General features: G+C 40.2%; 58 protein-coding genes (1 of these 58 running past the window's edge). 5 read left to right on the plus strand and 53 right to left on the minus strand.

Annotated features, from left to right (window positions below):
* Both G519_RS0120735 and G519_RS0120740 read right to left on the minus strand, forming a co-directional pair.
* Window positions 1-256 (minus strand): transposase (locus G519_RS0120735; protein WP_029196337.1); only part of this gene is annotated, 256 nt, incomplete at its 3' end.
* Between the two features lie 613 nt (window positions 257-869).
* A complete protein-coding gene (locus G519_RS0120740; RefSeq protein WP_029196338.1) occupies window positions 870-1298 on the minus strand; it encodes a hypothetical protein in 429 nt (142 codons plus the stop codon).
* Between the two features lie 137 nt (window positions 1299-1435).
* On the opposite strand from G519_RS0120740, the gene G519_RS0120745 reads away from it, so the two are divergent.
* On the plus strand, window positions 1436-1804 hold the full coding sequence (locus tag G519_RS0120745) for a helix-turn-helix domain-containing protein (RefSeq protein ID WP_029196339.1): 369 nt from the start codon (window positions 1436-1438) through the stop codon (window positions 1802-1804).
* A 234-nt stretch (window positions 1805-2038) separates the two neighbouring features.
* On the opposite strand, the gene G519_RS0120750 is transcribed toward G519_RS0120745, so the two are convergent.
* On the minus strand, window positions 2039-2545 hold the full coding sequence (locus G519_RS0120750; protein WP_029196340.1) for a tyrosine-type recombinase/integrase: 507 nt from the start codon (window positions 2543-2545) through the stop codon (window positions 2039-2041).
* A gap of 244 nt (window positions 2546-2789) precedes the next feature.
* Here G519_RS0120750 and G519_RS43850 point away from each other — a divergent pair, with 244 nt between their 5' ends.
* Window positions 2790-3191, plus strand: coding sequence for a hypothetical protein (locus G519_RS43850; protein ID WP_036633523.1), 402 nt, complete (start codon window positions 2790-2792; stop codon window positions 3189-3191).
* A gap of 39 nt (window positions 3192-3230) precedes the next feature.
* Here the strand turns inward: G519_RS43850 and G519_RS0120760 are convergent, their stop codons facing one another.
* On the minus strand, window positions 3231-4103 hold the full coding sequence (locus tag G519_RS0120760; RefSeq protein ID WP_161632942.1) for a metallophosphoesterase: 873 nt from the start codon (window positions 4101-4103) through the stop codon (window positions 3231-3233).
* 195 nt (window positions 4104-4298) lie between these two features.
* Between G519_RS0120760 and G519_RS43855 the strand changes: the two genes are divergently transcribed.
* A complete protein-coding gene (locus G519_RS43855) occupies window positions 4299-4499 on the plus strand; it encodes an anti-repressor SinI family protein (RefSeq protein ID WP_036633525.1) in 201 nt (66 codons plus the stop codon).
* Window positions 4500-4501: 2 nt separating this feature from the next.
* On the opposite strand, the gene G519_RS0120770 is transcribed toward G519_RS43855, so the two are convergent.
* The 14 genes from G519_RS0120770 to G519_RS0120840 all read right to left on the minus strand — a co-directional run bounded on the left by G519_RS0120770 (window position 4502) and on the right by G519_RS0120840 (window position 17470).
* Complete coding sequence (locus G519_RS0120770) at window positions 4502-4843, minus strand: helix-turn-helix domain-containing protein (protein WP_029196342.1); 342 nt, start codon at window positions 4841-4843, stop codon at window positions 4502-4504.
* A 135-nt stretch (window positions 4844-4978) separates the two neighbouring features.
* Complete coding sequence (locus G519_RS43860) at window positions 4979-5383, minus strand: VanZ family protein (RefSeq protein WP_051253547.1); 405 nt, start codon at window positions 5381-5383, stop codon at window positions 4979-4981.
* Complete coding sequence (locus G519_RS0120780; protein ID WP_307720098.1) at window positions 5370-5717, minus strand: helix-turn-helix domain-containing protein; 348 nt, start codon at window positions 5715-5717, stop codon at window positions 5370-5372. Before G519_RS0120780 ends, G519_RS43860 begins: the two co-directional genes overlap by 14 nt.
* Window positions 5718-5840: 123 nt before the next feature.
* A complete protein-coding gene (locus tag G519_RS0120790) occupies window positions 5841-6959 on the minus strand; it encodes a DegT/DnrJ/EryC1/StrS family aminotransferase (RefSeq protein WP_409372020.1) in 1119 nt (372 codons plus the stop codon).
* A gap of 162 nt (window positions 6960-7121) precedes the next feature.
* The gene (locus tag G519_RS0120795) at window positions 7122-7760 is read right to left on the minus strand and encodes an acetyltransferase (RefSeq protein ID WP_029196345.1); all 639 of its coding nucleotides are present in this window, start codon (window positions 7758-7760) and stop codon (window positions 7122-7124) included.
* Window positions 7761-7776: 16 nt separating this feature from the next.
* Window positions 7777-8373 (minus strand): sugar transferase, encoded by a 597-nt coding sequence (locus tag G519_RS0120800; RefSeq protein WP_029196346.1) that lies wholly within the window; start codon window positions 8371-8373, stop codon window positions 7777-7779.
* Window positions 8374-8386: 13 nt separating this feature from the next.
* A complete protein-coding gene (locus tag G519_RS43865) occupies window positions 8387-9451 on the minus strand; it encodes a glucosamine inositolphosphorylceramide transferase family protein (protein ID WP_051253548.1) in 1065 nt (354 codons plus the stop codon).
* Window positions 9448-10485 (minus strand): UDP-glucose 4-epimerase GalE, encoded by a 1038-nt coding sequence (gene galE, locus G519_RS0120810; RefSeq protein ID WP_029196347.1) that lies wholly within the window; start codon window positions 10483-10485, stop codon window positions 9448-9450. The genes G519_RS43865 and galE overlap by 4 nt, the downstream gene beginning before the upstream one ends.
* 22 nt (window positions 10486-10507) lie before the next feature.
* Window positions 10508-11581 (minus strand): EpsG family protein, encoded by a 1074-nt coding sequence (locus tag G519_RS0120815; RefSeq protein ID WP_029196348.1) that lies wholly within the window; start codon window positions 11579-11581, stop codon window positions 10508-10510.
* 21 nt (window positions 11582-11602) lie between these two features.
* A complete protein-coding gene (locus tag G519_RS0120820) occupies window positions 11603-12487 on the minus strand; it encodes a glycosyltransferase family 2 protein (protein WP_029196349.1) in 885 nt (294 codons plus the stop codon).
* 3 nt (window positions 12488-12490) lie between these two features.
* On the minus strand, window positions 12491-13600 hold the full coding sequence (locus tag G519_RS0120825) for a glycosyltransferase family 1 protein (protein WP_029196350.1): 1110 nt from the start codon (window positions 13598-13600) through the stop codon (window positions 12491-12493).
* Window positions 13585-14739 carry a glycosyltransferase family 4 protein gene (locus G519_RS0120830; RefSeq protein ID WP_029196351.1) on the minus strand — a complete coding sequence of 385 codons (1155 nt, stop codon included), beginning with the start codon at window positions 14737-14739 and terminating at the stop codon, window positions 13585-13587. Before G519_RS0120830 ends, G519_RS0120825 begins: the two co-directional genes overlap by 16 nt.
* A gap of 9 nt (window positions 14740-14748) precedes the next feature.
* Window positions 14749-15624, minus strand: coding sequence for a UTP--glucose-1-phosphate uridylyltransferase GalU (galU, locus tag G519_RS0120835; protein ID WP_029196352.1), 876 nt, complete (start codon window positions 15622-15624; stop codon window positions 14749-14751).
* A gap of 16 nt (window positions 15625-15640) precedes the next feature.
* Complete coding sequence (locus G519_RS0120840) at window positions 15641-17470, minus strand: polysaccharide biosynthesis protein (RefSeq protein WP_029196353.1); 1830 nt, start codon at window positions 17468-17470, stop codon at window positions 15641-15643.
* Between the two features lie 473 nt (window positions 17471-17943).
* Between G519_RS0120840 and G519_RS0120845 the strand changes: the two genes are divergently transcribed.
* The gene (locus G519_RS0120845) at window positions 17944-20346 is read left to right on the plus strand and encodes a right-handed parallel beta-helix repeat-containing protein (RefSeq protein WP_029196354.1); all 2403 of its coding nucleotides are present in this window, start codon (window positions 17944-17946) and stop codon (window positions 20344-20346) included.
* 60 nt (window positions 20347-20406) lie between these two features.
* On the opposite strand, the gene G519_RS0120850 is transcribed toward G519_RS0120845, so the two are convergent.
* The 33 genes from G519_RS0120850 to G519_RS0121010 all read right to left on the minus strand — a co-directional run bounded on the left by G519_RS0120850 (window position 20407) and on the right by G519_RS0121010 (window position 55191).
* Window positions 20407-22545 carry a right-handed parallel beta-helix repeat-containing protein gene (locus G519_RS0120850; RefSeq protein ID WP_161632943.1) on the minus strand — a complete coding sequence of 713 codons (2139 nt, stop codon included), beginning with the start codon at window positions 22543-22545 and terminating at the stop codon, window positions 20407-20409.
* Between the two features lie 83 nt (window positions 22546-22628).
* Window positions 22629-23714 carry an acyltransferase family protein gene (locus G519_RS43870; protein ID WP_051253549.1) on the minus strand — a complete coding sequence of 362 codons (1086 nt, stop codon included), beginning with the start codon at window positions 23712-23714 and terminating at the stop codon, window positions 22629-22631.
* A gap of 12 nt (window positions 23715-23726) precedes the next feature.
* Window positions 23727-24818, minus strand: a complete 1092-nt coding sequence (locus G519_RS0120860) for an acyltransferase family protein (RefSeq protein WP_029196356.1) — start codon at window positions 24816-24818, stop codon at window positions 23727-23729.
* A complete protein-coding gene (locus G519_RS0120865) occupies window positions 24811-26571 on the minus strand; it encodes a class I adenylate-forming enzyme family protein (RefSeq protein ID WP_029196357.1) in 1761 nt (586 codons plus the stop codon). The genes G519_RS0120860 and G519_RS0120865 overlap by 8 nt, the downstream gene beginning before the upstream one ends.
* Before the next feature lie 137 nt (window positions 26572-26708).
* A complete protein-coding gene (locus tag G519_RS0120870) occupies window positions 26709-28259 on the minus strand; it encodes a lipopolysaccharide biosynthesis protein (protein ID WP_029196358.1) in 1551 nt (516 codons plus the stop codon).
* A gap of 27 nt (window positions 28260-28286) precedes the next feature.
* Window positions 28287-28835 carry an acyltransferase gene (locus G519_RS0120875; RefSeq protein WP_036633528.1) on the minus strand — a complete coding sequence of 183 codons (549 nt, stop codon included), beginning with the start codon at window positions 28833-28835 and terminating at the stop codon, window positions 28287-28289.
* 60 nt (window positions 28836-28895) lie between these two features.
* A complete protein-coding gene (locus G519_RS53055; RefSeq protein ID WP_051253550.1) occupies window positions 28896-29459 on the minus strand; it encodes an acyltransferase in 564 nt (187 codons plus the stop codon).
* Complete coding sequence (locus tag G519_RS0120885) at window positions 29456-30649, minus strand: glycoside hydrolase family 88 protein (RefSeq protein ID WP_029196361.1); 1194 nt, start codon at window positions 30647-30649, stop codon at window positions 29456-29458. The genes G519_RS53055 and G519_RS0120885 overlap by 4 nt, the downstream gene beginning before the upstream one ends.
* 18 nt (window positions 30650-30667) lie before the next feature.
* Window positions 30668-31849, minus strand: a complete 1182-nt coding sequence (locus G519_RS0120890; RefSeq protein ID WP_029196362.1) for a glycosyltransferase — start codon at window positions 31847-31849, stop codon at window positions 30668-30670.
* A gap of 11 nt (window positions 31850-31860) precedes the next feature.
* On the minus strand, window positions 31861-33054 hold the full coding sequence (locus G519_RS0120895; RefSeq protein WP_029196363.1) for a glycosyltransferase: 1194 nt from the start codon (window positions 33052-33054) through the stop codon (window positions 31861-31863).
* Between the two features lie 16 nt (window positions 33055-33070).
* Window positions 33071-34231 (minus strand): polysaccharide pyruvyl transferase family protein, encoded by a 1161-nt coding sequence (locus G519_RS0120900; RefSeq protein ID WP_029196364.1) that lies wholly within the window; start codon window positions 34229-34231, stop codon window positions 33071-33073.
* Window positions 34232-34244: 13 nt separating this feature from the next.
* A complete protein-coding gene (locus G519_RS0120905) occupies window positions 34245-35282 on the minus strand; it encodes a glycosyltransferase (protein WP_029196365.1) in 1038 nt (345 codons plus the stop codon).
* A gap of 2 nt (window positions 35283-35284) precedes the next feature.
* Window positions 35285-36475 (minus strand): glycosyltransferase, encoded by a 1191-nt coding sequence (locus G519_RS0120910; RefSeq protein ID WP_029196366.1) that lies wholly within the window; start codon window positions 36473-36475, stop codon window positions 35285-35287.
* Window positions 36472-37203 carry a glycosyltransferase family 32 protein gene (locus tag G519_RS0120915; RefSeq protein ID WP_029196367.1) on the minus strand — a complete coding sequence of 244 codons (732 nt, stop codon included), beginning with the start codon at window positions 37201-37203 and terminating at the stop codon, window positions 36472-36474. Before G519_RS0120915 ends, G519_RS0120910 begins: the two co-directional genes overlap by 4 nt.
* Window positions 37204-37330: 127 nt before the next feature.
* Window positions 37331-39166 carry an ABC transporter ATP-binding protein gene (locus G519_RS43875; RefSeq protein ID WP_051253551.1) on the minus strand — a complete coding sequence of 612 codons (1836 nt, stop codon included), beginning with the start codon at window positions 39164-39166 and terminating at the stop codon, window positions 37331-37333.
* 4 nt (window positions 39167-39170) lie between these two features.
* Window positions 39171-40364 (minus strand): nucleotidyltransferase domain-containing protein, encoded by a 1194-nt coding sequence (locus G519_RS0120925; RefSeq protein ID WP_029196368.1) that lies wholly within the window; start codon window positions 40362-40364, stop codon window positions 39171-39173.
* An 18-nt stretch (window positions 40365-40382) separates the two neighbouring features.
* A complete protein-coding gene (locus G519_RS0120930; RefSeq protein WP_029196369.1) occupies window positions 40383-40838 on the minus strand; it encodes a lasso peptide biosynthesis B2 protein in 456 nt (151 codons plus the stop codon).
* On the minus strand, window positions 40826-41134 hold the full coding sequence (locus G519_RS0120935; RefSeq protein ID WP_029196370.1) for a lasso peptide biosynthesis PqqD family chaperone: 309 nt from the start codon (window positions 41132-41134) through the stop codon (window positions 40826-40828). The genes G519_RS0120930 and G519_RS0120935 overlap by 13 nt, the downstream gene beginning before the upstream one ends.
* Window positions 41135-42064, minus strand: coding sequence for a phosphoenolpyruvate carboxykinase (ATP) (locus tag G519_RS0120940; protein WP_029196371.1), 930 nt, complete (start codon window positions 42062-42064; stop codon window positions 41135-41137).
* Between the two features lie 112 nt (window positions 42065-42176).
* Window positions 42177-42311, minus strand: coding sequence for a paeninodin family lasso peptide (locus tag G519_RS50355; protein WP_127527969.1), 135 nt, complete (start codon window positions 42309-42311; stop codon window positions 42177-42179).
* Between the two features lie 15 nt (window positions 42312-42326).
* Window positions 42327-44267 carry a lasso peptide isopeptide bond-forming cyclase gene (locus tag G519_RS0120950; protein ID WP_029196372.1) on the minus strand — a complete coding sequence of 647 codons (1941 nt, stop codon included), beginning with the start codon at window positions 44265-44267 and terminating at the stop codon, window positions 42327-42329.
* A gap of 196 nt (window positions 44268-44463) precedes the next feature.
* Complete coding sequence (locus tag G519_RS0120955; RefSeq protein ID WP_029196373.1) at window positions 44464-45489, minus strand: nucleotidyltransferase family protein; 1026 nt, start codon at window positions 45487-45489, stop codon at window positions 44464-44466.
* Entirely contained in the window at window positions 45458-47275 is a 1818-nt protein-coding gene (locus G519_RS43880) for an ABC transporter ATP-binding protein (protein ID WP_051253552.1), read from the minus strand. Before G519_RS43880 ends, G519_RS0120955 begins: the two co-directional genes overlap by 32 nt.
* 19 nt (window positions 47276-47294) lie before the next feature.
* Window positions 47295-47720 (minus strand): signal peptidase I, encoded by a 426-nt coding sequence (locus tag G519_RS0120965; RefSeq protein WP_051253553.1) that lies wholly within the window; start codon window positions 47718-47720, stop codon window positions 47295-47297.
* Between the two features lie 16 nt (window positions 47721-47736).
* Window positions 47737-48006, minus strand: coding sequence for a PqqD family protein (locus G519_RS0120970; RefSeq protein ID WP_029196375.1), 270 nt, complete (start codon window positions 48004-48006; stop codon window positions 47737-47739).
* On the minus strand, window positions 48006-48791 hold the full coding sequence (locus G519_RS0120975) for a hypothetical protein (RefSeq protein ID WP_029196376.1): 786 nt from the start codon (window positions 48789-48791) through the stop codon (window positions 48006-48008). The genes G519_RS0120970 and G519_RS0120975 overlap by 1 nt, the downstream gene beginning before the upstream one ends.
* A 70-nt stretch (window positions 48792-48861) precedes the next feature.
* Complete coding sequence (locus G519_RS0120980) at window positions 48862-49080, minus strand: hypothetical protein (protein ID WP_029196377.1); 219 nt, start codon at window positions 49078-49080, stop codon at window positions 48862-48864.
* 12 nt (window positions 49081-49092) lie between these two features.
* Complete coding sequence (locus G519_RS0120985) at window positions 49093-50814, minus strand: hypothetical protein (RefSeq protein ID WP_029196378.1); 1722 nt, start codon at window positions 50812-50814, stop codon at window positions 49093-49095.
* Between the two features lie 21 nt (window positions 50815-50835).
* Window positions 50836-52119: an efflux RND transporter periplasmic adaptor subunit gene (locus G519_RS0120990; protein WP_029196379.1), complete on the minus strand. Its 1284-nt coding sequence runs from the start codon at window positions 52117-52119 to the stop codon at window positions 50836-50838.
* Window positions 52120-52165: 46 nt separating this feature from the next.
* Window positions 52166-52831, minus strand: coding sequence for a CpsD/CapB family tyrosine-protein kinase (locus G519_RS0120995; protein WP_029196380.1), 666 nt, complete (start codon window positions 52829-52831; stop codon window positions 52166-52168).
* Window positions 52812-53573, minus strand: coding sequence for a YveK family protein (locus G519_RS0121000; protein WP_029196381.1), 762 nt, complete (start codon window positions 53571-53573; stop codon window positions 52812-52814). The genes G519_RS0120995 and G519_RS0121000 overlap by 20 nt, the downstream gene beginning before the upstream one ends.
* Window positions 53574-53780: 207 nt before the next feature.
* Window positions 53781-54119 carry a response regulator transcription factor gene (locus G519_RS0121005; RefSeq protein ID WP_029196382.1) on the minus strand — a complete coding sequence of 113 codons (339 nt, stop codon included), beginning with the start codon at window positions 54117-54119 and terminating at the stop codon, window positions 53781-53783.
* 46 nt (window positions 54120-54165) lie between these two features.
* Window positions 54166-55191 (minus strand): HD-GYP domain-containing protein, encoded by a 1026-nt coding sequence (locus G519_RS0121010; protein WP_029196383.1) that lies wholly within the window; start codon window positions 55189-55191, stop codon window positions 54166-54168.
* Between the two features lie 265 nt (window positions 55192-55456).
* Between G519_RS0121010 and G519_RS53295 the strand changes: the two genes are divergently transcribed.
* Window positions 55457-56245 (plus strand): hypothetical protein, encoded by a 789-nt coding sequence (locus tag G519_RS53295; RefSeq protein ID WP_307720100.1) that lies wholly within the window; start codon window positions 55457-55459, stop codon window positions 56243-56245.
* A 301-nt stretch (window positions 56246-56546) separates the two neighbouring features.
* Here G519_RS53295 and G519_RS0121020 read toward each other — a convergent pair whose 3' ends face one another.
* Window positions 56547-57245, minus strand: coding sequence for a response regulator (locus G519_RS0121020; RefSeq protein ID WP_036633530.1), 699 nt, complete (start codon window positions 57243-57245; stop codon window positions 56547-56549).
* Window positions 57208-57671 carry the final stretch of an ATP-binding protein gene (locus G519_RS43885; RefSeq protein ID WP_064743498.1) on the minus strand. The gene runs 1102 nt beyond the window's last position, so only the last 464 of its 1566 coding nucleotides appear in the window; its start codon lies beyond the right edge, outside the window — the gene reads right to left on this strand; it ends in the stop codon at window positions 57208-57210. The genes G519_RS0121020 and G519_RS43885 overlap by 38 nt, the downstream gene beginning before the upstream one ends.

Genomic DNA, 57671 nt, shown 5'->3' on the forward strand with positions numbered 1-57671 from the left:
AATCCCGTTCTTCTTCTACCGTATTGAAAATCGTGCGAGGACGTCCTGTAAGAGGTGTAGTTGTCTTCTCTGATCGTACCTTAAAGGCCTCTCCGTTAAGCCATTTCTTCACCCATACCTTCAATTGAGTACAGTTTCTAATGTCTAACTTTTCAGCTACCCTTCTATAGCTGGATGATCCCTTCATGTATTCCTGAACGGCAGCTAACTTAAATTCCTCCGTATACTGATTAAATGTTTGTCCTTTTTTAGCCATAGAAATATCCCCTCCAAGTTGTACTCATTTCCTTATGGTACCATAAGGTTTTTTTTGAGTGTCTACTTAAAGGGGATATTACCATTTTACGTAAGAGGAAGGCTTTTTTTACATATTTTGAAAGCGCTTACCATAGTGACAAAAAAAACCGACTTACACCGCCCTTAGGCTAGATAGACAAGGGCAACGCAAAGTCGGAATAGCACTTATGGGGACTGCTTATAATTTCTATGCTTAACCTGTTCTCCTCCGTGGAAACACACGTTTTGCAGAGACAAAGTGGAATCGTTGTATGATAGAAGCCCGTCTTAAATATTTGATCTGAATTACCTCTACCTATAATTGAACTACATTGAATACAATATACAATATCTGAATTCATGATATTCCTCCCCCTTGAGTGCTCAAAATGTCGTATGTTGTTACATTCTGTATATATATTGATTATAAGATACGTTTTGTAACATTGCAAGGGGCTGAATTCATTTTCTCGTGTATAGATATAGAAATTATGTATTCATTCGCATATTTTTATTCGACATTCATTGGTTTTTATACTAACCTTATGAGAGCAACAAACGGATTAGCACAGCAGAGCGGCTTTATCTTCCCCTCAACATATCAAATCAACTGTATTTAAAGCTGATGAAGGTTCTGGGGTGTAGCTTTTAGAAAGCTTACCATATTCCGTATTCTGCGTGACCGCAAGTTGATTAATGGCATAGAGCATTTCTGAATCAACATGATCTTCAGATTTAATAACTGCTTTATAAGTATATTCATTATCGTTATTGCTTTCTAATTCTATACGACCATTCACTTGAAATAATTGACCGAAAATCGAAAATTCAAAACCGTAGATGACTTGATGGTTGGTTGGCAAACATAGGGGACTAGCAAATGTGAATTGGGACTTTTCAAGTGCTATAATTTCAATTAGTGCATACTTGCTATTAATGAGTTGATTTCGAATTCGAAGAATATTCAACTTTCCATCCAGCGGTACAACTAAGGACAGTTTACGTTTTCTCTCCAACGCCATTTGCCTCATCCCTCCTTTTTGTTACATCTTGTATCTAGTCAATGAATCTCTGCTTTGCTATAATAGTTCTCTGTATATAGCCGGAAAAACAGTGGTAATAATGTTAAAGAATAATTAAACAGTGAGGAATGATCACGCTGAAATACGGAGATCGCATTGCCCTTTTACGCGAAAAAAGAGGATTAACGCAAGAAGAACTATCCAATAAAATTGGCATATCTAGAGCAGCCCTTTCTCACTACGAAACAAATCGACGTGAACCGGACTATGAAACGATTAACAAGATCGCCAATTTTTTCAATGTTACTGTGGATTATTTGCTTGGCCGGACTGACCAGCCGCAAACCGTTCTAGATCATGATGTTAGAGAGTTTGTAGAGCATCTCGATTTAACGGATGAGAGCATTTTGAAAAAGTTTTCATTAACCGTGGATGGTCGCGTACTGACCCCAGAGGAAGCAAAACGATTCATCGCTTTTGTAAGAGCTGAGCGTTCCTTGGAGTAGATTGTGAGGAAGACATCATAACTTGATCCTGAAACTTCTGCTGGTCGATCCCTAACTGCTGAAGAACATGATGAATTTCCACCGAAATCTTTTCTTCTTGTTTCATAAGAAACTCCACTCCCAACGCTCAGCTATTAATTTAAAAAAAGAATCACATTCTTATTAATAGTCATGATACAATATGTATCTATCTCGAGCCACTACTTTCACCAAGTGTCAACTTAGCTTGACTCTCTATTCCCTCACGCCAATATACTTTAATGTTACTGATGGAGCCGATTGATTGAATAAATCTCTGAGGACCGAAACGTTTTTGGTTCTTAGGTAATAATGATAGCCGTAAGTTTTTCGAAGTGTGTGTGTACCTATGTCGTTTAATCCAACTTGCTTGGCTGCTTCATTTAAAATACGATAAACTCGTATTCTTTTAATCGGATTGCCCGTTCGTTGGGATGGAAATAAATAAGCATCAATATCCATATATTGGATATATTCCTCAATATATGCTTTCAGCTGTGGAGAAAGTTGAAACGTCTTTGCCTTACCCGTTTTCTCTTCCTTAATGCTGACTACACTTCGATCCTTCACATCGCTCACTTTCAAACACAACAAATCACTTAGATGGAGCCCCGAATTAATCCCAATGGTGAAAAGAAGCCAATCTCGAATCGATTGTTCTTTCAAAACGGCTTGTATCTGTTCGATTTTCTCTTGTTCTCTAATAGGTTGAACAACCTGCATGAGTTGCACCTCGCATGATTTTTAATCAATTCCGTTTGTATGTTACGAATTGTATCTTATTGCAGCTAGAAAACTTCTATTTCTGCACTATCATTCCTCCTACTTATATTATGTTACATATTGTATCATAAAATAAAAGAATGATCTATGCCTTTTATAGTTCTCAAAACCTAATTTTTACTGTATAATTCTTAATAAAGAACGATTGCGTGCTATAACTTATCGGGAAGGGAGGTTATGTACCGTGTTAAAAATCGTTAGAATTTCTTGCATGATTTTACTCTTAAGTGCAATCATGTACCCTGCGTATGCTTCCGCCTCAGGTAATGACTCCGGAAATTCTCAGAAATCCAGCATTTTTTCTCAGATTTTTTCAATTTTTACAAGTAATAAAGGGACCAGTAATGATCTAAGTAAATTATGGAGTACAAGTACATACCAGAATAATAACAGCAACAATAATAACAACAGCAACAAGGACAAGAATAAGGACAATAATAATCACAACAACAACAATAACAACCATAATAACAATAACAATAACAATAACAATAATAATAATAATAATAATCACGATAACGAACATGAAAAAGATAACGATAGTAAAGATTCGTTTGATATTTGGAAAAAGTGGTTTTGCTATTGATGAAAACAAACTCCGTTGGCTTAAGCTGACGGAGTTTGTTTATGCTTTTGGCAGCTTCGTTTCTAGGACAAAGACTGTAATTTCGGGTCGACAATTGAACCGAATCGGGAACAAAGTCGTACCTATTCCGCGGTTGGTGTAGACGTGAAACTCACTACCTTCAAAGGCGTACAAACCAATAGGGTACTTTTGTCCTAGGTCCGGCGTAAATATACTCCCATACAATGGAATCCTAATCTGTCCGCCATGGCTGTGTCCAGAAAGCTGCAAATCGACCTGGCTTGCCAACGATGTATCGGCGAAATCCGGCTCATGCGCAAGAAGCAGCACGAAATCGTCCCTCTGTACACCTTGCAAGGCTAAAGGCAGATCTGGGTTACCGTAGAACATTTCATCTATTCCAACGACCTTTATGCGTCCATTTCCACGTTTAATAGATCGGCTCTCGTTGACTAATACGGTAAAACCAGATCGCTCGAGTACATCCCTTACTCGATTGCCATCCAGTCGCATATCATGATTACCAAGCACAGCAAATTTACCCATTCCTGCTCGGAGCCGCGATAGGATCGGAATCACCTCATCACTCACTTCACCGAATTTGGAATCAAATAAATCTCCTGTAAAACAGATGATGTCGGGCTCTTGCCGCTGCAGCAGATCAACCACTTTGTTCATCTGTTCCAGACTATAATACTTACCAATATGCGTATCACTGAATTGGACAATACGTACGCCTGCAAATGATGAAGGATAACGACGGTAAGCAAGCCGAACCGTTGTCGACTGAATCCAATACCGCTCTCCGAAGATGCCATATAAGCCACTAACTCCCGTTAATATGGCTAAGGATTCAAACGCATACAGACTTTTCTTGAGAAACGTCCTGCGATTTATGCGATCATTCTTCACGTTAGGTTTCCCTACCCTCATCTTTGTTTTGAGACTATATCTAAATTACGTGTTTTTTGTCGAGGGGATCCATTTAAACAGCGATACAATTTGTATAATTTTAATATAATCGGGATTGATTTCACAGAAAAAACATGCGATAATAAATCAACAGATACAAATTGTATCGCGATAGATGATTTGGAGGGGTCGTTTGTGAATCCGATAAACCAGCTGGATACCGAAGAATTTGATATGGAGTGGGTTAATCTTATTATGAGTGCACGTAAGATGGGTCTTACGATGGAAGATATCCGCGCATTCCTAAGAAGCCCCTTCCAACCCACGACAATTTCACTTTCAACTGAAAACGATCGCTTCATGTCCTCAAAGGGATTCATTAAACAATCTTCCTAGAACTATTCGTCGTTCGGACGCTTCATTCTCCATTTATTGAAATCCAGAAATTCCCGAAACTGCTGCTTATCAACACCAGAAGTCATGGCTTCTTTAATGATCTCATACCATTCCTGATCAAGCTCACGGTCATTAAGAGCCATTTCTTCCTGATCATCAATTAACCTGTCGACAGGTACTTTCAGCACAGCTGCTATTTTCTCAAGAAACTGAATCGAAGGATTCTTCTGAATGTCCCGCTCCAAGCTGCTAATATAAGATTTAGCAACCCCTGCACGTTCCGCCAGTTCTGTAAGAGACAGACCCTTCTCTTTCCTCAATTGTTGAACACGTTTTCCAATCATATCAGATCTTCCCTTATAATGAAGTTATGTTGCTCTTGATGATATTATATCAGAATTTCTTCTAACGAACAAATTTGTTTCTTATAAAGAACGACAAAGCCCCAAAAAGGGGCAATTTGAGTTACTACTAACTATTTATCGTCTTCTGATATAAACGATAATTCTAAGAAATATCAGCGCTGCTAGTGAATCCAGCAGCACATCCTCGACTAATGCGGACCTTCCCGGTATGTAGGACTGATGCCATTCATCAACTACGGCCATTAAGGTCGTGCAACTCCAAGCGAGCCAGATCGATCGCCTCCGAATCGCTACATAAATTATGATACTGAGCAAGCCAAACATAAGTACATGGGCGGATTTGCGAATAATCGCATTAGTTACATAGGCGTTATGTTCATTCATTCCTGTTATCTGCTGGATTTGCACTTTGGTATTCTCGCCGGTAAAGGTCTGAAGAGCGGTGAAAATAAATATGGCTCCTAGGAACACACTTAATACACTCCACCAGAACAGCAGTTTCATACTATTTTTTATCATTATTCCACTTCATAAACTCTATTAAAATTTTAAATTCATGGATCCGTTCCTTATCAATGCCTGATTGCTTCAAATCAGAAATAAAATCCATCCACTCTTGATCGAGCTGTTGGTTTGTTTCTACATCAGCGGCAATTTTTAATAGCGTTTTCAAGTCTACCTTTAGAACCAACGCTATTTTTTCCATGACATGAATAGAAGGGTTCTGTTTTAGATTTCTTTCTATGTTGCTTAAATAGGATTTGGAAATACCGGTCCGCTCTGAAAGCTCGGACAACGTATACCCCCTTTGCTTACGAATGCTTGAAATGTTTTGACCGATCATGGTTATCATCACTCCACAGTGACACAATTGGGTAGATTTATTTGCTCGAAGTTCCCTTTAACCAGGACATCATTCGCCCCTTGATTTCCGGTATAATGGATAATTACACACATGGTTAGTTCCTCCTATTTATTAAATAATTACTTTGAATGGCATCTTTTGCATAATCGTTTTCTTGATACAAGTGATCACCCGCTGTTGTTCATCCTCCATCAACTGCGATCCCGACGGCAAGCATATTCCTGTTTGAAATAATCGTTCCGACACGCTCTCGTTGTTGCCATACGGATAGTACCGCGCTCCTTCAAAAATCGGCTGCAGATGAAGCGGCTTCCAGACTGGACGGGCTTCGATGTTTAGTTCTGTCAGTGCTTCTAGCACTTCCCTTGCGGTTACCCCAGCTTCTTTCTCCTCAATCGTTAATACGGTGAGCCACCGATTCGAGCGCGTGTTGGCTAGTTCCGGCATGAATTGAATGCCAGGCATATGTGATAAGGCTTCATCATAACGGTTAAATACCGCTCTTCTGGCATTGACTCGCTCTTCCAACACCTCAAGCTGTGCTCTGCCTATTCCAGCCAATACATTGCTCATTCGATAATTGAATCCCAATTGACTATGTTGGTAATGGACGGCTTGATCCCGTGCTTGTGTAGCGAGAAACCGAGCTTGCTTTAATCCCTCTATATCATCGGAAACCAGCATTCCTCCGCCTGAAGTCGATATAATCTTATTCCCATTGAATGAATACACACCGTATTTTCCGAAAGTCCCACTTGCTCGTCCTTTATACATAGAACCCAGTGATTCGGCTGCGTCCTCAATAATGGGAACATCGTAGGATTCACATAACGACATGATTTCGTCCATTTTTGCACTTTGGCCATATAGATTGACAACTATAACGGCTTTAGGCAATTTTCCTTCTAGAGCAGCATCTTGCAAAGCGATTTCCAATGCCCTGGGTGACATGTTCCATGTCTCGGGCTCAGAATCAATAAATACCGGCCTCGCTCCACAATAAACAATCGGATTTGCGCTAGCCACGAAGGTGAGACTTGAGCAGAAAACGCTGTCCCCTTCTTTGACCCCGATCAGTCGCAATGCCAGATGGATTGCCGCGGTCCCTGAACTGACGGCTGCTGCTGCATTAGACCCGACATGTGAAGCAATCTCTTGCTCGAATGCATCTACATGCGGTCCCAGAGGGGCGATCCAATTCGTATCAAAGGCATCCTGGATATAACTCATTTCATTCCCGCTCATGTGTGGAGGGGAAAGATAAATTTTTTTGTTATGTGTAGTCATACGTTAATGCCACGCCCTTTCCATAGTTAAAACGAAAAAAACGCCTTTCGGCGCCTCAAAGATATACGCCATCGCCATCCTTCAAAGCATGGGCTCTTTTATCACCTAAACAAACATGGCTCTTGCTATCAATCTCGCGGGAGTTCCAACAGCGGTGCTATACGAGGGGATATCACTGATAACCGTCGCACCGGCGCCTATTACTGCCCACTCGCCTACCTTTATCCCAGGAATGATGGTCGCTCCTGCACCTATCATAGCTCCTGCTTCCGCAATAACTGAGCCTGTTAACGTGGCTCTCGGGGCAATGTGGACATAATCCCCAAGTTGACTATCGTGCTCAACGATTGCCCCTGAATTAATGATGACATGATCGCCTATCACTGCGTCGGCATTGACAATCGTGCCCGCCATGATAACCGTTCCATCCCCTATAGAAGCACTCGTGCTTACAACGGCTGTATCATGTATGAGTGAAATATAGCATTCCTTGGATAAACCAAGCTTCGCAACAATCAACTTTCGAACTTCGTTATTCCCTATCGCAATAACAAATTTAAGATGATTCATTCGGTTCAATAAAAGGTGTGCAGAAGAAATCGGCCCTATGTATATGTCATTGATTACAGTAAGTTCATCGTACTTATCGTCCAGAATGGCTATGATCTTGTAGTCACTCTTAGAACGAATTATCTCCCTTATCACTTTACTGTGACCGCCTTCACCAATAACAACAAGCCCCATCTTGCCTCACCTCTTTTCATGAGAGATTTGAGCCGGAAAACTTCTCCATGGTCACATGATTTCCGTGACTGATCCCATCCGACCTGACGACTTTGACAAAGGTTAATGCTAGAATTTTGACATCCAACAGGAAGCTTTGATTTTCCACATACCAGACATCCAGCTTAAATTTATCTTCCCACGAGATTTTATTCCTGCCATTAACTTGAGCCCATCCGGTAATTCCGGGTCGAACTAGATGTCGTTTCGCCTGTTCTTCGGTGTATAAGGGCAGATAATCCATCAACAGGGGCCTTGGCCCAACTAAACTTAAATCTCCCTGGATGACATTAACCAATTGTAACAATTCATCTAAACTGTATTTTCTAAGAAACATGCCAAATGGGGTTAATCGGATCGAATCAGGCAATAAATTGCCCTCATGATCCCTTGCTTCCGTCATGGTCCTGAATTTATAAAGATTAATTGGTTTCCCGTGTAATCCCGGTCTTTGCTGCTTAAATATGACCGGAGATCCCAACTTTATCCTAACCAATACAGCAACGATCCCGATAATCGGAAGAAAGAGTACGAATAAGGGAATGGATACCAACAAGTCACAAAATCGCTTCATGAATGATCTACTCCTATTGATTTGGGCTGAAATATTGGGATTTGATACGGTCAAGCTTCCATAACAGATAATTCATTTTCTTAAAAGAATGACCATCTACGGCAATTAGCCATTGGTTATCATTCATCTGAAGCTGGTCGATATGGTGCATCCCATCTTTTCTCCAATCATTCTCTTTATCGGAGCCTTTTAAAATACAGGAAACCTCTTCTTCCTCGTATTCAAACTCTGAGAGTTGATTGACTTTGAAGATACGGACTGAATCTCCATAATGTGGATAATTAGCTTGTGTATATCTATATACGTTTCCATTTGCAACGACTAGTCTTCCTCCTGGTCTGCTAATCATCTTGTTATTTGACAGGATCGGACTTTGAGGATGTTCGCGCCAAGATCCCATTAATTGATCGGAGTAAAAAAGATGAAAATCCCCTTCATCCGTACCTGCAAATATCCACCATTTCCCATCCACATGTACAATAGAGGGATCTAAATACCTACCGCTGAACAACTCACACTCCACTTCCCATTCATAGGGGAAATTTCGTGATTTATACAAGAGAACACCATTTGCTTCCGCTGTCTCCGGTAACATATAGTATTCATTCTCATAGGCAAACACTTGGGGATAGGATAAATGGTAATTTTCGCGAAGCACTAACCGTTGATAGTTCCACTCGGCTCCATCGGAACTCGAAGCTAAACCTATTTCCCCTCGACCCGAAGCCTTATTTAGAACCTCGAAGAACAGATAGAATGTAGCATTATGTTGGATAATAAATGGATCAGCGACAAACTCTGCCGAAACGTCCGTTACATCTGCAGCACGTAAAGAGGGAGTGTCCAATTTGCTGCTTGGAGGAGCTTCAGATACAAAGTCATCCGTGGTGAACACGGTAATCGACCAGTTGGATACAATCATCCCTTTCAGAAATAGCGAATATACATTTTTTAATCTTCTAAATATTTTGAGGCTTATTGTAGGAACGATGAATAATTTCTTAACCTCCACAATCCCACCTACTAGGAGGGTATGAATGATATGATTATGATGATGTAAGCTATCTGAAATATTCATGTAGTCCTCAACACTTCTTCCTCTTCGATATAACCGCATGGATTATTGGATTGCCATCGCCAGGCATCCCGACACATCTCCTCAATGCCTTTCTCAGCGATCCATCCCAGCTCCCGTTCAGCCTTAGTCGGGTCCGAATAACAAATCCCGATGTCCCCAGGTCTTCGATCCGTCATCTTATACGGAATGCGTCTGCCCGTTACTCTTTCGAAAGCAGAAACCATTTCGATAACGCTATACCCTCGTCCTGTCCCAAGGTTGTAAGCTTCCACACCAGTAGTTGCCATGACCTTCTCCAGCGCCTTCAAGTGTCCACGTGCTAGATCCTCTACATGGATATAGTCCCTTACACCTGTACCATCCAAGGTCGGGTAGTCATTCCCATAAATCTGTAGTTCCTTTAACCCCCCTACCGCCACCTGCGTGATAAAAGGCATCAGATTATTCGGGATACCGTTCGGATCCTCGCCTAATCTTCCGCTGCTATGGGCACCAATAGGGTTAAAATAGCGCAGGATCGCGATGCTCCAATTGGGATCGGAAACGTACACATCCTGCATGATTTCTTCAATTATTAGCTTCGTGCGCCCATAGGCGTTCGTTGCACCAAGTGGAGATTTCTCCGAGATCGGTACGGATTCCGACATGCCGTATACCGTAGCAGAGGAGCTGAATATCATTCTTTTTACTGCATACTCCTGCATAAGTTCGCAAAGCACGAGCGTCCCCGTGATATTATTATGGTAGTAACGAAGCGGTAAACGAACGGATTCACCTACTGCTTTAAGCCCAGCGAAATGAACCACGGCTTCAATTTTATTTTGCTTGAAGACATCTTCAAGACTCTGCCGATCTAATAGATCAATCTGATAGAATTTGAAATCTTTTCCCGTTACTTCGTTTACTCGCCTTAAGGATTCCGAACTGCTGTTGCAAAGGTTATCCACAACGACTATTTCATATCCAGCATTCAATAACTCCAAGCAGGTGTGACTGCCAACATATCCGGCTCCACCCGTTACGAGAACTGCCATTATTTGACCCCCAAACTGTTTATCAGAATTTCAAGTAATCACTTGTATAAAAAATGTGTAAAGTAACCACGTTCTCATAGTAAAAATAAATCAGATAAAAGCCTATAATCGCGTAGTATATAAATTTCTGTTGTCTTTTCACGAATAAACTGATAACCCATGACATGAGAATGACATTGTATAATCCGAAATAAATGGTAAATCTTGCGAATATCCAATTTTGTGTAGCGACGGCCATAACAATAAAATTCAATAACGACATATTTACGACGTAGTCGCCATGGGGAAATATCTCCCTAAGTTTGTGTCTACCCAGATAAGCAAATATCAATGGAACTGCTCCAACAGCTACCCTAATGACGTTAGCTCCGCCTTCTTGGAATTCCTTATATTCGCTATAGTGCGTATCCGCGATAGCTGCGAAAATGGCATCTGAAAGTACGTTGTATCCCAGAATCAACATAACCGCCAGAAATAGGAGAACAAAAGTGGATGAGGTCCATGCTTTCCTTCTCACAATAAAGTAAATAGGAATAAGGATTAGGGCACTCTCATGAAACGTAGAGGCGAAGGCAACCACGAGAAAATACTTCTGCCAACTTCCTGCAAACAAATATTTGGTAGCAGCGAATACAATGGCTGAAGCTAAAAATTGCCTGACTCCATTCATGGAAACAATGTAAAGTCCTGATGTTATGTAGATATAAATACTCACTTCAAACAATCTAGAATACTTGTATAACACATAGACGATAAGGACATTGGTCACTAACGCTGTAATAAATATTAACAACTGGGGATCCTGGGTAAATGATTTCAATATCATTTGCATGATTCCGAAGCCAATATCCTTCTCAGCTTTCACTTTTTCCCAAGTAAAATCACTTAACGTGTAGGAATACATATAAAAGAAGGTATCTCCAATATTATTACGGAGTCCTGCTATCATGACGAATGTTGCCATCACGATTGCAGCCAGCCATTTATTGGGCTTATACCATACAGGTCCACCGCCGATTGTCACTGGTGTGGCCAAATGCCTTGAAAAGAAAGATGCGATATAGACGACAACCAGATTAACCCACAGTATGACCATATTTGATTTCCTTTCGAGTCTTTAAGAGATTCTTGTTTTTCTAATCACATACCAATAGAGCATGACTCCAAGGGGAATAGCGAGAAAAGTGAGAAGCTTGGCAGGTGTTTCCTGCATAAACCTACGATTACCTGATGTCATACTGCTCGATACATAGTGGATCGATTGCCTGAATTTAAAGAATAAGCTGGCAAAGGGCAGTTTCATAAGCTCCTTACGGTAAAAGGCAAAACCGTTCGGATTCTTGTGGTATTGTTTAAGCATGTTCATCGAGGAACCATCCGGTAAATACTCCACGCAGCAAAGCACTTCATTCATGAGCAGCATTTCATACTGCTGATCCAACATGTAGTACTTATAAGCTAAACCAACATACTTTTCATTTTCGAAAATAGGATAAGGATACTGCCTAGTTAATTCAGTTCGATAAACCAGCTTCTTATCACCGGTCACACGATGTTTACTATACAATTCAAACAGTGTCGAGCTCTTGAGATCTTCTGGCAACTTTGAGCCGATGATGCAGCCATCAGTAAAAGCATCAAGACCAATGATGCCACTCACTTGTTCGCTGCCGTGCAGCTCCCAAAAGGAGTTTATTTGTTCCACGGCGCCATCCGGCATATAGTCGTCAGAGTCAATACATACATTCAACTCCGTATCAATTAGCTTGTATGCCGTATTATGAGCTCCATGCATACCTTGATTGTCCTGCCGATGATAACGGATATCGATCTCATCTTCTGCCATCCAGCCTGCTACCAATTCACTCGTATTATCTGTAGAGCCATCATCTATAATTAACCAAATGAAATCTCTGGAAGTTTGCCGCTTCAGACTCTCATAACAAACGTGAAGACAATATGCTCTATTATAAGTCGGTGTAAATACAGTAAGCTTCTTCATCATTCACCTCGATATACCTAAATAAAAACCCTCTGTCCATGCCGCAGTGTTCTTAATATCGTAACCCTTGTTCGATAAGGATAAAGCGGGGATTTGCCTTGGTAATTTCCTTGCGATTACACTTTTCATTCGATCTACCCAAAGCAATTTGTCACCCAGCGATAATCTCTCTACCAAATTAATGCCCATATCCACTTCTTGGGTAATTTCATCGGAAATCAGACAAGGCAGTCCAGCGCCCTGCGCTTCAATAAGCGTAACGGGCAGTCCTTCATGTAACGAAGGAAATACGAACATATCAAAAGCTTGAAGCAGTCTCGTAACATCACTTCGCACGCCAAGAAACTTCACCTTACTTTGCAGCTGCAAAGCTTTCACTTTCTTCTCGATCTCTGGACGCAGCGGTCCATCCCCTGCCAAAACAAGCACTGTATCCGGCTGCTCTTGGTTCAACTGCACGAAAATATCAATGAGGAAGGAATGATTCTTCTGATGCGCGAATCTCCCCACATGCCCGACGACATAGCAAGCTGAGGGAATATTCAGCTCCCGCCTTACTTGCTCCCTAACCTCCGGCGAGTATGCGAATTTATCACTCTCAATCCCATTCTTTAAAATCACGACTTTATTTTCCTTGTTTGCAAATAACCATTGGGCTGCTTTATTCGAACATGCCAAAAAGTGTGTTGCACAGGACGCTATAAATGTTCCGGCAACCCACTTATATATTTTGGCAGCAATCCCGCCCTCGCTGCTCGTGTTATGACTGTGAGCAATCCGTATCGGTGCTCCCGCTTTTTTGGCGGAACGCAATACGAACCCACTCATTTTATCCATATGGGCGTGCACAATTTTATAATTGGGATATGTAAGAAAGAATTGATCCAAAGCTTGGATATATTTGGTATGGCCAATATCCGATACATAGGGGATTCTGTGAATGATTCCACCCATCTCTATAATCTCGGCATCATAGGCTCCTACTTTACTGGTTAGAAAGTCGAATTGAACCTTGGAACGATCCATATTGCGATATAAATTCATGAGGAGTGTTTCCGCTCCGCCTCGATTCATATTGACTACAACGTGTAGAATTCTTATTGGATCGCCCACATGCCCTCCACCTTTTCGCCCATATATAGGGAATATATCGTGCTTTTCTCATTTAGTATCTGCTGGGTGGCGTACTTTCGTTCAACCATTTCTCTACCCAACATACCCAGCTTCACTCTTAATGGCCTATTATGAGCTAATAGCTTGATCTTCTCTGCCATTGCCGCTTGATCATTAGGCGCTGTGATCCAACCATTATGGTCATTATGAACCAGTTCTTTGTGGCCTCTGTTCTCGCTAGCGATGATGGGAAGTCCACATGCCATAGCCTCCATGATATTCACCGGCAGCCCTTCACGAAGACTGGAAGCAACGGCAATATCACACATCGGCAATAGGCGATCAATGTCATTGCGAAAGCCCAGAAAATCAACCCGATCTGTAATACCGATCTCCTTTGCAAGCTCTTGGCACAGTTCTTTCATTGGACCCTCGCCAGCAAGCAGGAGTTTGACATTAGGAGCGTCATCTTTGACCGAAGCTAGAGCTTGTAAAAGCAATCGTTGATTCTTGTTCGTATTAAATTCAGCCGCATAGAATAGGAGGATATCGTCGGGTTCATAACCGATTGCCTGCTTCATTTCACGCTTATGTGATTCTTGGACAGGTCTGAACCGTTCCGTATTCACGCCTACGCCATGCACATACTCAATTCGACTTGCTCTGAATCGGCGATTAACGGCTAATTGGTAGTCTTCCTCATTGATGGTAATCAAGCAATCCGTGAAATACGAAAGAAATTTCTCAAGGGGATAGTAAACTAACCAATTAAGAACGGGTGCTCCTTGGCAAAAATGAAAGCCATGAGCGGTATATATGACCTTAGTCCCATTTCTCCGCGCATTCCTCGCTGCTAAACGAGCCAGTACACCGCCCATCGGGGTATGGCAGTGGATGATATCATACTTGTTTTCGTCAATAATTGACTTAAGCTCCGTATAGGCGTTAATGTTGGTTCGATGAAATGGTGAGCGTTGAATCGGAACGTTAAACTTCGCGTCGACATAAGGAAGATCCATATTCCCGTTAGCGGCAACATGGACCTCCCAACCCTGCTCTTTAAACCATTTCATGTAGGGCACATGAAAAGCTTTAAAATGATAATCAACTGTGGCACATAACAGCACTTTCTTAGGCATTTGCATCCCCTACTTAATTAATTCTCTCTCCAAGGTGGAAGACAGGTATTTCAGCAATTCGTATCTTAAATCCTCGCGCTGCAGGGCATAATCAATCGTTGTCTGTATGAAACCTAACTTATCGCCCACATCGAATCGCATGCCTTCAAATTCATAGGCATATACCGACTCAAGTCGATTTAATTCTGCAATGGCATCGGTAAGTTGAATTTCACCACCGGCTCCCGGCTCTTGATTATTGAGAATGTCGAAAATCCTCGGTGTCAGGATATATCGGCCCATAATCGCAAGATTAGACGGCGCTTCTTCTTTCTTGGGCTTCTCAACTAGATGATTGATGCTATATAAACGCTTCTCAATTTCGTTTCCATCGACAATTCCATACCTGGACACCTCTTCATCGGATACGTGCTTCACTCCAATAACGGAAGCATGGCGAGATTCATATTGATCCATCATCTGCTTCAGACAAGGCTTTTCCGCTCGAACGATATCATCCCCTAGCAGCACAGCGAAAGGTTCATCCCCAATGAAATTGCGCGCACACCAGATGGCATGTCCCAGACCCTTGGGTTCCTTCTGACGAATATAATGAATATCAACTTTGGACGACTTCTGAACTTCAGTTAATAAGTCAAACTTCTGCTTTTCCAATAAATTTTGTTCAAGCTCAAAGGAAATATCGAAATGATCCTCAATGGCCCTTTTCCCTTTACCCGTCACGATAATAATATCTTCAATGCCTGACTCAACGGCTTCTTCAACGATATATTGAATGGTTGGTTTATCGACAATAGGCAGCATTTCTTTGGGCATGGCCTTGGTTGCAGGTAGAAATCTTGTCCCCAGACCAGCCGCCGGAATAATCGCTTTTCTTACTTTCATAGCTGTTTGCTCCTTTTTAGCCAATTGAGACTAGTTTCTTTGGTAATGGAATGATATTGCTATTTCCTAAATTTACGAGATATTCTCTTAGGCTCTCTTTATCAAGTGAGGTGTAAATGGAAATCATCTCCTTGATTTCTTCTACATAAAGATCCGCCGTTTTACCTATATAAATCTTGGGATATACTTGCTGTTCGTCGATTTCGTCGGCTTTCAGCAGCTCTTCATAAAGCTTCTCACCCGGTCTCATTCCGGTAAATTCAATCCCGATATCCTCTAGCGAGTTGCCGGATAGCTTGATGAGATTTTTCGCCAAATCTACGATTTTCACCGGCTCTCCCATGTCTAGGATAAAGATTTCTCCGCCTTTCGCTAAGGCTCCGGCTTGGATGACCAATCTGGATGCTTCAGGAATCGTCATAAAGTAACGAATCATGTCGGGGTGAGTAACTGAAACCGGACCGCCTTTTTCAATCTGATGCTTAAACCTCGGAATAACACTGCCCCTGCTTCCTAACACATTGCCGAAACGAACAGCAACGAATTTGGTATTGCTGCTTCTATCCATATCCTGAATAATCATCTCAGCCATTCTTTTGGTGGCCCCCATGACGCTGGTTGGATTCACCGCTTTATCCGTCGATATCATGACGAATGTACCCACTTCGAATTTACTGGCCGCTTTGGCAACGTTCATGGTGCCGATTACATTGTTCTTTAACGCTTCTTCCGGGTTCCGCTCCATGAGCGGTACATGTTTATGGGCAGCTGCATGATACACGACATCAGGCCGATGTCTGTTCATGATCGACATCATCTTCCATGAGTCCTGAATGTCAGCAATTTCCGTTATGAATTCAATTTCTGTATGTACGCAAATGTCCTTTAATTCCATTTCGATCGAATAAATACTGTTCTCCCCATGTCCTAAGAGAATCAGCTTCTGAGGATGAAACTTCGTGACTTGTCGACAAATTTCCGAACCAATTGAGCCTCCAGCACCAGTTACTAGTACCACTTTGTCCGTGATAAATTCGGAAATACTTTCAATATCAAGCTCTATGGGTTCCCGCCCCAATAAATCTTCAACCTGAACGTCCAAGAAGTGATTAACGGAAAGCTTACCCGTTACTAGATCCTCTAGCTTAGGCAGTGTTTGTGTCTTGGCTGCCGTCTTCGCACATTCTTGGAATATGAAGTTGAGGTCCTTTTTACCTAGAGAAGGAATAGCAATAATAATATTGTCGATTTGCAGCTCTTTTACCGTCATCTCTATGCGATTAACGCCGCCAACGACGGGTATTCCCAGAATATCCAGGTTATGCATTCGCACGTTATCATCAATAAATGCAATAGGCTCTAGATCCGCGTCATTATTTTTGATCAATTGTCTGGCAACCATCATCCCTGCCGAACCGGCACCAACGATTAAAGTACGCTTTTTATTCACTTGTTTATTGATATAACGGTTCCTAAGGAGGCGCCAACAGAAACGAGATCCACCAATCAGCATGATGTGGAGCATCCATGTGACTGCGAGTAAACGGAAGTAGATATCCTGCACAATGATTTGCTGAACAAACGCCACGGTAATAATAGAAAACGTAATCGCCTTTACAATAAACAACAATTCCCCGATGCTCGCATGTTCCCAGGCTTTTTTATAAAGCTTATACACAAACGAAAACACATGATGACTAATGAGCAAAGTAATGGAACTAACGACCAAAGGCAGCGTTATGACGTTTAGATCTGCGCTCAATAAAAGTCGGCTAAAAAAAATGGACGTTAATACAATGAATGAGTCTACGAATATTAATAGAGATAACCTTTGTCGGTATGACAAATAAATCCACCCTCTCACTAAAGTTCTTAAGTATAAGGCCTTTGGAGAAAGACCATATAATTAAATCCTTTAATCCTATATAGGGCATCTAACCCTTCCTCGCACCACACTTTTGACGACTCGCGTCTAAGGTCAATTCAACCCACAGCATGGTCGAGTGCTTCCATTGATAACGGTAAGGAGGCATCACCGGCGGTTGTTACTCCATATAATTGTTCTTTATAAAGAACTTTACGACTTAGGTCTGCCGTTATCCTATTATAAAGAACATTTTCGTCACATTTATTCTTTATAAAGAACAAAATCTCAGAAAAAATGAATGTTAATTTGCCGCCACTTCGTTTATTTCATTGTAGTTCTTTATAAAGAACGTGTCAATATAAAAATAATCGTTCATTCACCTACTCTTAAACCCGAACTATTTCATCTAGTAAATCATACAATAGAAGAAAAATAGAAAGAGGTGAACATAGATGATAAAAGCTAATCTCGGCGACCTTGATGATATTGATTTGTCAAGCAAACTTCCGACGAACAATGACATCCTGACTTATGACAGCAATCAATCGAACTGGATTCCAAAGAAACCATCTATGGATAATGTTATCTCTAGTCCTTATGTTATAGATTTAGGCAGATGGACTATCAAAAATGATGGGACAGAATCTGCTTCCACTACCAAAGGCATCAATGACGCACTAGTTTGGGCAAAATCTCAGGGTATTAATCATTGTATATTACCAAATGGCACCTATAAATTAAAGATGGATAACACATCCTTCTCCTGTATTGTCATGCAAAGCGGCATGCATTTTGAAATGGCTGCTGGATGCGTTCTACAATTAGATACGAATTCTTCGCCTTGGTACAGAATCTTTTATTTGAAAGGGATTACAACTTCAAAGATCTCTGGCGGAACCCTCATCGGGGATAAAAAAACACATATCTATCAACTTGGAGTAAAGTTTGTAAGAGGCGGGGTTAATGCGGATGGTTCACTCAATAATAATCCGAATTTTATTCGGAGCGAAATCGTCGATCGATATGCGAATCCTGGATTACTTAAAATCTTCCGATTATGGAATATCAGCGGTATAACAAACACAGGTTATAGTTTCTATCAATATAAAGATACAGTATCTAGCAGCACCTTAGCTGGGTTTAGAACAAATGGACTGTTCGCTCCCGCCGCTCCAACTGGACGTGGTTGGTTCGCAGAAATCGAAAATGCAAACAAGATGATTTTTGCTATTGATATTACATCATCACCACTAAGTGATGCTCAGATTTCACAAATCAACGCCAAGATTGATGCCCAGAATTATACTCATGAATTTGGCCATGGCATTGAACTGGATGGCTCTAATTATATCGAAATAGATCGTGTAGAAATTAGTAATTGCACTGGGGACGCAATCTTTTCTACCTGGTTGGAATACAAACTGAATCCTGCCGATTATACTCAAGAACAAATGGGATCCAATATCTATATTCATGACTGTAATCTACACCACTGCAGGCGGCAAGGTGTTTCTATCGTGGGGTCAAACGACGTAAGTATTATGAATAATAAAATACATCACATCGGTAAAGCTGATGATGGCGTTACAGAAGACGGAACTTCCCCCATGTTTGGAATTGACATCGAATCCATGTGGTCAGAAACAAATATACCCACATGGCGACCTGAAATAAATCAATCAGGCTTAGAGCTAAATACTCGAATTTATATTAGAGACAATTATATATCTAACAATAGCCGCGGACACTTCGTAAATGCGGATGGTATTAATGTGGTTTTAGAAAATAACACATTTGAAGGTTATAATGTTGGAGGGATTAGTTCCTATCAGAATAACATGTATGTAAAATACCTTAACAACACCATAATTGGTTGTGAACTTGTAGTTAAAGGAGATAATTTTGTAAATGGATCCGTATGTAATAACGGAAATATCAAAATTGCTGATATTGCTGGGGCAGTAATCACGAATTGCCAGATAAAAAATGGCTTATTCTATGGTTCAAGTGTATACGGGTATTTAGGGACCCCGACCGTTGATGTGACTACTGGGACTTTCTCATACAGTTCGCCACACGGAATGGGCAATGGGGCAAAGGTTTCCTTTGAGCAATGGATTGGCAAAGTTCCTTCTGGCATTAGTGTTGATAAACTTTATTATACCGTAAACATAAAGGCGAATAGTTTCCAAGTCTCAGAGACGTTAAACGGTAACCCTGTTACTATAACTGACAGTGGAACAAGTGGATTTAACATCAGTCGATATAATTACGGTAGATGCTACATTTCTGATATTACGGTAGAGAGAGATTGGAGAAATGATAATACTTTATCTCCAAACTTCCAATTACTTCTAACTGGTGGCGTTATTAGGAATATTACAGTTAAGAACTATGAAATAGATATACGCACACCAATGAATTACACGGGGAGACCGATATCCGTCGATGGAATTATGCTAATTGAAGGTGGAGCCAACTTTGAATCTTGTCTTTTAAGCAATAGTTCCTTTGTAAGAATTAAAACGAGCATACTTGGCGGAGATATTTCCCTTGGCTCAAACGACGTGCGTTATACAAGAAAATTAATAGTGGATAACTGTTTATTTCAAAACATCGGGATTAATTTCAATGGAAGCGTGGTAAATAATCGTAGTACATTTGTTAATTCAACGATTGGAAAAATAGATAATACGAATACCTCTATCATCAACAATAGCTATTTAGAAAATACCAAAATCAACTTGCATTGGCTCACACGAGATAAATCAATGACGATTGCCAAATGTATTTTCAACAATGTGTCAACTGATACAAACGCAAATACAAGATTGATTGACAACATCAGCCTATGACCGCAGAGTAAAAAGGAAGGCAGGGGAACAACGCCCTAAATCCTTCCTTTTTTTGATTTATTACAATTCTTTATTATTACTTATGATATCGTTCTCTTTTAATTTCAATTTAGCCTTATTCAAAATATTGTTTGCAATATTGAAGGCTACCGCACCCGTTCCTGCATATATCGTAGAAATACCTACTGCTTCTATGTTTGTAGTGATGGTATTATTTCTAATCGATGCGGATAAAATGTCATTTGGTTTCATTCTTTGCCAATAGTCATTCATTTTAATAATTTCTGTAGATTTTGTGGTGATACCATTAGCAACGATTACATTGTTCTTAATATCTACCATTTTAGCAGAATTCACAGAAATCGCCGATTTGTTCCCAAGAATATCAAAGGTTGAGTCTGAAACCGTAAGACTTAAATTCGCATTGCCGGAACTGAGTCCAACATTGCCAGAAAATGAGCATTTATTGAATACATATTTACCCGATTTTTCAGCACTTGGCCCCATTTGACCTCCATCATTCGGTCCCTTGAATGCACAATTGTTGTAAGTTCCCGGTGGCAGTTCCAGTCCGTAGGTTGAGTTGTAGCCAGTGACTGTAAGGTTATCAAATATATTTCCTTCCACGTTTCCACCAGAAACCGACCTCAAAGATGGTGCTCCGTTAATCGTTACATTGGTTAAATGAACGGGGTTTTTCCAAATAGATAATCCTGCATCTACTGTTTGGTTAGTAATATTGATTTTCACATCAGAAGCGGTTACACCAAAGGGGATAGTGCTGCTTATCTGGAATTTAGCGTTTGTAAACGTCATTCCCTTAATATTAATATTAGGTCCTCCTAGGAATGTAAAGGAGTCACTCATCTGATTGTCTAGAAATGTAACATCATGATAGGCATAAATGCTAGTTCCTTCAAAATTATTATTTTTAATTATTGCCCCTTTAAATGGTTCTGAAACTGCGAGTCCAATTGCTCCACGTGAAGCTAAATGGTTATTTTCTAACGTAGCATCATGTCCATCGTAAAAAATAACGTCATATCTGCTGTTCTTATAGAATTTATTATTTTTAATTGTAATATTTTCATTTATGTAGCCGTTATCTCCTGCGCCACCTTCAACATCAATTCCTGCCATTGGAGCTGTACCATCTTTGCCACCTATGTCATGGAACGTGTTATTTTGCACTAGCACATTTTTGCCACCACTAATTGTTAATCCCTGCCTGCGATTGAATGATGATTCAGAGTTTTGAACGACAACGTTTGTCGATTGTACTCTATTCCACATTTCAAGATACTGTCCCTTTTGCAAAGTTCCATTAAAAGCAAGCCGAACGGAATTAGCTCCTGCAGGAATGTTAATGTACTTACCTTGTGCTTGCTGCTTGAGTTTGGAGTGGAAAGAACCATCGGCTTTATAGAAAAGGATATCAAAATCGTTCGGGAGTCGTTGCCCGTTGTCAACAATTAAGGTATGCGTCAAATCAAACGTAGGATGAGTAAGTTTCCAGCTCAATTTGGTTCTGACTTTCGATCCATCGGGTACAGGAATTCCACGATCATCGATATTACCCGACTCAAAACCGGTTTCATATACATCCTGCATCGTTCCTCCTCCACCCCCGACGCAAAGTCCGTCTCCAGTGAAGTTTAGTGCCTTTACCCCATCGATCGTAACATTGAAAGAACCTCTTGTTAGAATGCCGTAGCCACTTTCGTGCGTGCCACCGCTTGAATAATCATGTGTGTCTCTGTCGCCGCGGTACGTGCCACCTTTAATAACGACATTTTTGACTCCAACACCTACGAACAACGTCGAATAATCCGCGAAGCCATTTGTTTCTTTTTGGATAACAGCGTTATTATCAAGCCAGAACGTCATATCACTGACCATGTTGATACGCCCGTGAGAATCCCAGGTTCCATTCGTGCCTTTTGCAATAAGGTATGTTCCTGCGGGGACTTTGAATATCGTGTATCCTTGGTCACGAGCCCACTCAAGTGCATTATTAAATCCATCGGTGGTTTCTTTTGCATGAGTTTTATCGTTGTATATATGCCATTTCGTTAATTCTAGCTCGTAAACTCGTCCTTGTGTCGGAATAGGGGAGGTCGTCAGTGCATTAGAAGCAATAGGGCACGCTTGAAATATTAACATTAAAGCTGAGCATAAAACGAATAGCCTTCTAAACATTTTGAATTTCAGTCCTCTCATATCTCACATAGGTTTCTTCAAGAATAACATATGATTGGATATTTTTGTAATGATCCTGATTGTTAAGATTGCTCTACTCTTGTTTGCCGATAAATTATTGCTTCCTTTTTATTTGTACCAAATCGAATTCTTTTACGCATTGGCTCCTCATAATATTTATATATCAATGCACTTAATAGTAGAGAAAGCAAAAAGCAAATCAAAAAATTGACCGATTTATCTAGATTTAGATAACTAAAATAATTAATAACTAGTAGATGAATCATGTAGAATGAAAAACTTATCTCCCCTAAGTAAACAAGAAATTTATTAGATAGTGCTTTCGAAAGAACACCTCCTTGATGAGCAAAAGTGTAGATCAACATGCACCAGGTTGGCACGAAATATACACCTCCTACAATGCCTATATCAAGTCCAACCGAGGCTAGTAATGCACCTACAAATAGTAAAAGACTTAAGATCTCGATAATAGTAAATCGTGTTTTATTGACTGTGACCCTATTAGATTTCTCAACAAAGATTAATGCTAAAAGTATACCAGTTGAAAATTCGAAAAGTCTTGTTAATGGAAAAATATGAAGCAACCATACTAGAAAATGACTATCTTCATTCAAGTTTGCATTTAAAATAAACAAAACTATCCAAACAGCAATAAGTACTAAAATAGATTTAAGAATGTTCGTTTTAATCTTAATTTTGGTGAATATCCAAAGTAGAAAAGGAAGTAATAAGTAGAATACAGCCTCCACCGATAACGTCCATGACACACCATTAAAGTTAAAGTAAGTACCTCGATCAGGAATAAAGCTCTGCACTAATAGCAGATTAATAGCCGAAATAATGGCAAGCTTAATAAAGTACAACCCATTCGGATGAAAATAAAAAATAACAAGAGGTGCAGAGATTATGAAGGTTAGTAAGTGGACCGGATATATTTTTGCAAATCTAGCAATATAGAATTTTTTTATGCTGATGTAATTGATTTCCATGAATTTTGAGTGGTAATTATATGCCAATATGAAACCAGACAAGATAAAAAAGAACTGCACGCCTGCAGAGCCTAATTGGAATTGACTGAAATATTCTAGGTGGAAAATGAATACCATTAATGCAGCAATATATCTAAAAGATGTCAAGGAATTTAACACGTTGTCCTCCTCTTAGCTTTTTCTTACAGATTGATTGGGAATCATAGCGAGTGTGTTGCTTCTCTTATTAAGGACTTTATACAAGACTATCGTTGCAATCAAGCATTCCATAAAGGTTAACGTCAAATACACGAGATCTTGTAATCCTTTCATCTCCGTCACATCCCAGTTTAACAAGAGGAGGTTTCCCCTCATGAGAAGAATATGTCCGCAGAACGTCACGACGCTGAATAAATTGATAAAGTTATGATAAGTCTTGATGGCTAGACTCTTGATGTGAATCAGCCAGTAGAAGAAAAGGATCGTGTTAGGAAGGATACTAACGGTAATCTTGTATTCGATACTCCATTCAGTGAACCAAAAAAGATAAAAAAACTCCACTGTTGAGAGAATTAGTGTGGGAATAATCAGAGTCCACACGCGAGTTTGGTAGAACTTCTCTTCATATTTTGCAATGATCATTCCCGTTAAAACAAATGTGAAGCCAAGTCCCAGATATCGGTAGATGAATAGTTTCATATATTCAAAGAGCGAGCTGTCATGGGGAGGATATCCGTCGATGCTGACTACAAGTATTGAACGAAAACTGCCGGATATGAGTAAGCTCAAGAGAAAACCGAGAATCGCCACAATAACAGCAATGCGCATCCCACGTCTCTTGTACAGCCAATAACAGATGAACAAACTGAATAAGAGTGGCGGTATAAACCATAATTGAACAGATGGGCCATTCAACACAACTGCAACAGCTAAAATTTTAGCTTGAAGAACGAGATTACTGAAAGTAAATCCGCCTCGAATTAGCTCTGGGACGATACTTTCCGCTATAAATAGCAAACAAAAAGGGATGTACATCAACAAAATCCTCATTATGTTCCTTCTTATATACGCCCCTGAGTCGCTGGCATTCGTCCATCCTTTGTAAGCCAAAAAGCCGGCGACAACATAAAAACAAGGAACAACAACCCCTAAGGACAGTGTAAGAAACCGCAACTGTTGGTCTGATACAGAGCCTATATACTTGTACAGCATAGAGTGGAAAAGTAGGACGAGCAAGCAACCAAACAGCTTAAACATTGTAATTCCTGGATAATACCTACGCATGATTTCTAACCTCTCCTATCCCATGCATCGCAAGCACTTTGATATCAACAACGGATATTTTACCGGTCGACGATAATGGCAGTTCAGGAAGAAATACAATGTGTTCAGGGACCTTAAATGCAGACAAATGAACCACCAGATTATTTCTAATCGACAGTGCGGTCAGATCCGAACCTTTCTTTGCTACAATACATGCACAGACTTGCTCTCCATATAGGTCGTCGGGAATTCCTATAACAAATGCGTCTTCTACATCTTTGTTCAACAATAGCAAGCTTTCTATCTCGAGTGGTGAGATCTTCTCTCCACCGCGGGATATCAGCCGATGAAGTCTTCCGGTAATGGTCAGTATGGAGTTATCGTCTACGAAGCCTGAGTCTCCTGTTCTATACCAACCATCTTGGGTGAAGTAAAGCTTGCTATGGTATTCATTCAGATAGCGCATGACCCTATGACTTCTTACCGCAACCTCTCCATGTTCGTGGCTAGGCAGCGTTTCCCCCGTTTCCGGGTGCAGGATTTTCACTTCTACTCCACGATCCACTTTGCCTGCTAGGCTGTAGCTGTTCTGCTCGAACTTCTCGAATTGGACTAACCCACTTAATAAATGAGATCGAGTTAATAGTTTGAACAAAAGGAACAATAGCGGGTTTCTGTGTCCCCCAATGAAGCAAGTGCCGTTCGCTATTGAGCCCGCTTCTGATGTGCCATAAGTGACCATAAAAAATAATAACCGAAGCTCGTCGTTGACTCTGCGGAGTAATGAGCAATTTACTGCTGCTGACGTGAAAGATATGCCGATGAGAGACGATAGTGAAGAGAAGTCTCCCTTTGAAGCAGACAGCATCCGCTGAACCATATATGGCGTACCAACTAAAATCCGACATGCTTGCTTCTCGATTACCTGACTAGCATGCAAGGGGTGAAAGTGACTTAGCATCACAATACGAACATTACAAGCTTTTAGATTCGTAAATATGATTCCAAACCCTCCAAGATGGTAAAGCGGTAATAAACTTATTACGGAAAAATGCCGAGCTATTACGTCAGTAAACCGCTGTAGTAAGCTGGCTATCTTTCCAGGTTTTTGTCCCATAGGGGAAGATACCAAGAATGAAGCTGTGGTACGCAGAACTCCTTTCGGGGAGCCTAGAGTACCTGACGTGTAAAGTAGAATTAGCGGATCATTTGCAGTCGTCGACCGACATGCATTGAGAAATTCTTCCTCTTTTGCATAAGAGGCTAGTGCTAATAGATCGGTGAAAGGACGCAGCGGCGAAGGCAGACCTGCCTCCCCGTCCACAACAAAGATATGAGTGGGAAGCCACGAAGAGTCCATTATGCTATTATAACAATCAGAAAGGATCTCCATTAGCATTAAGGGATAGTTCAGATGGTGCCCTTCTTTTCCAATGATTATAACTGTGGGAGTTGAGCTTTGCAGATAGGTTCGAATTTCATCCTTCTTGGAATATGTATTTAGCGGCACAATAACAGCTCCCACACAGGCTGCTGCAAACATAGAAAGGATCAGTTCCATTCTGCCCGTCATAAGCAGTGCGATCCTATCCCCTTTCTTAATACCCAACTGCAGAAAACCACTTGCGATTAGCTGGACTTCATTCCATATCGTTCTCCATGAATAATGTTGGTTAAGTTCCGGGAAGCTGTATGCAATATCGGCAGAACAGATATTTGCTCGCTTATTCAAGAGATAAGGGATTGTATCCACATTTAATTTGGGATCTATCATCAAAGCTTCTCCTTTGGATCTTGCCTAATTAAAATAGCTTCACTTATCTTAAATATCTAATAAAAGCACTTCGTATGTTCGTAATAAAGAACAACTGTTGGTGGGCTAACCATCGTTAATAAACAAATTTGCTATTTTTAGTGCGATTCAGTACTGCTTTTTGGAATTAATTTATGTTGGAATTTAAACACAATACTTGACATAATGCCAAATAAATATTTAAATTCCTCACTTCTATGAAATATGAATATATAAATTAGATTTGGTGTGATCAGACAAATAAGCGCCTTTACACCTAATGAAATTAAAGTATGCGCAGTAATCAGATTTGATAGATAAGATGTCAAAATGCAAGTACCTACTCCTATAGCTGCATAGTAACCATACCTAAGAAAATAATGAATGACTGGTATATGAAATACTTTCTTATATACGAAATAGGGAGTCGTCCAGAATGGAACTAGTATTGCGCTTATCAAGGTTCCAATGAATACACCGGCAATACCAATGTATTGTACCAAAATAATTGAACAGGCAAGATTAACTACAGCCTGACACAGCGGAATGTACCTGTCCTCATGAAATATTCCTGCTGTTGTCTTCACAGTGCTAATTGAGTTTCTCATTCCTCTTTCATAAAATGTAAGCGCCAGCACAATCAATACAAGCTTATTCATCAGAAACTCAGAACCAATCCATATTTTAATAAAAGGCTCAATAATAACGAATAAGACAATAGCAAATAGAGAATAGAGCCAGAAATTTAGAAGCATTGTAACTTTATATACACTGTAAATTTTCTCTTTACTTTCCTTGGCTACTAAATTGCCTATGCTGTGATATATATTATTAAAAATTTGATTAATGAACGTTCTACATATCTCAATTAACATGAAATAGTTTGAGTATAAACCTACAGCTGCAACACTCACATAATAAGAAATAATTATATTCTGAGTACCAAAAATTAAATAGGTTCCTACGTTCTGTAGGATGATTGCTTTAACATTTTTAATAATACTTCTTTTTGTTCCTTCATCTAGCCTTGTTATCACTTTATTTTTTAAGAAAGGATACATCTTTCCAACGATAAAGAATACTAAGGTAGAATTAATTATTGTGATTGCACAATCAATGACAAGGTAGAATATGTAATTCTTTGTAGTGTATAAAATACCTATTTTAAGTGAGGTTGAGAGGATGGCTGAGATAGAAAAAATGCCAGTGACTATATAACCTTTCTGATACACATTTAATAAATTGGTTCTATAAGAGAATAAATATGGGATTACTGTATTGATTAGAAAAAGCAAATATATTCCATAAATATTATGAACATTAGCGTCTTTAACAAAGTCATCGAGGAATGGTACAACAGCAAGACCTAATAAAAGAATAATCAAAGCTATTATCATATACGTTTTTTTGTATAATTTCATAAGTACACTAATTTTATCTACGTCGTTTTCAGCAACTGGTTTATAGAGACTGTAAATAATGCTTGATCCTATCCCTGCCTCTGCCAAAGAAAGCATTGCTAATATATTCGTAAACAGTCCATTTATCCCCAAATAATCAATACCTAAGGTATGGATGAATACTGTTCTGGAAAAGAAACTTAGTGCAGTAATGATAAGTTGATTGCCAATCCCCACGGATATATTAACCAAAGAACTTTTTACTCTCATTTTTCATCTCCGCATCTCGTTCCATATTTATTCATCGTAACCAAAGTCATTGTCTAATTCTTTTCTTATGATTTCGATTTGTTCCTGTGTTTTATTTGGCCAGTATGTGTCATACACTGGTTTAACCTTAAGATTTTCACGATGCTTATCCAAGTAATCGGATGTTTTTCCGATAATTCGAGCAGGATTTCCAGCTACTATGCTGTTATCGGGAATATTCTTTGTTACTATGGACCCAGCAGCCACTATGACATCATCGCCTATGGCAACGTTGCATAATACGACACTGTTGTAACCTATAAATACCCTGTCACCTATTTTTACTTTCCCAATTTTTGCTTTTCCAAAGTGTAATTTAGTGCTTGCATCATGAGCTAGTATCGTACTATTTGTTATAGTTACATCATTGCCTATCTCAACCAACCAACAATGACCATAGTCTATATGACTATTAAAAAAATTGAAATTCCTACCATGTTTTAATCCTCTATCTCTTAAGATTTCCAATTCTGTTTTTGGAAATAACTTGTTTCTCACCCTTGCTTTTATTGATGTTACTAGTCTTTTTATTATCATTTTTTCACAACCTCGTTATGAAGAATTTATTTGATTGTACTTTTATTACCGGTTTCGTCCTCATACAACAAATCCAATTTCTTTCAATAATTCTTCATGCATTTTAGCTTTATTGTTTGGACTTATATTTCCACTTATTGTGTAACTACGATCATACGTCTTACTTTTTTCTAGTAAAATTTTAGCTTTATCTCTATACTCTTCAACTGTAGATATTACTCTAGCAGGGTTACCCACAGCTACACTACCTTCTGGGATTGACTTCGTCACAATACTTCCAGCACCAACTATCGAATTCTTGCCAATTGTAACACCGGGCATAATCAAAGCTCTTGCGCCTATAAATACGTTATCTTCAATAATGATGCTTCCTATTTTTGTGTAATTCATCATCTTTTTAGTACTAGCATCATGAGTCAATAAGTAGGCTTGAGGAGCTATAGTCACATTATTCCCTATTTTTATTAACCAACAATGTGAGTAGTCAAAGATTACGCCCGGTTGAATGTCACAATTTTCTCCGATTTTCATTCCCATTCTTATATAATCTTCAAGCCAAATTTCTTCTAACAAATACTTTCTTAATCTTGCTCGAGTGAAATTAATTAATCTTTTTATGATCATCTCTTCACAACCTTAAGACCATTATAGGAATTCATCATTCGAATACAGAATCCTTGCGTAAATGGAAGTATGTTAAATAACATGGAATAGACACCTATATCTTTCGTGTCTCCTTGAGAAAAATCAACAGCACCATTTCTTCTTGTAACCTTCATCAAGTAATTGGTTGCTTTATTTGCGCTGTCTAAACATAATTCCGAAATTTCATCGATTTGGGACGCATTTAGCATGAACCATCCTAATGTAGCTGTTGTTGAAGAATCAGGCCTGCATTCTCCTCTGGTAACTGTCCAATTCCAATTACCTTGCTCTTGTTGGAACTGTACCGCGGCCGTTGCAAACTTTTTCACACTTTCTTCCAATACGGGCTTATAAATATGATCATTTGGCAATTCAAGCCATGCGTCGATAAGACCTATTGCATACCATCCAAGTCCTCTACCCCAACCATAAAGTCCTAGCGGGACGTTGCGATCTACTTGATAGGCATGACTTGGTATATGATGTCCTTCCAGCATGCCTTGCTCTTCATAAGCCTTTATTTGCTTAACCGCCAAATCTACACATTCATCAACATGATATCGAATACCATAAGATACTAAAAACGGGCAAATAAACCCGATAGTGTCAACATACCGATAACCCTTCATAAATTTACGGTAAGCTACTGTACCATCGTGTCCGATATGTTCTTTTATCATAGCCCAGATACTATCAAGTGCTAATTTATAGTTATCCGTTTCGATAAAGTCTAATTTCATTAAAGCATACGCTAATATGGCCGCATCTACATGATTAGGCATATGAAGCCACTTGCCTTGACTATCAAATTTCAAGCTTAAATACTTTCTAAGCTCGCGCTTCACATCATTATCGTCATTATGTATTAAATATTCCGACATTCCTAATAAAAGCGATGCTTCTTGCCAATGTTGAATGGCACTTTTCGTGTAATTTCCTTTTAGCATATCGATTACGACTAATCTTGTATGGTCCGTCACCTTAATCTTAGGCGTTGTATTCAGCCACTTCAGACCTAATTTTGTGATCGATTTATTCCATAATTGTTTATCCTGATATCTTCCAATATGGATTCTACTGAGCCAATCCTTCCCAATGGGGACTATATCAATTAAGATAATTATTGCAATTATACAGAGTAGTGCTAAACCTATTATTTGAATAATCATTTGCTCTGTCCCCTTTAATTAATTAAACATTTCATAAAGCTTATGAATCTCCGATTCCGTCCCTAATTGTTCATTGGATAATTGAGAAGTAAAATGTTCACGCAAAGCCTCGTTATTGATGAGTGACGCAATTCCTTCATATAATGATTTTGAATTCATTTCCACGATAAGGCCGTTATCCTGATTATTTATTTGATCCTTAGCCGTACTAAAGTTCGTTACAACAATAGGTTTATGTAAAATTTTCGCTTCATCTATAGCAATTGATTTCCCCTCAAATCGAGATGGCTGTACATATATATCTGCTTCTCTTATGTAAGGGTAGGGATTTTCTTTAATGCCCAAGAGAATGAAAGTTTCTTGGAGATTATTTTCATCTATCATTCTTTCGAGCTCTTCTCTTTCTTCACCCTCACCTATGATATACCATTTTACTGAGTATCCATTTTTGACGAGCTCTTTACATGTTTCTACGGCTAGTTCAAAATTCTTCTGTTTGTTTAACCTTCCCACAGAGACGATCTTAACTCCTTCATCCCACGTAATTCTCTGCTCTAATGACATTTTGTTTATCGTTGAAGGAGATACAATGTTATACATGATTTTCACCTTGTCGTTATACATTGGAAACCTATTTCTTAAAATATTTCCGCATTCTTCTGAAACTGTTACTAAATTCTCTAGTCTTTCAAAGTAAGGTTGATCCAGAAAAGGATCCATGCCTAACTTGTCATAATCATTATGGATAAACCCAATCTTTGTATTTGCATCAACCTTATCTACGCAAAAATAGATAGGTGTCTTTTCAAGATATCCAACAGCTATATCGTACTTTTTATTTATATTTTTCAACGATTTCGATATGTACATCCAAACTCTCTGCTCACATCGAACTCGGTTTTTTTCCGTTTTAATAATGATACCAGCTAGCAATCTAGATATCGCTATATCTAGTCTTCCATTCTTCAAACAGTCTAGGAGTGCTAATTTAATTGACATATCAAAGTATTTATACTCGTTTGGTTCTTCTAACAAATTTACGTTATTTGGGATTTTGCTAAGAAATAATCCTTCATGTTTCATTAAAAATAAGTCGACATCATACTTAGAATAGTCAATTGTATCCAATAGTGATATGAGTGCCTTTTCAGCACCGCCACAGTTTAAGTTATTCATCACAAACAATACACTTTTCTTCACTAGAGACCACCCTATTTAAATATTTCGTATAGCTTATTTATTTCTTCCTCTGTACCCAACTTCTCTATAGATAAGCTGCTAATAAATGACTCTCTTAAACTTGTATCATTAATACATGTCTCAATTCCACCAGCTATACCCTGCTCTGTCATTTCTACAATAAGACCATTTACACCATTAGTTATCTGGTCCTTAGCTGTGTCATAATTGGTTACAACTATCGGTTTATGAAGTATCTTAGCTTCATCTATTGCTATGGATTTACCTTCATATCTAGATGGTTGGACATAAATATCCGCTCCTTTTATATATGGATACGGATTTTCTTTAACTCCTACCAAAATAAAATGTTCCTTTAAACCACAATTCTTTATTAACTTTTCTAAATTCTCTCTTTCACTTCCATCACCTAGTACATACCACTTCACTTTATAGCCCTGTTCGACTAATTTCCCACAAGCGTTAATCGCAAGGTCTATCCCTTTTTCACTACTTAATCTAGCAACAGTAATAATATTAGTGACATTCATATCATAGGTGAAATTACTATCCAGCTCCCGATTAGACTGATGTTTGATGATTTTAGGCGATACGATGTTGTATATGACTTTTATCTTATTCTTTAGAGGTTCAAAGTTATCTTGTAGAGACTTGGCACATTCTTCGGAAACAGTTACAAGCTGGTCTAATTGCTTAAAATACGGTTGGTCGAAATGAGAATCCATTCCCGAATCTGAATAGTTTGTATGAATCCATCCAATTTTTTTCTTGGAAATCACTTTATCGACGACAAAATAAATGGATGATTTTTCCAAAAAGCCAATTGCTGCGTCGTATTCTTTTTCTAATGTATCAAATGATCTCTTCTGATATTTCCATGCATATTGCTCCGACAAGGTAGTGTTCTTTATAACTCTATTCATTAAAGTAAACATAAACCTAGAGTATGCTAAAGCGATTTGACGATTTATTAGAAAATTCTTCAACGATGTCTTTAACTTCGATACAAATATGCGGTGTATATGAGGCATCTCCAGTATATTGACTTCTTCCGGTACAGCATTTAGAAATACACCTTTACGACTAAATAAAAGTAAATCTACTTCATACAGATCATAATCAATCTGAGATATTAAATTGACTAAGCTTTTTTCCCCACCACCGGCTGCTAAGCTGGGTATGACAAATAATATTTTTTTTTTCATCATACACACCTCAATTTCATTGAACTAATTTGTCTAAATACTCTACGGCTTTATAGGACATTTGTTTAATGCCTGGAATGGATACTTGAAGCTTCTTTCTGATTAGCTCTTCTTCTCTCATCATCTCATCAAACTTACTTATTAACTTCAAACTGTTCGATATTTCATCAATGCTCAAGACTAGCTTTTCTTCACCGAAAATGTCCTTGGCTATCCCCTTCGACTTGACGCTATATCCTAGTACCATAGTTGGAACAAAGTTGGAGTATGCAGCTATCGTTGCATGTGTCCTAGCTCCAATAAAAAACCTCATTCTAGAGATATATCCTTTATATTGAGTCGCATTCAAATCACTGGGTAAAAGGATTACACGATCACTATGTTGAAATTCTTCGTAGTACTTTTGAAGAACTTCATAGTCATTATTTCCACCTTCTATAACATGAGGGGTAAGGGCAATGGTCATGTCTGTCGTCTTCAAAATATGAGTGATAAGATCTCTTACTGCCTCTTGAGATTTTGTGTTTTTCTTCCATACTAAAGGGCTGAAGTTAAGACCAACGGTGTTACCAACCTGCCATCCACTCGGCAACTCTAACTCTTCCTTTTCCATTGTAAATGCAGCATCCGCGCATAATTCAACGTTTCTTAATCCTTTGCTTCTCAGCATATGATACGTCAATGTTTCTCTAGCAAGAATCAAATCAAACAATTTGAGATCTTCCAATTTTCGGTCTGACATATCTTCTTGACCAATGGAACAGCCCCATAAGACCAGCTTCTTTCCCTGCGCCTTCACCCTCTTGTTGATTTCGTACCATCCAGGCTGTTCACCATAACAATAGTTATCGCCACCAATAGAGAGACAAATATCCATATCCGGGATATGTTTAACGATATTGTTATGGATCTTGCCCAGGGCATAAGATTCGTCTTTAAACAGCTTCACTTTAATAGAGGAAAGGAACCATTCATAAGAGTATCTCTTAATGCCACGTGCAGAACCATCATAGATCCCATCTAGTTTGGAGATAATCCGATCCGTCTCTGGTTTTCCCGATGCTAGAAACACCTGCGCGCCATTCATTTTTTCTTTAATTAGATTCGTTGAGGAACGTACGATTGCCTCGCATCCCCTATTTAGACTTCCATCGTGAGCAAACATCATAATCTTCATCCTCTAAACTCCTTTAATACGATTTATTTCTTAATTTGCTATATGTCGCACCACAATAGAGGCCTATAATTGATCTCCTGTGAATCATGTCAACAATAAACTTCTCATATCTGCCTAGTGTTCCGTAAACTTCATTATAAAAAAAAGGTAATGCTTCCCTAACATGGGGATTAGCAATCATCTGGCTGACATATTTCAATCTTTGGCTGAAACTTAACTCATTAGATGATTTCAAGTAAACATAGGCGTAGGCCATCACACTATTTATTAGTCTAATCGACCTTAGCTGTTTGATCTTCATTGGATCTATGTAGCTGATACTCCAATCTGATATTTCCAGCGTATACACTTCTAATGCTCTTTTAAAATAGTCCTTTTCTAAGATATTTCTTGTTGCACTTCCGGCTACTTCCCGATAGTGATAGCCCGTATAATCGATATACATCGCACTTAAAGCATGTCTAAAAAATTGCATGTTAAACAGTCCATCTTCACCTAATGCAACTTTTTCTGGAAATTTTAGATCGTTATCATGAATGACTTTACGTTTATAAAGCTTGTTGCATGCGGTATTTAACTGATCTGACTTCAAGAAATAGGTTAAAATCTCACGCTCTATGTATTCTCTCGCCAAAATGGATTGAAGAGGAAATGGATATCTTGTAATTACCTTGTGACCCTCAATCTCGCTTTCGAAATTCGAAATGACGACATCGCAATTGCCCTCAAGTGCAGCGTTATACAAGGTCGCATACATATCTGTTTCTATGTAATCATCTGCATCAACAAAGCCTATAAATTCTCCAACCGCTGCCTGCAGCCCAGCATTTCGAGCCATGCTCACGCCTTTATTCTCTTGGTGAATGAGTTTAATTCTAGGATCATTTTTAGAATAATCCTCAATGATTTGCCCACTCTGATCTATGGATCCGTCATTAACAAATATAAACTCACAAGCTTTTAATGTTTGACTTGTAAGTGAATCCAAGCAAGGGATTACATATTTCTCCGCGTTATATACGGGTATTATCACACTTACCTTTATATTCACGTTTATATCACTCCATAAAGCTTATCTAATTCATAACTATTACTAAATTCCTGATTGATATTATGGTTACTTATATCTTTTCTTAGCTCGTGTTTTTTATATAATCTCTCTATGCCACAGGCAATTCCATCTACGCTAAGCTCACAAATGATCCCATCATAACCATCCTCCACTTGACTCTTTGCGGTGGAATAATTAGTGATTAATATAGGCTTACCTAATATCTTCGCTTCGGTTACCGTAACAGCCTTGCCTTCATATCTGGAGGGCTGTACATATAAGTCACATGCTTTAATATACGGATATGGGTTTGTTTTCTTTCCCAATAGGATGAATTGATCGTCTAAGCCATTCATTGCGATCAACTCCCTAATAGCAGCCTCATCCCCACCGTAACCAACAATGTACCAGGCGATATCTTGATAACCTTTATCTTTTAGAATCCTTAATGCTTTAACAGCATTGTCGATACCTTTAGCATGGGATAATCTAGCTACTGTCACTATTTTAAACCTGTCATCATTCACCATAGGAATTGCTGCTTCTTGATCCGCCATATTCCTAATAAAATCTGGTGAAGTAATGTTTTCTATAACGACAACTTTGCTTTCTAATTCCCTATATTTTGATAAAAAAGAGTCCTTGCATGCGTCCGAAACAGCTATGATATGATCAAACTTTCTCCACATTTCCAGGTCCAACTTCACGTTGGTTTCCACATTGGAATAATCCGTATGTATCCAGGCTATTTTTTTCTTTGCCTTAATCTTCTCGGCTATAAAATAATGTGGCCATAAATAACTAATGGCTGCGTCATACTCTTTCTCGACTTTTGGTAAATAGGGCAGCGCATATTTCCACATCAATTGCATTTGGTAATATCCCGGCTCCGCAACTTGCCTGACTCGACCTAGAATATCCGCATGCACTTTTGATAAAATTCTGGAAAAGCCGATCGTATATTGTCTATCCTGAAGGGTCTTGGCAATTGATTTTCTAAATGTGCTATATTGAGGAATTTCGCCTAATAAATTGGCTTTATGGCTAATCAGGTTCATAAAATCACCTTGATGTTTATACAGCATGAGATCAATGGCATACTGCTTATAATCGAAGTGATCAAGCATACTAACCAGACTTCTCTCTACGCCACCAACTTCCATGTCAAAGGATGCAATCAATATGTTCTTCATTGAATCCCCCTAAGCGCTGCCCTTATTCTTGCGATATTATGTCCACCAATGATCCTTGCCAGGAGCAATTTCATTCGCCCCTTCCATCTCGCCTTGGGCGGCAACCAGCTCTTATAGAAGTGGTGCATGGCATACGTGTTTTCCGTCATGAAATTCCTGCAGTTAATGTAATCGTAGGGTGAGAAATACGTTTGCGGATAAAAGGTTCCAACACCTTCTATGTCTTGATAGCTGCCATTGGGAGTAACTCCCCAATCGCCTAATATCTTCGTTATCATGGCTACATTGGTTAGCGAATCAAAAGTCCCATCCGCAAGGATGAAGCTCTTTGTATGATAGGAATCCATAAATACTTGGATTAGCTTATTTTCTTTCGCGGCTCCGATCGTACTTGTTGCGATGTAGTTCTCTTGCTCGAACCCCCAGAATGACTCATGATGCAGCAGGTCATCAAAGGATTTGAACACTTCCACATCGGTGTCTAAATAAATACCGCCATAGTGATAGAGCACGTACACTCTCGCATAATCGCTGACGAACGCAAATTTGCCCGCTTCGTATGCCTCTTTAACATATATATTGCTGCTTGTGTCGAAGTTGTTTTCATTCCACTCTATGAATTGATAACCAGTTAGATGGTTATGCCAGCTTGCTATACATCGCTTCACGATGTCGGGCTTTTCTTTCCCGCCAAACCAGCAATAGTGGATGATCTTTGGAATTGGCATTGTTGGTTCTCCTCGTTAACATTTTCTTTATAAAGAACAATAAGTGAAATTAGCAGAATGTATTTTGGGCCTACATCCATTTTAGTTCTTTATAGAGAACATGTCAACATACGTCTTCGCATATTCCTCATGTTGCAACAGAACCCAGGTATGTGACTGAGGACTTATTCGTTTCTTGCATTTGATTTCCTAATAAACTGGCAAACAATCCTTCTTTTTCTCCAGTTAATTGGGTATATCCGCCACTTTGTATAATCCTTCCTTTATCTAACACAATAACTTGATCCGCATTACGTATGGTCGATAAACGATGAGCGATGACGATTATGGTCAGTTTTCCTTGCAGTCGCTCCAGCGCTTCTTGTATCTTCGCCTCATTCTCGGAGTCAAGCGCACTGGTTGCCTCATCCAATATCAGGATAGATGGTTTACGCAGTATTGCTCGGGCTAATACAAGCCGTTGTCTTTCTCCGCCGGACAGACGGATGCCTCTGTCTCCAATCAGCGTATCGAGTCCCTGTGGAAGTTTACTGACGAATTCGGCTGATGCAGCAAACTCGAGTGATTCCCACAGTTGCTCCTCAGTTGCGCTTGGATCAATCATCAGCATGTTATCCCTTATGCTTCCGTTAAAGAGGAACGGATCCTGGGGAACATAACTAATGGATTTCCTCAGAGCCAATAAATTAGCTTCCGTAAGGGGAACTCCATCCACAAGGACTTGCCCTCTCTCCGGCTTCAGCAGCCCCATCAAGATATCGATTAAGGTGCTCTTACCTGCGCCAGATCGACCGATGATCGCTGTCATTTGCTTGGACGGAATGCGTAAATTTATATCTTGGAGGGCATATAACTGTTCATTACGGTTATACCGAAAGGATACATCGCGACACTCGAGATATTCCTCAATACGTATCGGCTTCTCATGGTTATAGTCGCTACTCCCCTTGATTTCCCTGGCTTCCATACATTCATTTTGCAATTCCTTCAAAGACTTAAAAGCTGGTATTGCCGCAGATATTTGTTCCAAATTCGTTTGAACACCCTGGAATCGCGGCCAAAGCCTGAAAAAAATGAGAATGATCAACATGAGTTGCTGACCTTGGGTTTGAAAGAACATGTTAGATGCATAGATAAAAAAACCAATAATTAATGAGGAAGAAATCTTATAATAAAGCTCTGAATTTGCTCTTAACTTGGTTTGTTCAAATCGTTCCTGACTGAATCTTTGACTCCAATTTATGAGCCAAGTTCGGCGCGACTCCTCCAACATATTGCTTTTGATGTCTTTAATTCCATTAAAATGGTCCGTGATCCCCCCGATATAACTGCGTCCGAGCTCTAACGATTGATTCCCCAGCATTCTTGATCGTTTAATAAATGTGCGGGAAAAGAAGGAAACGGCCAGCCCACAGATTAATACGAATATCGTCAACTTCGCGGATAAGAACAAAGCGATTCCAATTTGAATCAGAGTAAATACAATAGAGGTTAGGAATTGAAGGAAGATGTACGTTCCACTAGTCACGTGTCCTAATTCCCCTGTCAGTGAATTGATCAGATCCGATTTTCTTTTCTTGATGAAAAAATCCCAGTTCGCCTGAAGTAAAGCGTTATAAGTCTCTAATCTTACGTGATTAATAAAACCAGTGTGAATTTTGATATCCCGGAGATTAAGATTCCGCTGGATCAAACTTTGACCTGAGATAAGTATGACGTACATGCCCACGATCAACAGTAGTGCCAGTGGTTTAGGAATCTCATTGAAAATTTCAAAGATACCTAAATGAGAGATCCATCCCATCTTCATGTTCATGATTCCGCTAATATCCAGTAATGGGAGTAATAAAAAAATCCCCATACCATCAAGGAAGCTGATTAAAACCATCCCCAGAAGATTCACATATAAAATTTTACCGGCGTAGGCATGCAACTGTTTTGTAAAATAGAAGAGATGTTCCATTACGTTACGTCCCTCTCTGTGATATGGAATTTGTTTTTCGCCAGGCCCACAAGACAGGACGCAGGGGGAAATAGAGGAAGTGCAACCTTTTGGGTAATGTCAATGTATCGGCATCCTCTGGATAAGGGTAAAAGAAACTCAACACGAAAAGTATTTTTTGTTGAGCAGACATCAGTGAAAATAAATGCTTTTTATGATATTTGGACACGTGCTCCGGAACGGGAGCTGTATGCAGATTTACCATTTGACGAATGTAAAACAGTGCATCCGCAGCTAAGCGCTTTGCGCGCTTTCCTGTGGTCATTGACTCCATTTCAGCTGTCAAAGGAGTATGCAGCAGCTGCGCAGCCAAAATCATTGCTTGCGCCCCAAGATGAAGCTGTCTATTTTTCGTAAGAAGCGTGTGAAGCTTGGCATAATCAATATTCTGCCTGGTGATCCGATCCATATCTATCAACCAGCGAAGCCGCGACCATCCATGACGTGCCCCATGAGAAGCAAGAAATAGAAATAAATCCTCTCTCCCTAAATAATAGACAGGATGACTGGTAATCTTGCTTATCCGTTTTCTTTCCCATAATTCATCAAAACCTGGCTCTTTCCCGGGCCCTGGGCCTAATCTCCAATGAATTTCGAGTGTAACCCTTTTATCAGGGTGGATAAAGGTCGCATGATGATGTCTCCATTTCCAATCATCCAATATCGTATTGTATTCTTCTTCTTTCACATAGCCTTGACTTCTGAGCAGTTCATGGGCTTGGTCCACATGCTGTATCGGAATCAGGATATCCAAATCACGGGATGTACGAAGGGATATATTTCCATAAAGGTCATCTGCAAGAACTGGTCCTTTCAAGACGATCGTACGGATGTCAGACTCGGAGAACAGCTTACAAATTTGCTCCATCTCTGCACTCAATCGCAGCATGTTGAAGGTGTTTTCTTGATAATCCTTTTGCAGAGCATTCATGACATACGTGGGGATCCAAGCTGAATCTGTTTGCCGAAGATTGGTATATAACAGGGAAAATACCCTATGATGTCTTGCGAGCTGCAGAAAGGCTCCCCAATCGATTTCATTTGCCTGATCTTGATCTTTCCATAACATAGATTCCCCTTTATCCATTCTCATAATGGATAGCAATAACGTCAATTCTTTTGAAAAGTGCATCGAATCCGAACGGAAATCGTTTTCCATCTTAATCCCCTTCATTCTCTATTCACTTATATATTTGGCAAACTTGCCGACAACTGCGAATCGTTCCATTCCTTCTGCTCCGGTTATATAGAAGGGTCCGCTGCGAAGCCAAGCATGAGCAACCATTTTGCCTGAATCGTCCCTACCGGTCCCTAAATAGAGCGTGCTTTCGATCTGGCGCTTTTCAAGCATTTTCAAAGCGGCTATCGCTTTAACCAAACATTTGCTATCCCATAAGGTATGTTGACTCATAATCTGAATCACATCGTGCACTTTCAGCAATGTTGCTGTGTGCTTGTGGATCTGTGCATTCGAAGTTTCCTCCATTTGCGCTCCTAGTGAAGGTGCGACTTTAGAAAAGGGCAGGAAGATAAGAAAGCGTGCCCATCCCAAATATAAAAAAGCTTCTATAAAAATAAGCATTGTTTTCGTATCTAGTGAGAGAAATTTTTTCACCTTATTCAAATTGCCCATTGATTTTCCACGCCAATTAACTTTTCATCCATTAAATGTGTCAAAAAAGAGATAACCTGCTGTTCACACTCGCTTTGATCCACCTCATAATCGGCCACTAAGTTTGCAACTAACTGCTTAACTGCAATTGGCTCCTCGATTGCATCCCAAATTATCCCGCCAATTTCACCTAAATTGTAATATTTCCCATTTTGAACGCTCAGCATCACTTTTTCTCCGCCCATATCACTTACAATGTTTCCTTTACCTTGGACAACAATATCCTGCAGCGAAAGCGCTTGGTTTTTGATCATGATCTATGCCTCCAAATTTAATGTTTCCATAATCGTTGTTACTAATTGAGGCGCCGTGAAGCCAGATGCCGGGCGGCTTAGTTGGAACATTTGAACGTTATTTACAATACTTACAGAAGTGTTAAAATGCCATTCGGTCAATCCTAAGTCCGGAATAAGGAAATTACGATAGGTATGGTAGAAAAGGGTTTTGAATCGTTCAAGTTTTGCAATTTGACGAATAGCAATCTCTTTATCCTCTGTTTTCACTAGTTCAATTACGCCTGCAAGCGGTAATGAGCCTGTAAAGTATTTAGAGGACACGGGGATATAGTATTTATCCACTCTCCCGTACAAGGATTGGTACTCACTCGACTCCATGCCGAAGTTAGTGAGACTATCCTGCCATAGCTTCTGCTGGGGATAGGAAGAAGTAACATAGGGCATGTTTTCCCCTGAAAGCCATACAGCAATGACATCGTCACTTAGCAGCTGATAGCCTTCGTTAAGGAAAGCTGAGGCCAGTGTAGACTTCCCTGCTCCTGAATCTCCGATAATGGCATATGCTTTTCCTTGAATGGCCACTAAACTGCCATGCAGTGGAAATATCTTCCTTTGCATCAATATGACACCCATACAAGTTCCTAGAATAAGAAGTCGAATCTCGCCGTCCTTCGTTTCTTTCATAGGTGAGAACGTGATTCTTTTTCCTTCTTTGATTGAAAAGGTAGCAATTTCGGGAATATGAAAGATGACTAAATGATCTTTCACTACAAATTGATTAGGCTGAGCCGTTAGCTCAAAATAGAGCCTAGTTAGATCTTCATCCTTTTTAATTTCAATATCGATTTCTTCTATTTGTTCGTCCACTATAGTCAATTCCGGTAAAGCGACATCGCTTACGATCGTTAAGCCGAAGGCTTTGTAGACGACTTTTTTTTCGACTTCTATCATTTTTCCACTCCAATACATCCATTATTATGTTAAAGGCCCTTATACTCTCTTGATGTATAAGGGCTTTTAACATATGTACGAATTCGTAAGTAGCTTTGAATCTAAATCAATCTTAGCTCCATGTTAATTTGTCTTTAGGAGTACCTTCCGTATAAGCATGATCAAGGTGGTTACCATTTTTCGGATCAAGCATTGTTTGATTAACATCCAATACTTCAAGCTCAGGTTTCAACCATTCTTTTTTCATATATTTCACCTCCTTTCAAGCAAATTTTTTCATATATCGATATAGAATTAAACTGCGCATTAGAATCTTATAATCAGGATCCGTAGCGTCTTCCGGCCGGGCTCCACCCTCAGCCTTTAAGAGAGCTGCTTGGATGACTTTACCATCCAGAAACTTTAGAATGGTTTGGTCTGCACTAAGCTTCCTCAGCTCATCTACAAATGTATCCCAGTACGGAATCATACGATGCAGCCAGTCCGCTCCTTGAACTCCCCGATAATGTTGATTTAACCTAACTTTATCAGGCAATAATTTCTCAGTTGACCTTCTGATAAGAGCTCGATCCATGCCATTTTGAACATATTGTTCTTCGGGCACAGATAAACAAAAACGGATGACGCGCAAATCGTTGGTTGGATCGCGCTGCCATAATGCATAACGCAGGGACAATTTCGTTGTCAGCGTATTGGTAGCATTCCAATGGAACACATCTGCAAAATGCCTTCTTCTTAGTTCATAAATATTCGATGTGGAGAACCACCCTGTATGATCGATGCCAAACTCGCTTAATCTTTTGAAAACATTCGTTCTTTGCGCAAATTCCTCATTAATTATTCTTGGAAATGTATAGGGCTTACCCGAAGGAAACAGCCGATCAATAAATGGAAATGCGACTCTTGCCACAAGAGGGAGCCTTCGCAGTCTGGGTCCTCCCACGGTATTGCTATAGTGGTGCAATTCTTGAATGAGGTGAATCCACTTTATCTTTTTCAAAAGGAGCGCATAATGGTTCAAGGCAGATCCCCATGATATGCTTAAGTTCCCTCTCGCACCGCTTAGCAGTACCCCGATTCCTTCCTTTTGAGCCTTCTCAAACATACCTTTGATCCAAAAGGAGTTTTCAAAGTACTTGTATGGCATCTCCATCATTTCCAGGTAATCGTCGATTTCTGAGTAGGAGTTCGCCCCCTCAAAAGCTAAGTAATGATCTCTGATCCCACCTACATGCTGTACAGTCGATTGAATAAAAGGTCTTTCATCAGGCATTAGGTATCTAGGCGTATAATCTTCAAAATCATTTGGAGGAATATAACTGAATGTATGCAGTTGTTTCTTTCCCTCACGTAGACCCTTTGCCGCAAAGCTAACGATTGAGCCTGAATCTAATCCCCCGCTCAAGTGAGCCCCCACGCCACGGTAAGTACGCAAGCGTGCTGTTACAGCTTGTTGAAAGACTTCTTGAAACGCTTCTATATACTCTTCATTTGAGCTTAGTTTTAATTCCTTCCCAGAAGTTATGGTACAATATCTGGTAAGCGTTATTTGATCTCCAACTACGGAAATGCTATGAGATGGAGGTACTTGTTCAATATGTTTATTTGGCGTTAATGAAGCATCCACCGTATCCACCACTGAAGTGATAGCCAAGTATTCAGCGAGCCATTGTTCATTCAACTCCCTCTTCACATAGGGTAATAGTAGCAGTGGTTCGATGATCGTGCAGAAGGCAAATCGCTCGCGATTCCGGAAAAAGTACAGTGTTCGGCTTCCAGAAAAGTCTCTTGCACCAAAAAGCCGCTGGTTTCTTTCATCCCAAATCATAAATGCGAAGTCACCCACTAAATATTTCGGCGAGTCTACTCCCCATTTCAGGTAAGCAAGCAGTATCAGCTCGCTGTCAGGCATTTCATTTCTCCGACCATACTCCACTTGTAGTAGTTGAAATAATTCCTCACGATTATCAATGATCGCGTCTGCTGTAATGGCCAGCTTTCTTTCAGAATCATAGTACGGATTTCGTTCACCGACCGATTCGGGTGTAATCCACTGTGCATGACAGCCTAGGAAAACTTGCCCCTGCTTCCATGTCTGAACATCATCTGAAGGATACTTTGCAAATCCTTGCATCAATCTATGGCCATGTTCAGCATTCACTGGCTCTTGATCTAGGTGAAAGATTCCGGCTATTGCACTCATTCTTTTCCTCCACTTTGCTATCTGATAAAAGGGAATCTCGCCCTTTTGATGTTCTCATTAAAGAACGTTTCTATGCATGGATTTACTTCTATTGGCTTACATGACGATGTAAGAAATTCATTTACATTCCCTAAAGTCGTTCTTTATCGAGAACAACCTCAGAATATCATCTTCTATCATCACTGTCAACAACTTCCTACATCTTTTTGATCTTATGCGATAACCTCATATTTCCTATGCTATACGTGAAATTAACGAGCGCTGCCCAAGTATGCGCAAGCGAATCAAAATCGAAAAATTCATAATAGACCCAATTTACATATTGTATGTATGTCTTGTAATTTCGATCTCTAATTGCATTGTATTGCCACCAAAGGTTGATTCCTTTTTTAATGGGCAGCTCTTTAATGCCTGCTAGATGTGGAAAGTGGTGGTAAACAATGGCTAGTGTCCTGACGGTCCTTCTCAAGGTTTTGTGGGTAGCAGCATCCTTCTGTAAACGGATGTAATCAATTTTATCCTGCAGGATATGGATCATCTGGATGATATCCAAAAAATATTTAAGAGAACACAAATTATGCCTCCAACCATGCAAACAAATCATATAGAACGTGTGGTAATCCGATAATTCCTTGATATACCGGTATGATCCTATGGCTGTGGCTTGCTCCCAGAATTCATCCATATTTATATCAGATGTTTTTTCTTTCATCAAATCCCAATGTAACTCAATTGTCAGAGGAATTGGTGATTCAGGTATTTCTTTACTGAAGCTCCAATGGAAGTGAGAAGGAATCCGTTCCTGCTCTATATACCCCAGTGATTTTACACAATGAATAGCTCTTTCCAGATCAAAAGGTTGCACCAAAAGATCAATATCGGACGTACCTCTAGCTCCTAAGTGTCCAAAATACTTTTCAGCAAAGAAAGTGCCTTTAAGAGGGATCGTCTGAATTCCCGCTTCTTCAAGTTTTTCTAATGCTATTTTCGTTTGGCTTCGGATAAACATATTTTGATATATGGTGCCGTTATATTTTTGTTGTAACTGTTCCTGAAAAAACGGCGGCATTTGCACCAATTGTCCCCGCTGCTTTAATAACCAATAAATCTGCGGTGATATATCAAAAAACTCAATATCCTCGAGTGCCTTATCAAAAAACTCTATTTCCTGGGGTATGGGGACTCTTGGATCATATAACGCTTGTATCAAAGTAATGATCAACGAGCTCTCCCCTTTTCTGAATCTGATTTAAACCGCGATACAGTCCATTCTCCATCATTAAATCGTGATGACGTCCTGTTTGGACAATTTTCCCTTTGTCCATGACAATGATGACATCAGCATTTTGAACAGTCGATAATCGATGTGCAATGACAAGCGTTGTGCGGCCAGTCATTAATCTGTGTAGAGCTTCTTTTACTTGATGTTCTGTCTCATTGTCCAAGGCGGAGGTAGCCTCATCCAGCAGGAGGATCGGGGCATTTTTTAACACAGCGCGGGCAATAGCCATACGTTGTTTTTGTCCACCGGACAGCCTTACCCCTCTTTCCCCAATTTCTGTGTCATAGCCATGAGGAAGAGATATGATGTAAGGATGGATGTTGGCAATCGAAGCAGCCTGCATCATCTCCGCATCCGTAATACCCTTTCGAGCTAATAGGAGGTTTTCCCTTATCGTACCGCCAAATAGAAAGGTTTCTTGAGAAACATGGGCAAATAAACTCCTTAATTCGGAAGGCGAGAATGCTTCACTAGAACGATCACCAATGAAAATCTGACCTAATTGCGGTTTGTAAAATGCTAAGAGCAGATTAAATAATGTCGTTTTTCCTGCCCCGCTCAAACCGACTATGGCAACGACCTTTCCGGCCGGGATCTGCAAATTTAAATGGTCAAAAATGTTGTTATGTCCATCATAGCTAAACGTGATGTCCTGAAACTGAATAGACTTCTCCAATGGCATAGATTGGACGGCTAACGGTAAATCAGTTGATTCTGTTGGTTGCTCCAAGATTTTGAGTATTCTTTCCATAGCTGAAGATGATCTTTGAAAGCCTGCCCATTGTCCGGCGAGCTCTGTCAATGGATAAACCAAATGGTTAACCAGGTTAACAAAAATTAGCAAGGAACCTACTGATATTAAACCTAATGAGACGTAATACGAACCCATACAGAGACTTACAAGAAAAGTTATCGTAGAAACAGCATGCCCCCCTACATAAAACCATCCACGCAATTTTGCATTCCTTAACTCTAGGGCATAGAGTTCTTGATTTTTACTAACATATTTCGCAAATATTGATTTTTCCATGGTAAATGATCGAATGACTTGTAAACCATGAAATGTTTCATTTAGAAGGGTACTAATATTTCCAATCAGGTTATGAACCAATCTGCCATTGTTACGGAGTAATAAACCGAAGATAATACTAAATAGCATTGCAATCGGAGCGACTAGTACGCAAATGAGCGCTAATTTCCAACTAATTTGCATCAAATAAATCAAAACAGCTAAATAAATAAAGGGGAGTCTTATAAGGTCAATTAGGCTTCTGCCAATAACACCGTTAATGTTATGAATATCATTGGAGAAGTGAGACATCAGCTCACCAGAATGGTGGTTGGACACATGCTTTCCAGATAGAAGCAATATATGTTTAAATAAGTGTACGGAAAAATCCCTCTTCACAGCATTTGTTGCAATAGTTTCAAAAACGGTATTCAGATAAGTCGAAGAGATACTAAGAATAACAAAGCTAATTCCAATTGGAATTAACCACTTCATTCGTACGAAATTACTTTGAATAGCAGCGTCCGTCAGGTTTCCGAAGAACCAAGAATAGGCCAACGTTAGGGTGATATCAACGAATAACAAGAAAAAGAGAATGGCATACGCCTTCCAGTGCTGCAGCATATATGGACTCAGTAAGGTATAGGTTCTCTGAATATCCTTGAAAGTTATGTATTCCCTTACGGTTAATAGGTACCTTCGTATTATTCCAGTCATAGGTCACTCCATAGAAAGTCTAGGCTTGCGTGCTTTCTCTTCGATTTAAATAACCTCTTAACAATTGCGATATCATTGGGAATGCGAGGACAATTTGGCCCCAAACATATGAGGGTAGACTCGAAACATGGATGATCCGCCCATTCCGCCTAATCCAGGTCATCTTGCCAATTAACTGCTCCTGTGCAATAGCCTCATCATGCGCTAAGTTGGTATCTCCCTTACAAAGGTAATGCAACTGCTCGTTCCTAGTTACCAATCGGCAGAAACGATGGGCGACTAAGTTACCATGAGGTGTATGAAATAGGATGACATCGCCTTTCTTCAGGTTTGCAGCCTGCGTGGAAACAAAACGGCAAATATCCCCCTTCTTAATAAAAGGATACATACTCGTTCCACGAGCTGGAAGCTCGATCCATCCTCTTTTATTAATTGCATGAGTCATTATCTGTACAAATTCCTTATGAAACTGCATGTTGAACCAAGCCGCGTCCAATCATATCGTTCAAGAACGCTTCAATATCTTCTTCTACCGTTTCGTTGACAAATTCGTACTCCTTTCGAATTGCTTCGCTAATAGAGCCAACCGTCTGAGCTGCGCCAAGCAATGACCAGCAAAATCCACCCACTCCGTTTAACTTCGTTAAGGTATACTCATCTGTGTTCAAAATAATCCATTCCATATCTAATTGAATAGACTCATAATCATTCATCCGAAGGTACTGGGTCATTACGAAATCAACTCCCAAAATGTATCGTTTTTTTGAAAATGCAGCTCGCAAATCGAGACCGAATTGACCAATTGCTGCAATAATTGAAGTATGCCCCCGATTTCTTCAGGGCTGTGAGACCAATAAAACACTTTATCCATGAGATGAAGGAATCCATTCGACTTACTAAGCGGAACGATGTGATTATCGACGGCCTGATTCAATAAATATATCCCTGCTAACGGACTATTTTCTTCTGCGCCTGTTGTTCGGTCCAGCTCACTTCGAAATGGGGAGTTAAAGATGATCACCTTATCCGACGTAATTTTGACAACAGTTGCTTCATCGGAAAGAAGGTTACGAGGCATTGATAGTTTAGCGGCGGTAGATTTACCAGCACCTGAATGGCCTGCAAACAGATACGCTTTTCCCTTATCCATGACGCAGGAAGAATGAATTAACAGTCCCCACTTGTGATGAACCACATAGGAGCTGTACATATTCATTAGGGCATGCTTTAAAGCCAATTCATTGTTTACGGAAATAACAGCGTAACGATAATCCAATTCTGCTTCGATCAAATAATCAGCCCTGCGGAAGGAGATGCTATCGACTTCTTTGGTAATTTCGACGTCATAATCAACAAAGGAAATTCCATATCCCTCTTTGATATAAATAATGATATCAGGTTTACTTACGATCAGATCCGCAGCTGGGAAATTCTTACGCATGATGCACATTAATGCTTCTGATTGACAAATCAATTGAATGGCATGCTCACCAATTTGTGTATGAAAGAGTTCCATGCTTCATCCCCTGAGGTCGAATTGAAATTCGAGGTCAATAGCCTATTACTATTGACCTCCTTGGACAAACTTACTTATTCTTACCGTTACCGTTGCCGCCTCCGTTACCATTATGCGGTCCGGTGTACGGAGGGTTCGGATAATTAATGCCGCCATTCCCTGTACCCGGGTGATTTAGGTTACCTTTCCCCTTATTCCAGCTTTGAGCTGTCTCAAATCGAACGGGTTGTTGACTTAAAACCATGGGGCGCGCATACAATTTTTGTTCCCTCTTCGTATTTTCTTCCATCGTTTCACTCTCCTATCGTTTCAAAGTTTGGATAAGTCGTCTTGCTTCCCCGAAGGGTGTATCAATAATTTCGTATATACGAAGATATACCGTTGTTTCAAACCGATCCAAGTCAAAATTAATGGTCTGTGTGCCGCTAACCAGCTTGTTCTCACCCGTAAACGAAAGAACCTTCGTTACCATAATTCTGTTTTTGGCATCAGCCAATTCGAGCCTCATCTTGGAGAAGCTTTGATCGACGACGACTTCATCCTGAAGCTTGATATTGAAATCCAAATTCAGCTTATACGAGTAGGGTAAGCTTCCCGATGCCATATTATAGTTGGCTCCTGTCGACCAATCATTCAAAGTAACTTGAAAAGGGTAGAAGGCAAGGGACTTATCACTTGTCTCTTCCATAACCTTTGTTTTGAAGGCAGCCAGCGGAATATTGTAGGGCTCAACACTCTTCGTATCCAAAATCTGCATGGCCAACTGTTCACCTGTCTCCGTACTCGGAATGATAAATGAATAGTAAATGACGTAGCTAATATTAGGAATAAGCGTTTCTACCAGCGTACTTTGTCTGGTGCCTAAGTATTTATTACCGCTTTTGCTCGACAGCTCCGCCTGGAAATGAGGAACCTGCAATGGACTTTCGCTATGGTTGAGCAGCTTGAACTTAGCAACTGCTGCTTTAAAGCCGCCGCCAGCGCTTTCATGCAATTGCAGATCAACCATGGATACATCTACTTCAGGCCGAATCAACTTGTATAACGGATCAAACTTAATCGGCTTATTCCATTCATACTCTACTAAAGAATTCAAGTAGCGCAGATTACTGGCAGCTTCCGGCAATGCAATCGTCAATCTGCCTATTAAATAATTGTTGTGCGTTTTGTCATCAACCGCAAAGTCTTCGGGTGTCAGGATGGATAAGCTTTTCAGTTCCATCCTATTCCTGACTGGTATGGCATAGTGGACATATTGCTGCTCACCTGATTCAAGTAACAGCTTATCTTGTTCGAGCCGTTTGCCGGCATACACTTTTTTCTCAGATACCCCGTTTATTCGAAAATCGGGTATCGTTGTTTTCTTATCCCCCTTATTCGTTGCAAGCAAACCTACAATCGTCATAGGGCCATCTGGTGTATTTTGTTCATTCAGGCTAACCGGTTTGTATTCTACTGTGCTCGATAACACGGGAATCGTAAACGTATCTTCCCATTTCTTCATCATGGCGGGATCAGAAAGGACGGCCTTCTCCCCTTTCCATTCTATGGCGGATACGGGAATAGATAGGATTCTCTTTTCTTCTTTGGGATAGACGAATTCATCCACATCCAACCACGAGAGTTCGGTCAATGAAAAAGTGTCATAACGATCAACAACATTCATATAACTAAGCTCGGCAGTTTCTTTGGGTTGAATATTTTTGACATTAGCTTGACTAGGACGCATGATATATTCCAAGCCTTCTTGTGTCTTGACACGAACCTCATATTCCGGGACCCCCGTCAAGCGGTCTCCATCGTTAAATATGCGGACAACGGCGGCAATCCTAGTTCCTTCTGAGGTTGATTCATTTAAAATGCTTTTAACTTCCACCTTGATCGCATCGGTAAGTTGATAGCTAGTCGTACTCGATGACTGCGTATATTTCTCATCTGCCAATGCATGAAAGGACGCAGATGGAATAACGAGAGAGACGGATAAGATGAGCATGACCATGGTATGTTTCCAATTTATTTTCAATTCAAGTCACTCCATTTTTCATTATTGCTCTTCAATAGCCGTCATTTGGACTTTTTCTTTGTCTTTTAACTGATTAGGATTGGATTTAACGACTAATTCCCCTGCTTTGACTCCTGAAAGCACTTCTTGATTAGGTTCATTTAGCCTGCCAAGTTGTACGCTGCGTTTCTCGACAATATCGCCCGATAGTACGAATACGAAGGCATCATCACCCTCTTTAACGATACTATAGGTTGGAACGGTGGGAACGATTTGGTCTTTCTCCTCTGTCATTTGAATCCTTAGCTTCATGCCAGGCTTCAGGGTCAAATCTTTATTAGGCACTTCTAAGTTGATTTCATAAGCTTTCGTTTGCGGGTCGATCACTTTGGAGAGATAACTAATTTTCCCTTTATACATCGTCTTAGTTCCTGCTATATAGTAGGACAGCTCTGTCTTGCCACTTAAGTGTCTCGTTTCTTCTTCCGATAGCTGAGCTTTAATTTTAATCGGATCCAGTCTCTGAATGACACCAATGGTAGCACCCGGCTGCAAGCTCATCCAGCCCTCTAACGGCATCTCCGATAACAGGCCGCTCACAGGGGCTTTTACTTCAAGATTTTTCATGGATTGATCTACCTGCTGCAAGGTTACACGAGCATTTTTGAGCTGATCTTCCAATTCGGAAGTAGCATCAATCGGTTCCAAAATGCTTAGTTTCTGCTTGAGCTGATCCAGATCCATGCGGGCATTCATCATTTGGTTTTCCATCTGATACAGCTGGGCTTTCGTAACCAAACCAATATCATAGTCGTTCTTCATTTTATTGTAATTTCGCAGCAAGCTCGTCATGCCTAACTCCATTTTTTGAATGGCATTGCTCATTTCCAGCTTCTGGCTTTCCATTTCTTTTTTTGCTCTAATTTTTGCTTTTTCTATGGCTGCCTGGGCTGTTTTGACAGCAGCGTCCGCTGCTTCTCGCTGGGCTGAGATCTCGCTTGACTTTAATTTGACGATTACATCTCCTTCTTGCACCATATCTCCGCGCTTTTTCAGGATTTGATCAACGTCTCCAGCCATCTTGGCTACGACGTCGAATTGAACGGAAGATTGAACTTCAGCCGCACGTTCGAGCGGATCTCCAATTTTTTGATTAATGACCTTAAATACTTTGACATTTTTTAAAGCCTGCTCCTGAGATACAGCATTAGCATCCGGATTTAACGGGGCTGTTTCGGAGCATCCGGCCAGAATTCCAATGCTCAGCGTCAAGATGCAGGCGGTTCTCACGACTCGCCGATGCGGCTTTCGTCTTTTTTGTCTCATTAGCTATAAACTCGCTCCCCTTACTACAATTTTTTACCGACAAAAGCTACATATAGGTTTCCGCATGATGGTCTTTTATTTCGTTCATAACCACCCCAATCAGCTTGGCTTTCGCAAGCATAAGCTCCTCTTTCACCTTCTTGGCTGCGCCACGCTTCACCTTGCCATATTCCACAATGAGAAGCACCCCATCGCACTTGGTCGCCATTATTTTCGCATCCGTTAACGTTAAGACCGATGATGTATCCACAATGACCATGTCGTATCTGGTTCTCAGTTCTGCCAAGAGGTTATCCATCGCTTTGGATGCCAATAAACCGGAAGGATTCTGTTGGACAGGTCCCGAGGTCAAAATAGACAGATTTTCAACAATTGTTTCCCGTATGATCCCTTCCAATGCATTCTGATTAACCAAATAATTCGTCAATCCAATGCCATTATCTTCACCAAATGCAAGATGGATGGAAGGATTACGCAGATCCGCATCGAGCAGAATCACTTTCTTGCCAATCTGAGCATAAGCCACTGCCAAATTAATAGCTGTCGTCGTTTTCCCTTCACCACGGCCCGATGAGGTAATCGTAATCGTCTTCGCCTCACGTCCAAAAACGGAGCATTCGATATTAAATCTTAAAGACCGATAAGCTTCTGAGGTGGAGGAATCCGGATGAATTTGCATCATAATCGCAGAATTAGTGGATGGTTTTGGCATATGACGGTTCCCCTGCTTTTTTTCTAGATTTATTTTTCTGCTTAGTTCGTAGTGCTTTGCTTTTCACTTTTGGTATGTACCCTAAGGTTGATACTTCAAATACCTGACGAATGTCTTCATCTGTTTTTAACGTATCGTCCAATGCATCCAGCAGGAAGGTAAGACCGATCATTACAGCTAAGGAGCCTACAAAGCTTAGAATAAGATATTGATTTGATTTTTGGTTGATGGGTGCGGGATTGTCCTGTACTTTTGCTCTATTTAATATGGTTATATTATCCACTTTCATAATCTTGGGAATTTCGGTTTGAAAGACATCCGATACGGCATTCGCGATTCTCACTGCCTTTTCATGCGAGAAGTGTCTTGCAACGATCGTCATGACTTGCGTTTCATTTAAATTTGATACATTTACGATAGAGATGAGTTGGTCGGAGGAAACATTTAAATCGGGGTAACGTTGAACAACTTTATCCATAATAGCTGGGGTCCTGATGATTTCTTTATAGGTATTCATGAGGGCAATATTAACACCGATCGCTCCGTAATCGATCTGTTCTCTACCTAATTGGTCCTGTTCAACCGTCTTGTTAACGATCAACTTGGTCGAAGCTTGGTAAATGGGCTGATAGTTGGATGAAGTATACAAAGCAGTTAGAATCGTTGTCACCAGTACGACTAATACGATGAGCCACAAGCGTTTCTTTATAATCATTAAATATTCTTTAAAATTGATCTCCATGATTCCCCTCCGTAGGAAGTCTACTTGCATTTGGTAGAAAATAACGAAATCTTTGATACTATTTGTATCATGATGATATTACTACTTTAAGATACTTTTTGTATCATGTCAATAAAATATTTGCTACTTAGGTTCCAAAATGTATCAGGTAAAATCTTCATAAAAAAAGAGAAGAATTCCTGTTTTCAGGAGTCTTCTCTTAGGGCTTTAGCTCATTCCTATTGTCGTTATTCTACTTGATTCATTCGTTCGATTGGAGAGGGTTAGAGCCTGCTGCAGTAGCATCGCAAGCAGTTTCCGCATCGAGCCTATGCCAATTTTGCTCATAATATTAGCCAAATGTATTTTCACAGTTTTCTCACTGATGTAACAACTTTCAGCAATCTCACGGTTGGTGTATCCATGGGTAACAAGTAAAGACAGAATTTCAGATTCACGCTGCGTGAGGCCGTAATTCGCAAAAAACTGATGAAAAACCAGCTCTGGTTCCTTGGTTAGCTCCACATTTACGTAACTTTCATGTTCTGTAATCAACCTATTTGTCATCCGATAACTTCCTTTATATATGTCTAATTGATTGCCAAACGATCTCTCATATCACAACTTCACTTATATGGATGTGTCTTTCTCGACTTAGGTCTAGAAATGACCCCTCAATCTTTACAAGCGGGTTTGTATCATCCGTAGGGTTAATATAAACGACCTCGCCAGAGCGGCCGTCGGTTAGCTTTACTGTTCTGCCGATCAAATTATTAATCATATTGGTAAGAAATACTGACACAATGTGGGGGTCCAATTCTCCGAAAAACCCTTTCCTCATCCGACTTACAACCTCGTAAAAGGGCATCATTTCATGATAAGGCCTCTTCGAGGACATCGCGTGAAAGACATCGGCAACGGCTACAATTCGGCTCATTCGATCCAACTGGCTATCCCTTAATTGCAAGGGGTATCCGGTGCCATCTGCCCGTTCATGATGCTGTAGAGCAACCAGAGCTACTCTGTAGTTAATCCCTACCGTTTCCTTAAGCATGTTATAGCCTAGAATCGTGTGTCGCTTTATTTCATCGAACTCTTCTGAGGTTAGTTTCCCCGGCTTCAACAGAATCTCTTGCGAAATCTTGATCTTACCAACATCATGCATCGTTGCCGCCAGCGATAATAGCGCCACTTCATTATCAGCTAAATTTAACCATTTTCCAATCAGCGTTGAGAGTATGCCTACACCAATATTGTGCTTATGCGTGTACTCATCTTTCGCTTTGACAGCTTCAAACAATTGAAATAAATCGGGGTTCTCAGCAGCCTGCAGAACGATAGGAATCAATTCATTCTTGATTTCCAGCAGCGGAATCTTCTTCTGCGATTGAATACGCTCGAATAAGTCCTTGGCATATTGAGAAGCTTTTTGGACAAGGAGTTCGGAAGAATCTGGTGGGGATACAGAAACAAGCTTATGCTCATACATGGTTGTCGTAATGATTTCCATAAAGTCAATGCGATGCTGTCGAAACAAATCCAAATGCTCTTGATTGAGAACCGATTGACTTGGTACTAAGACAAGTCCATGGCTTGTTGTCACATCGTATTTCAACATCTTACCCAATAGTTCTCTCAATAAAGCCCGCTCCAATTATTTCAAAATATAACCATTTTCAATTATATACGACAAAATTAGTACAATCTATGGGAGCAGAATCCCGTATTTCACTGGAAAATGTAGGTTAAATCACCTATGTCATTTCTCGAAACCATCAAAAGTAGGACTATTGGTCTGCTTTTGTTGTTCAATTGACGTCAAATCCACATCGTGACATCCGTCTACCTTGCTGCATATAGTAAGTATCGACTAATCCGCTTCTACCTAAGGAGGAAATTACGCAATGGCTTCAGACAACAAACAAGATGAACTTCGTGAATTCGAAACTGAATCCGTACAACCTGAAACTTCGGAACAGTTCTATCCGGCTTCATATCCGCAAGCTTTTCCTTATCCGTATGGCTATACAGTGCCCCAAGCTTATGATTGGGTGCCAGCTTACGATCCGCGCGGCTTCGGATTTCCGGGCTTACCCGGATTCGGCATGACTCCTGGTGCTCCCGGAACCGGTATGACTCCTGGTTTCCCCGGAACCGGTATGACTCCTGGTACCCCCGGAGCCGGTATGACTCCTGGTTTCCCCGGTGCCGGCATGTCTCCTGGATTCCCTGGATCTGGCATGACTCCTGGCTTCCCTGGATCTGGCATGACTCCTGGGTTCCCTGGATCTGGCATGACTCCCGGGTTTCCCGGATCTGGCATGTCTCCTGGGTTCCCTGGATCTGGCATGAATCCTGGTTTCCCTGGATCTGGCGGGCAGCCTGGCTTCCCTGACCAACCTGGCTTTCCTGGGCAACAGCAAGGAGGAGAGCAAGCTCCAACTTCGGCGCCTCCAGCTTATACACCGCAGAAGCCGTTTAAATCGGAAGGTGCCTCCGCTTATGCCGTAGACCCGGGAAGTATTCGCCGCTGCTTGTTTAATTTCACTTATGTCTGGCTCAGCAACGGTCAGCAGTTCTGGTATTTCCCTACCTTTGTCGGACGCAATTCAATCGCAGGCTTCCGTTGGACTGGGTTCTCTTGGATGTATTTCGGTATCGATTTGCGCTTCATTGACTCATTTACTTGTTAAAATAATACGAAAAAGGCTGCTATTCTCATAGTAAATTAATACCCGGAAGATGGAACTTTGAAAAAAGTGACATCTCTCGGGTCTTTTTGCGTTTACAATCAATTCACAACTGGTATTCATAACTCCAAAATGCGAATTTTATTTCGAATTATTGACCATTAGCAATGAGCATAAAAAAAGATGACTTCCGGTGAATTCTGCGTACGGGATCCATCTTTTAACAGCTTAATCTAGGGTCTTTCTTCTAAGTATCAACGAATAGCGGCACATTATATCAATTGAATAACAGCCTTCTTTCTTATCAGCCTTCCTGCCAAGCAAAACGGTATCCAATCCCAGGCTCCGTAAGGATATACTTCGGTCTTGTCGGGTCCTCTTCAATCTTTTTCCTCAGATGACCAACATATACTCTCAAGTATTGGCTGTCTGATTCATACTGCTGACCGCCCCAAACTTGTTTGAGCAATTGTTTGTGTGTCATTACTCGTCCTGCATTCAATGCGAGAACTTTCAACAAATCGTATTCCGTAGGTGTTAATTTGAGTTTCTCATCATTTAGCTCTACACTACGTTGTGATAAATCAATAACTAAATGACCCAGTTTCAACACCGGTTCATCTTGCGTCTTGGCGATATGCCGTAAGGCAACTCGCATACGGGCCATAAATTCGCCCATGCCAAACGGCTTCGTTACATAATCGTCGGCGCCGCGATCTAAAGCGGCAACTTTATCCTGTTCCTGGTCATGAGCCGTAAGAATAATGATGGGCACCTGCGACCACTCGCGGATATGAGCCAACACCTCCATGCCCGTCATATCAGGCAATCCAAGGTCTAAAACAATTAAATCAGGGCGCACCATCGTAGCCTGCAGCAAGCCTTCTTGCCCAGTGGAAGCTTCAGCTGCTTCAAATCCATGTGCAATTAGAGTGACGCGCAGCAACTTTCGTATTTGTGGTTCATCATCGATGATTAGGATCTTCGCTCCTGTAGTTGTCATTCCCATCCCCGTCTTTCTCAGCGAATTGTAATGGCAAGCTTATCCGAATAGCTGTTCCTCGATTCCCATTGTTCAAGGCTGCAATATGGCCTCCATGTGCTTCCACAATGCTTTTACTGATTGCAAGCCCAAGCCCTGTTCCTGGGATATGTTTGGTTAAATGGCCTCTATAAAATTTCTCAAATACCCGCTCCAAATCAGCTGAGGCAATGCCTGCACCCTGATCTTTGATAGTCAAATCAAGCATGGCTTGGTTGTGATCCGCTTCAATCACAATTTCGCTTCCATCCGGCGAGTACTTAATAGCATTACTAATGACATTAATCAACACCTGTTCAATAAGAACTTCATCTAGAGGTATAGACGGAAGATCTGGCGCAAGACGTATGTTTACTTTTCTGTGCAGCAAAGCGTCGTTCAATTGCG

The organism is Paenibacillus alginolyticus DSM 5050 = NBRC 15375, assembly GCF_000422905.1.
In the GTDB taxonomy this organism is placed as follows: Bacteria; Bacillota; Bacilli; order Paenibacillales; family NBRC-103111; genus Paenibacillus_E; species Paenibacillus_E alginolyticus.

Excerpts from the sequence above, each read along its gene's own strand:
- G519_RS0120740 (WP_029196338.1), bottom strand. The coding sequence starts at position 1,298 with ATGGCGTTGGAGAGAAAACGTAAACTGTCCTTAGTTGTACCGCTGGAT.
- G519_RS0120750 (WP_029196340.1), bottom strand. The coding sequence starts at position 2,545 with ATGCAGGTTGTTCAACCTATTAGAGAACAAGAGAAAATCGAACAGATA.
- G519_RS0120770 (WP_029196342.1), bottom strand. The coding sequence starts at position 4,843 with ATGATTGGAAAACGTGTTCAACAATTGAGGAAAGAGAAGGGTCTGTCT.
- G519_RS43860 (WP_051253547.1), bottom strand. The coding sequence starts at position 5,383 with ATGATAAAAAATAGTATGAAACTGCTGTTCTGGTGGAGTGTATTAAGT.
- G519_RS0120780 (WP_307720098.1), bottom strand. The coding sequence starts at position 5,717 with ATGATAACCATGATCGGTCAAAACATTTCAAGCATTCGTAAGCAAAGG.
- G519_RS0120790 (WP_409372020.1), bottom strand. The coding sequence starts at position 6,959 with ATGAGTTATATCCAGGATGCCTTTGATACGAATTGGATCGCCCCTCTG.
- G519_RS0120795 (WP_029196345.1), bottom strand. The coding sequence starts at position 7,760 with ATGGGGCTTGTTGTTATTGGTGAAGGCGGTCACAGTAAAGTGATAAGG.
- G519_RS0120800 (WP_029196346.1), bottom strand. The coding sequence starts at position 8,373 with ATGAAGCGATTTTGTGACTTGTTGGTATCCATTCCCTTATTCGTACTC.
- G519_RS43865 (WP_051253548.1), bottom strand. The coding sequence starts at position 9,451 with ATGAATATTTCAGATAGCTTACATCATCATAATCATATCATTCATACC.
- galE (WP_029196347.1), bottom strand. The coding sequence starts at position 10,485 with ATGGCAGTTCTCGTAACGGGTGGAGCCGGATATGTTGGCAGTCACACC.
- G519_RS0120815 (WP_029196348.1), bottom strand. The coding sequence starts at position 11,581 with ATGGTCATACTGTGGGTTAATCTGGTTGTCGTCTATATCGCATCTTTC.
- G519_RS0120820 (WP_029196349.1), bottom strand. The coding sequence starts at position 12,487 with ATGAAGAAGCTTACTGTATTTACACCGACTTATAATAGAGCATATTGT.
- G519_RS0120830 (WP_029196351.1), bottom strand. The coding sequence starts at position 14,739 with ATGCCTAAGAAAGTGCTGTTATGTGCCACAGTTGATTATCATTTTAAA.
- galU (WP_029196352.1), bottom strand. The coding sequence starts at position 15,624 with ATGAAAGTAAGAAAAGCGATTATTCCGGCGGCTGGTCTGGGGACAAGA.
- G519_RS0120845 (WP_029196354.1), top strand. The coding sequence starts at position 17,944 with ATGATAAAAGCTAATCTCGGCGACCTTGATGATATTGATTTGTCAAGC.
- G519_RS0120850 (WP_161632943.1), bottom strand. The coding sequence starts at position 22,545 with ATGTTTAGAAGGCTATTCGTTTTATGCTCAGCTTTAATGTTAATATTT.
- G519_RS0120860 (WP_029196356.1), bottom strand. The coding sequence starts at position 24,818 with ATGCGTAGGTATTATCCAGGAATTACAATGTTTAAGCTGTTTGGTTGC.
- G519_RS0120865 (WP_029196357.1), bottom strand. The coding sequence starts at position 26,571 with ATGATAGATCCCAAATTAAATGTGGATACAATCCCTTATCTCTTGAAT.
- G519_RS0120870 (WP_029196358.1), bottom strand. The coding sequence starts at position 28,259 with ATGAGAGTAAAAAGTTCTTTGGTTAATATATCCGTGGGGATTGGCAAT.
- G519_RS0120875 (WP_036633528.1), bottom strand. The coding sequence starts at position 28,835 with ATGATAATAAAAAGACTAGTAACATCAATAAAAGCAAGGGTGAGAAAC.
- G519_RS53055 (WP_051253550.1), bottom strand. The coding sequence starts at position 29,459 with ATGATCATAAAAAGATTAATTAATTTCACTCGAGCAAGATTAAGAAAG.
- G519_RS0120885 (WP_029196361.1), bottom strand. The coding sequence starts at position 30,649 with ATGATTATTCAAATAATAGGTTTAGCACTACTCTGTATAATTGCAATA.
- G519_RS0120895 (WP_029196363.1), bottom strand. The coding sequence starts at position 33,054 with ATGAAAAAAAAAATATTATTTGTCATACCCAGCTTAGCAGCCGGTGGT.
- G519_RS0120900 (WP_029196364.1), bottom strand. The coding sequence starts at position 34,231 with ATGAAGATTATGATGTTTGCTCACGATGGAAGTCTAAATAGGGGATGC.
- G519_RS0120910 (WP_029196366.1), bottom strand. The coding sequence starts at position 36,475 with ATGAAGAACATATTGATTGCATCCTTTGACATGGAAGTTGGTGGCGTA.
- G519_RS0120915 (WP_029196367.1), bottom strand. The coding sequence starts at position 37,203 with ATGCCAATTCCAAAGATCATCCACTATTGCTGGTTTGGCGGGAAAGAA.
- G519_RS43875 (WP_051253551.1), bottom strand. The coding sequence starts at position 39,166 with ATGGAACATCTCTTCTATTTTACAAAACAGTTGCATGCCTACGCCGGT.
- G519_RS0120925 (WP_029196368.1), bottom strand. The coding sequence starts at position 40,364 with ATGGAAAACGATTTCCGTTCGGATTCGATGCACTTTTCAAAAGAATTG.
- G519_RS0120930 (WP_029196369.1), bottom strand. The coding sequence starts at position 40,838 with ATGGGCAATTTGAATAAGGTGAAAAAATTTCTCTCACTAGATACGAAA.
- G519_RS0120940 (WP_029196371.1), bottom strand. The coding sequence starts at position 42,064 with ATGATAGAAGTCGAAAAAAAAGTCGTCTACAAAGCCTTCGGCTTAACG.
- G519_RS50355 (WP_127527969.1), bottom strand. The coding sequence starts at position 42,311 with ATGAAAAAAGAATGGTTGAAACCTGAGCTTGAAGTATTGGATGTTAAT.
- G519_RS0120950 (WP_029196372.1), bottom strand. The coding sequence starts at position 44,267 with ATGAGTGCAATAGCCGGAATCTTTCACCTAGATCAAGAGCCAGTGAAT.
- G519_RS43880 (WP_051253552.1), bottom strand. The coding sequence starts at position 47,275 with ATGACTGGAATAATACGAAGGTACCTATTAACCGTAAGGGAATACATA.
- G519_RS0120965 (WP_051253553.1), bottom strand. The coding sequence starts at position 47,720 with ATGACTCATGCAATTAATAAAAGAGGATGGATCGAGCTTCCAGCTCGT.
- G519_RS0120970 (WP_029196375.1), bottom strand. The coding sequence starts at position 48,006 with ATGACCCAGTACCTTCGGATGAATGATTATGAGTCTATTCAATTAGAT.
- G519_RS0120975 (WP_029196376.1), bottom strand. The coding sequence starts at position 48,791 with ATGGAACTCTTTCATACACAAATTGGTGAGCATGCCATTCAATTGATT.
- G519_RS0120980 (WP_029196377.1), bottom strand. The coding sequence starts at position 49,080 with ATGGAAGAAAATACGAAGAGGGAACAAAAATTGTATGCGCGCCCCATG.
- G519_RS0120990 (WP_029196379.1), bottom strand. The coding sequence starts at position 52,119 with ATGAGACAAAAAAGACGAAAGCCGCATCGGCGAGTCGTGAGAACCGCC.
- G519_RS0120995 (WP_029196380.1), bottom strand. The coding sequence starts at position 52,831 with ATGCCAAAACCATCCACTAATTCTGCGATTATGATGCAAATTCATCCG.
- G519_RS0121000 (WP_029196381.1), bottom strand. The coding sequence starts at position 53,573 with ATGGAGATCAATTTTAAAGAATATTTAATGATTATAAAGAAACGCTTG.
- G519_RS0121005 (WP_029196382.1), bottom strand. The coding sequence starts at position 54,119 with ATGACAAATAGGTTGATTACAGAACATGAAAGTTACGTAAATGTGGAG.
- G519_RS53295 (WP_307720100.1), top strand. The coding sequence starts at position 55,457 with ATGGCTTCAGACAACAAACAAGATGAACTTCGTGAATTCGAAACTGAA.
- G519_RS0121020 (WP_036633530.1), bottom strand. The coding sequence starts at position 57,245 with ATGACAACTACAGGAGCGAAGATCCTAATCATCGATGATGAACCACAA.